This window comes from Halorubrum sp. Eb13, from assembly GCF_002252895.1.
Classification (GTDB): domain Archaea; phylum Halobacteriota; class Halobacteria; order Halobacteriales; family Haloferacaceae; genus Halorubrum.
This window is the reverse complement of the sequence record NZ_NHPE01000004.1, coordinates 1-43,165: the sequence shown is the minus strand read 5'-3', so window position 1 is coordinate 43,165 and position 43,165 is coordinate 1. Positions and strand designations below refer to the sequence as shown.

At 70.5% G+C, this 43,165-nt stretch carries 45 protein-coding genes and 1 pseudogene; 19 read left to right on the top strand and 27 right to left on the bottom strand.

Annotated elements, in window-relative coordinates:
* Window positions 1-189: 189 nt before the first annotated feature.
* From DJ75_RS00305 to DJ75_RS00295, 3 genes are all read right to left on the bottom strand, one after another.
* Window positions 190-924 (bottom strand): TIGR00266 family protein, encoded by a 735-nt coding sequence (locus DJ75_RS00305; protein WP_141211935.1) that lies wholly within the window; start codon window positions 922-924, stop codon window positions 190-192.
* 151 nt (window positions 925-1,075) lie between these two features.
* The gene (gene leuS / locus DJ75_RS00300) at window positions 1,076-3,796 is read right to left on the bottom strand and encodes a leucine--tRNA ligase (RefSeq protein ID WP_094521891.1); all 2,721 of its coding nucleotides are present in this window, start codon (window positions 3,794-3,796) and stop codon (window positions 1,076-1,078) included.
* Between the two features lie 117 nt (window positions 3,797-3,913).
* On the bottom strand, window positions 3,914-6,172 hold the full coding sequence (locus DJ75_RS00295; RefSeq protein WP_094521890.1) for a hypothetical protein: 2,259 nt from the start codon (window positions 6,170-6,172) through the stop codon (window positions 3,914-3,916).
* A gap of 171 nt (window positions 6,173-6,343) precedes the next feature.
* Here DJ75_RS00295 and DJ75_RS00290 point away from each other — a divergent pair, with 171 nt between their 5' ends.
* Window positions 6,344-6,748, top strand: coding sequence for a hypothetical protein (locus tag DJ75_RS00290; RefSeq protein WP_094521889.1), 405 nt, complete (start codon window positions 6,344-6,346; stop codon window positions 6,746-6,748).
* Between the two features lie 18 nt (window positions 6,749-6,766).
* Here the strand turns inward: DJ75_RS00290 and hisE are convergent, their stop codons facing one another.
* The 3 genes from hisE to DJ75_RS00275 all read right to left on the bottom strand — a co-directional run bounded on the left by hisE (window position 6,767) and on the right by DJ75_RS00275 (window position 7,934).
* A complete protein-coding gene (gene hisE, locus DJ75_RS00285) occupies window positions 6,767-7,096 on the bottom strand; it encodes a phosphoribosyl-ATP diphosphatase (protein WP_094521888.1) in 330 nt (109 codons plus the stop codon).
* Entirely contained in the window at window positions 7,093-7,686 is a 594-nt protein-coding gene (pdxT, locus tag DJ75_RS00280) for a pyridoxal 5'-phosphate synthase glutaminase subunit PdxT (RefSeq protein ID WP_094521887.1), read from the bottom strand. The genes hisE and pdxT overlap by 4 nt, the downstream gene beginning before the upstream one ends.
* Before the next feature lie 83 nt (window positions 7,687-7,769).
* Window positions 7,770-7,934 (bottom strand): preprotein translocase subunit Sec61beta, encoded by a 165-nt coding sequence (locus DJ75_RS00275; RefSeq protein ID WP_094521886.1) that lies wholly within the window; start codon window positions 7,932-7,934, stop codon window positions 7,770-7,772.
* Between the two features lie 147 nt (window positions 7,935-8,081).
* On the opposite strand from DJ75_RS00275, the gene DJ75_RS00270 reads away from it, so the two are divergent.
* Together DJ75_RS00270 and DJ75_RS00265 are read left to right on the top strand one after the other, a co-directional pair.
* Entirely contained in the window at window positions 8,082-8,351 is a 270-nt protein-coding gene (locus tag DJ75_RS00270; RefSeq protein WP_008002506.1) for a co-chaperone YbbN, read from the top strand.
* 96 nt (window positions 8,352-8,447) lie between these two features.
* Complete coding sequence (locus DJ75_RS00265) at window positions 8,448-8,597, top strand: 50S ribosomal protein L40e (protein WP_094521885.1); 150 nt, start codon at window positions 8,448-8,450, stop codon at window positions 8,595-8,597.
* 457 nt (window positions 8,598-9,054) lie between these two features.
* Here DJ75_RS00265 and DJ75_RS00260 read toward each other — a convergent pair whose 3' ends face one another.
* From DJ75_RS00260 to DJ75_RS00250, 3 genes are read right to left on the bottom strand one after another with little or no spacing between them, the layout of a single operon-like run.
* Window positions 9,055-9,672 (bottom strand): dolichol kinase, encoded by a 618-nt coding sequence (locus DJ75_RS00260; RefSeq protein ID WP_094521884.1) that lies wholly within the window; start codon window positions 9,670-9,672, stop codon window positions 9,055-9,057.
* Between the two features lie 3 nt (window positions 9,673-9,675).
* A complete protein-coding gene (glyS, locus tag DJ75_RS00255; RefSeq protein WP_094521883.1) occupies window positions 9,676-11,460 on the bottom strand; it encodes a glycine--tRNA ligase in 1,785 nt (594 codons plus the stop codon).
* Window positions 11,461-12,309, bottom strand: a complete 849-nt coding sequence (locus tag DJ75_RS00250) for a CBS domain-containing protein (RefSeq protein ID WP_094521882.1) — start codon at window positions 12,307-12,309, stop codon at window positions 11,461-11,463. It abuts the gene before it with no gap.
* A gap of 264 nt (window positions 12,310-12,573) precedes the next feature.
* On the opposite strand from DJ75_RS00250, the gene DJ75_RS00245 reads away from it, so the two are divergent.
* Window positions 12,574-12,795 carry a hypothetical protein gene (locus DJ75_RS00245; protein WP_094521881.1) on the top strand — a complete coding sequence of 74 codons (222 nt, stop codon included), beginning with the start codon at window positions 12,574-12,576 and terminating at the stop codon, window positions 12,793-12,795.
* 101 nt (window positions 12,796-12,896) lie between these two features.
* Here DJ75_RS00245 and DJ75_RS00240 read toward each other — a convergent pair whose 3' ends face one another.
* From DJ75_RS00240 to DJ75_RS00230, 3 genes are all read right to left on the bottom strand, one after another.
* On the bottom strand, window positions 12,897-13,802 hold the full coding sequence (locus DJ75_RS00240; protein ID WP_094521880.1) for a ketopantoate reductase family protein: 906 nt from the start codon (window positions 13,800-13,802) through the stop codon (window positions 12,897-12,899).
* 90 nt (window positions 13,803-13,892) lie between these two features.
* Window positions 13,893-15,155 carry a pyridoxal-phosphate dependent enzyme gene (locus tag DJ75_RS00235; RefSeq protein ID WP_094521879.1) on the bottom strand — a complete coding sequence of 421 codons (1,263 nt, stop codon included), beginning with the start codon at window positions 15,153-15,155 and terminating at the stop codon, window positions 13,893-13,895.
* Window positions 15,155-16,111 carry a succinylglutamate desuccinylase/aspartoacylase family protein gene (locus DJ75_RS00230; RefSeq protein ID WP_094521878.1) on the bottom strand — a complete coding sequence of 319 codons (957 nt, stop codon included), beginning with the start codon at window positions 16,109-16,111 and terminating at the stop codon, window positions 15,155-15,157. Before DJ75_RS00230 ends, DJ75_RS00235 begins: the two co-directional genes overlap by 1 nt.
* Window positions 16,112-16,313: 202 nt before the next feature.
* Here DJ75_RS00230 and DJ75_RS00225 point away from each other — a divergent pair, with 202 nt between their 5' ends.
* Window positions 16,314-18,431, top strand: coding sequence for a caspase family protein (locus tag DJ75_RS00225; protein WP_094521877.1), 2,118 nt, complete (start codon window positions 16,314-16,316; stop codon window positions 18,429-18,431).
* On the opposite strand, the gene DJ75_RS18915 is transcribed toward DJ75_RS00225, so the two are convergent.
* Window positions 18,432-18,563, bottom strand: a complete 132-nt coding sequence (locus DJ75_RS18915; RefSeq protein ID WP_254921864.1) for a hypothetical protein — start codon at window positions 18,561-18,563, stop codon at window positions 18,432-18,434.
* Window positions 18,564-18,741: 178 nt separating this feature from the next.
* Between DJ75_RS18915 and DJ75_RS00220 the strand changes: the two genes are divergently transcribed.
* The 3 genes from DJ75_RS00220 to DJ75_RS00210 all read left to right on the top strand — a co-directional run bounded on the left by DJ75_RS00220 (window position 18,742) and on the right by DJ75_RS00210 (window position 21,258).
* Window positions 18,742-20,088, top strand: coding sequence for an MFS transporter (locus DJ75_RS00220; RefSeq protein WP_094521876.1), 1,347 nt, complete (start codon window positions 18,742-18,744; stop codon window positions 20,086-20,088).
* 78 nt (window positions 20,089-20,166) lie between these two features.
* Window positions 20,167-20,415, top strand: coding sequence for a hypothetical protein (locus DJ75_RS00215; RefSeq protein WP_094521875.1), 249 nt, complete (start codon window positions 20,167-20,169; stop codon window positions 20,413-20,415).
* Window positions 20,416-20,460: 45 nt separating this feature from the next.
* Complete coding sequence (locus tag DJ75_RS00210) at window positions 20,461-21,258, top strand: winged helix-turn-helix domain-containing protein (protein WP_094521874.1); 798 nt, start codon at window positions 20,461-20,463, stop codon at window positions 21,256-21,258.
* Between the two features lie 10 nt (window positions 21,259-21,268).
* On the opposite strand, the gene DJ75_RS18910 is transcribed toward DJ75_RS00210, so the two are convergent.
* A complete protein-coding gene (locus DJ75_RS18910) occupies window positions 21,269-21,394 on the bottom strand; it encodes a hypothetical protein (RefSeq protein ID WP_254921863.1) in 126 nt (41 codons plus the stop codon).
* Between the two features lie 110 nt (window positions 21,395-21,504).
* Window positions 21,505-22,041, bottom strand: a complete 537-nt coding sequence (locus tag DJ75_RS00205) for an inorganic diphosphatase (protein ID WP_094521873.1) — start codon at window positions 22,039-22,041, stop codon at window positions 21,505-21,507.
* A 398-nt stretch (window positions 22,042-22,439) separates the two neighbouring features.
* Here DJ75_RS00205 and DJ75_RS00200 point away from each other — a divergent pair, with 398 nt between their 5' ends.
* Window positions 22,440-22,799, top strand: a complete 360-nt coding sequence (locus DJ75_RS00200) for a PadR family transcriptional regulator (RefSeq protein ID WP_094521872.1) — start codon at window positions 22,440-22,442, stop codon at window positions 22,797-22,799.
* A gap of 139 nt (window positions 22,800-22,938) precedes the next feature.
* On the opposite strand, the gene DJ75_RS00195 is transcribed toward DJ75_RS00200, so the two are convergent.
* Both DJ75_RS00195 and rnhA read right to left on the bottom strand, forming a co-directional pair.
* Window positions 22,939-23,616: a hypothetical protein gene (locus DJ75_RS00195; RefSeq protein WP_094521871.1), complete on the bottom strand. Its 678-nt coding sequence runs from the start codon at window positions 23,614-23,616 to the stop codon at window positions 22,939-22,941.
* On the bottom strand, window positions 23,603-24,199 hold the full coding sequence (gene rnhA / locus DJ75_RS00190) for a ribonuclease HI (RefSeq protein WP_094521870.1): 597 nt from the start codon (window positions 24,197-24,199) through the stop codon (window positions 23,603-23,605). Before rnhA ends, DJ75_RS00195 begins: the two co-directional genes overlap by 14 nt.
* Window positions 24,200-24,398: 199 nt before the next feature.
* On the opposite strand from rnhA, the gene DJ75_RS00185 reads away from it, so the two are divergent.
* The 4 genes from DJ75_RS00185 (at window position 24,399) to DJ75_RS00170 (ending at window position 28,129) form a co-directional block, all read left to right on the top strand.
* Entirely contained in the window at window positions 24,399-25,391 is a 993-nt protein-coding gene (locus tag DJ75_RS00185) for a transcription initiation factor IIB family protein (protein WP_094521869.1), read from the top strand.
* An 84-nt stretch (window positions 25,392-25,475) separates the two neighbouring features.
* Window positions 25,476-26,408, top strand: coding sequence for a hypothetical protein (locus DJ75_RS00180; RefSeq protein ID WP_094521868.1), 933 nt, complete (start codon window positions 25,476-25,478; stop codon window positions 26,406-26,408).
* A 56-nt stretch (window positions 26,409-26,464) separates the two neighbouring features.
* Window positions 26,465-27,808 carry an Nre family DNA repair protein gene (locus DJ75_RS00175; RefSeq protein ID WP_094521867.1) on the top strand — a complete coding sequence of 448 codons (1,344 nt, stop codon included), beginning with the start codon at window positions 26,465-26,467 and terminating at the stop codon, window positions 27,806-27,808.
* A gap of 66 nt (window positions 27,809-27,874) precedes the next feature.
* Window positions 27,875-28,129 carry a preprotein translocase subunit TatA gene (locus DJ75_RS00170; RefSeq protein ID WP_094521866.1) on the top strand — a complete coding sequence of 85 codons (255 nt, stop codon included), beginning with the start codon at window positions 27,875-27,877 and terminating at the stop codon, window positions 28,127-28,129.
* Between the two features lie 200 nt (window positions 28,130-28,329).
* Here DJ75_RS00170 and DJ75_RS00165 read toward each other — a convergent pair whose 3' ends face one another.
* On the bottom strand, window positions 28,330-28,626 hold the full coding sequence (locus tag DJ75_RS00165; protein ID WP_094521865.1) for a PRC-barrel domain-containing protein: 297 nt from the start codon (window positions 28,624-28,626) through the stop codon (window positions 28,330-28,332).
* 112 nt (window positions 28,627-28,738) lie between these two features.
* The gene (locus DJ75_RS00160) at window positions 28,739-29,737 is read right to left on the bottom strand and encodes a radical SAM protein (protein WP_094521864.1); all 999 of its coding nucleotides are present in this window, start codon (window positions 29,735-29,737) and stop codon (window positions 28,739-28,741) included.
* A gap of 169 nt (window positions 29,738-29,906) precedes the next feature.
* Here DJ75_RS00160 and DJ75_RS00155 point away from each other — a divergent pair, with 169 nt between their 5' ends.
* Both DJ75_RS00155 and DJ75_RS00150 read left to right on the top strand, forming a co-directional pair.
* Complete coding sequence (locus tag DJ75_RS00155) at window positions 29,907-30,647, top strand: DUF6517 family protein (protein ID WP_094521863.1); 741 nt, start codon at window positions 29,907-29,909, stop codon at window positions 30,645-30,647.
* Between the two features lie 110 nt (window positions 30,648-30,757).
* Complete coding sequence (locus tag DJ75_RS00150) at window positions 30,758-31,885, top strand: DUF373 family protein (RefSeq protein ID WP_094521862.1); 1,128 nt, start codon at window positions 30,758-30,760, stop codon at window positions 31,883-31,885.
* Window positions 31,886-31,938: 53 nt separating this feature from the next.
* Here the strand turns inward: DJ75_RS00150 and DJ75_RS00145 are convergent, their stop codons facing one another.
* The 5 genes from DJ75_RS00145 to DJ75_RS00125 all read right to left on the bottom strand — a co-directional run bounded on the left by DJ75_RS00145 (window position 31,939) and on the right by DJ75_RS00125 (window position 38,682).
* On the bottom strand, window positions 31,939-32,952 hold the full coding sequence (locus tag DJ75_RS00145; protein ID WP_094521861.1) for a hypothetical protein: 1,014 nt from the start codon (window positions 32,950-32,952) through the stop codon (window positions 31,939-31,941).
* Between the two features lie 165 nt (window positions 32,953-33,117).
* On the bottom strand, window positions 33,118-34,179 hold the full coding sequence (locus DJ75_RS00140) for a phosphotransacetylase family protein (RefSeq protein ID WP_094521860.1): 1,062 nt from the start codon (window positions 34,177-34,179) through the stop codon (window positions 33,118-33,120).
* On the bottom strand, window positions 34,176-36,287 hold the full coding sequence (locus DJ75_RS00135; RefSeq protein ID WP_094521859.1) for an acetate--CoA ligase family protein: 2,112 nt from the start codon (window positions 36,285-36,287) through the stop codon (window positions 34,176-34,178). The genes DJ75_RS00140 and DJ75_RS00135 overlap by 4 nt, the downstream gene beginning before the upstream one ends.
* 183 nt (window positions 36,288-36,470) lie before the next feature.
* Entirely contained in the window at window positions 36,471-38,219 is a 1,749-nt protein-coding gene (locus DJ75_RS00130) for a PAS domain-containing sensor histidine kinase (RefSeq protein ID WP_094521894.1), read from the bottom strand.
* 73 nt (window positions 38,220-38,292) lie between these two features.
* Window positions 38,293-38,682, bottom strand: coding sequence for a helix-turn-helix domain-containing protein (locus tag DJ75_RS00125; protein WP_094521858.1), 390 nt, complete (start codon window positions 38,680-38,682; stop codon window positions 38,293-38,295).
* Window positions 38,683-38,926: 244 nt separating this feature from the next.
* Between DJ75_RS00125 and DJ75_RS00120 the strand changes: the two genes are divergently transcribed.
* From DJ75_RS00120 to DJ75_RS00115, 3 genes are all read left to right on the top strand, one after another.
* Window positions 38,927-39,562, top strand: coding sequence for a helix-turn-helix domain-containing protein (locus tag DJ75_RS00120; protein ID WP_094521893.1), 636 nt, complete (start codon window positions 38,927-38,929; stop codon window positions 39,560-39,562).
* A gap of 95 nt (window positions 39,563-39,657) precedes the next feature.
* Entirely contained in the window at window positions 39,658-39,813 is a 156-nt protein-coding gene (locus DJ75_RS18425) for a hypothetical protein (protein WP_170938315.1), read from the top strand.
* A gap of 184 nt (window positions 39,814-39,997) precedes the next feature.
* Window positions 39,998-40,453, top strand: coding sequence for a pyridoxamine 5'-phosphate oxidase family protein (locus DJ75_RS00115; RefSeq protein WP_094521857.1), 456 nt, complete (start codon window positions 39,998-40,000; stop codon window positions 40,451-40,453).
* 62 nt (window positions 40,454-40,515) lie between these two features.
* Here DJ75_RS00115 and DJ75_RS17960 read toward each other — a convergent pair whose 3' ends face one another.
* From DJ75_RS17960 to DJ75_RS00105, 3 genes are all read right to left on the bottom strand, one after another.
* Window positions 40,516-40,665, bottom strand: a complete 150-nt coding sequence (locus DJ75_RS17960; protein WP_141211934.1) for a zinc ribbon domain-containing protein — start codon at window positions 40,663-40,665, stop codon at window positions 40,516-40,518.
* Window positions 40,666-40,780: 115 nt separating this feature from the next.
* Window positions 40,781-41,536 carry an ABC transporter permease gene (locus DJ75_RS00110; RefSeq protein ID WP_094521856.1) on the bottom strand — a complete coding sequence of 252 codons (756 nt, stop codon included), beginning with the start codon at window positions 41,534-41,536 and terminating at the stop codon, window positions 40,781-40,783.
* Window positions 41,533-42,606: an ABC transporter ATP-binding protein gene (locus DJ75_RS00105; RefSeq protein WP_094521855.1), complete on the bottom strand. Its 1,074-nt coding sequence runs from the start codon at window positions 42,604-42,606 to the stop codon at window positions 41,533-41,535. Before DJ75_RS00105 ends, DJ75_RS00110 begins: the two co-directional genes overlap by 4 nt.
* Before the next feature lie 145 nt (window positions 42,607-42,751).
* Here DJ75_RS00105 and DJ75_RS00100 point away from each other — a divergent pair.
* Window positions 42,752-43,165 (top strand): annotated as a pseudogene (locus DJ75_RS00100) (dihydropteroate synthase); the annotation flags it as partial.

Below are 43,165 nucleotides of genomic sequence, written 5' to 3'. Positions count from 1 at the left end.
GGGCGCGTCGCCGTCGGCCGCGTCGCCGGCCAGCCCGTCGCCGGCGAGGGCGTCGCGGGCCGGGGCGTAGGGATCGTCCATACCCGATCGGGTGGCGCCGCCGACTAATCGTTTCCGGGGCGGGCGCGGATTTCCGGTCGAAACCCTGGCGCGGGGCGTCTCGGCGGTGGGGAGACAGTATCGACGCGATCAGAGGAAGTCTTCGACGCCCATGCCCGCGTCCCCCTCGTCCTCGCCGCTTTCTCCACCGGTGGTCGTCCGGAACACCGCCGGGTTGCGCGTCTGGATCCACACGCGGCCCTCGCCGGAGAACTTCGAGACGAGCCCCTCGCCGCCGAGCACCGCCGACTTGATCGTGCCGTCCGTCTCTCTGGAGACCGCGAGGCCGTCCGTCCACGCGATCAGATGATCGGTGTCGACCACCGTCGGATCGTCGGGCTTCACGTCCGTCTCGACGATCGAGCCGTACGCCGAGAGGAAGCACTGCCCGGTTCCCGACAGTTCGAGGACGCGGAGGCTTCCCGAGGAGAAGAAGCCCTGCGCGTCGTTGAACGCCGTGGACCGCTCGACGGTCGGCTCCCACGCGAGGATCGCCCCCGAATTGACCTTGATCGGCCCGTCTCGGCCGACGTCGACAGCGAAGACGTCACCCGGATGGTCGGGCGCCAGCGTGATCTCGGCCCCGTCCGCCGTCGCCTCGAAGGCGTTCTCCACCACGTCTTGACTCGAACTGATCGCCGACTTGATGATCCCGCCGACCCCTTCACCGCCGCCCACCTCGGCGTCCGCGTCGACGCTCTCGCTCCGGCTTATCATCGCCCCGGTCTCGGCCATGAGTCGGTCGTCTCGGTCCATGGTCGTTCGCAACACCGCGTAGCTCGGACCCTTCTCGATGGTGTACTGCATCTCGTGCGTGATATTCACACACTATCATAGATAATTTACGTATTTTTACATTGGATTGGTGTCACTAACCAGTGATGTTCCGCGTCGAGAACGCCGGCCGGCATCGACCGGTCGGGCGTCTGCGCCCGGCGGCAGTTCGGACGCCGTCTGCCGGACGAGAGCCGGACCCCTACTCGACGATGTCGATCGCGGGCCGGCCGGGCTCGGCCTTCCGGACCACCGCGTCGTCGGCGTCCGCGGCGCGCTCGACGCGGACCGGGGCGTCGAACTCGCGCTCGATCAGCCACGAGGCCGCGCGCAGCGCCTCGTACTCCTCGTCGCCCGACAGGGTCTCCTGCAGCGCCTCGCGGTTCGCCTGCAGGTCCTGGCCGTAGGAGGCGGCGTCGTCGCCCCGCTCCCGGATGTGGCTCTCCGCCATCAACTCCGAGATGAGGTTGTCCGCGTCGCTGTCGATCGCGACCTCCAGCGCGTCGTACTTCCAGTCGGACGCGACGACGACGTCGATCCGCTCGGGGTCCTCGATGCCGGCGACCTCGACGATGTCGCGCACGTCCTCGCGGGTGTTGGTCACCAGTCGGCGCCGCTTCTCGACCGTCTCGCGGTCGACCGTCGCGGTCGGCCAGTCGGCCTCGACGACGAAGCCGTCGCGACCCAGCGTCGCCCACAGCTCCTCGGCGAGGTGCGGGACGACCGGCGCGAGCAGGCGGACGGCGACGTCGAGCCCGCGCTCGTAGGTGTCCGGGTCCGGGTCCGCGTGCCCGCGGTAGCTCCGCAGCGTCCCCACGAGGTCCTGCGCCTCGCGGAGCGCGACGTTGAACGTGAGGCCGTCGTACTCGTCGCCCGCGATGGCGACGGCGGCGTCGACCTCGTCGGCGACGTAGTCGTCGACCGTGTCGCGGTCGGCGTCAGGGGGTGCGGTCTCCGCCGCGCCCGCGGCGTACCCCTCGACAAGGTCCGTCAGCCGCGCCAGGAAGCGGTGGGTCGACCGGACGCCCTCCTCGGACCAGTCGAAGTCGCGCTCGGGCTGGGCCGCCTGCATCATGAACAGCCGGGCCGTGTCGGCGCCGTACTCGTCGACGATGCGCTGCGGGGAGACGACGTTCCCCTTCGACTTGGACATCTTCTCGCCCTCCAGCTGGACCATCCCCTGCGCCAGCAGGTTCGTGAACGGCTCGCGGTGCTCCAGCCCCTCCTCGTCGGCCAACACCTTGGTGAAGAAGCGGGAGTACAGCAGGTGCATCACGGCGTGCTCGATGCCGCCGACGTACTGGTCGACCGGCATCCAGTCGTTCGCGCGCTCTAAGTCGAAGGGCGCGTCGTCCAGGCCCGGCGAGACGTAGCGCAGGAAGTACCACGAGGAGTCGACGAACGTGTCCATCGTGTCGGTCTCGCGGGCGGCCGGCTCGCCGCACTCCGGACAGGTCGTCGCCTTCCACTCCTCGGCGGCGTCGAGCGGGTTCCCGGTCGTGTTGATGAACTCCGGCAGTTCGACGGGCAGGTCCTCGTCCGGGACCGTCACCGGGCCGCAGTCGTCGCAGTGGACGACCGGGATCGGGGTGCCCCAGTAGCGCTGGCGGGAGATGCCCCAGTCGCGCAGCTGGTACTGGGCGCTCTCCGCGGCGCTCTCGATGTCCGCGGTGAGCCGCTCGCGGGCCGTCTCGCTGTCGAGACCGCTGTACTCGCCGGAGTCGATGAGGACGCCGTCGTCGGTGAACGCCGCCTCGCTCACGTCCGGCGCGTCCGGAACCGTCTCGCCGTCCCAGTCGTCTGGCTCCGGCGCGACGACCGGCCGGATCTCGACGCCCATCTTCGTCGCAAAGGCGTGGTCGCGCTCGTCGTGCGCGGGCACCGCCATCAGCGCGCCCGTCCCCACGTCCGAGAGGACGAAGTCGGCGACGAAGACGGGGATCTCCTCGCCCGTGGCCGGGTTCGTGGCCGTGAGGTCGGTCTCGACGCCGTTCGGCTCGTCGCCCTCGGGGTCGGCCTCGTGGTGGACGAACTCGTGGACGGCGTCGTCCTCGGCGGCAAGCTCCTCGCTGATCGGGTGGTCCGGCGCCAGCGCGAAGAACGTCGCGCCGTGGACGGTGTCGACGCGGGTGGTGAACGCCTCGACGGGGCCGTACTCCCGCGGCTCGATTCCCTCGCCGCGTCCGTTCGAGGCGCTCCGCGCCTCGCTCACCTCGAAGTCCAGCGTCGTCCCGTACTGCCGGCCGATCCAGTTCCGCTGCATCTGGCGCACCGAGTTGGGCCACCCCTCCAGGTCGTCGATGGCCTCCAGCAGCTCGTCGGCGTACTCGGTTATCTTCAGGAACCACTGGTCGAGGTCGCGGGTCTCGACGGGCGTGTCGCAGCGCCAGCACAGCTCGGCGTCGCCCTCGACCTGCTCGTCGGCGAGGACCGTCTCGCAGGAGGGACACCAGTTCACCTCGGCGTCGCGCCGCTCCACGAGGTCGGCGTCGGCGAAGCGGTTGAACAGCCACTGGTTCCACTTGTAGTACTCCGGCGTGCAGGTGGTGATCTCCCGCTCCCAGTCGTAGCCGAACCCCATCGACTTCATCTGGCCCTTCATCGTGTCGATGCAGTCGAACGTCCAGTCGCGGGGGTTGGTGTCGCGCTCCTTGGCGGCGTTCTCGGCGGGGAGCCCGAACGCGTCCCATCCCATCGGGTGGAGCACGTCGTCGCCGCGCATCCGGCGGTACCGGGCGTACGCGTCCGTGATGGTGTAGTTGCGGACGTGGCCCATGTGGAGCTTCCCCGACGGGTACGGGTACATCCCCAGCACGTAGGTGGGGTCGTCGGCCTCGTCCGGCGTGTGATACACGGAGGCGTCCTCCCACGCCTCCTGCCACCGATTCTCGACCGCGGTGTGGTCGTAACCCTCCTGAGACATCTGCTTATATACTCGTGGTCGGGTCGGCGTCGTATAGCTTTCCATCCACTGGTGCGGTGTGACACACCGCCTCGTGGACTGAGAGCGGGACGCGCCGGCGCCGGAACCGCCGGTCGCCTACAGCTTCCCGGCGTTCCGCGCCTGCTCGACCCGCTTCGTCGCCTGCTCGACCCGCTTCCCGGTCGCGTTCGCGAGCCCGGGCGGGAGCCCCTCGCGCGCCGCCGCGAGTCGCTCCTCGATCCGCGCGATCCGGTCGAGCACGTTCGCCAGCTGACGCTCCGTCCCCTCGCCGTCGCCCTCGCGGGCGCGCTCCTCGGCCCGCTCCGCGGCGTCGACCGCGGCCGCGAGCGCGCGTTCGAGCCCGTTCACCGCGTTCGACGGGCCGCCGCCCGAACCGCCTCCGCCGCCGCTCGTCCCGCTCCCGCCACCTGTGTCGTCGCTCCCGTCGTCGTCATCGCCGTCTCCGTCGCCGCCCTCCGCCGCCGCGGCCGCGACCGCGGCGCGGGTCTCCTCGGCCACGTCGGCGACGTAGCCGGCGAGCGGGGCCGCCCCGGTCTCCGGGCGGTCGATCCGGATCGGCGAGCGCCCCTCGCCGTCGTCGCCGTCGCCCGAATCCCCGCCGTCATCGCCTTCCGAGCCCGGCGGGTCCGGGTTGACCCGGTACGCGCCGACCTCGTCGTCGGCGTCGCGGACCTCGGTCGTGTACGCGCCGCCGGCGTGGACGTAGGCCGCGTCGCTCCCGTCGATCGCGGAGTCGTAGATCCGACCGGCGAAGTCGTCCTCGATCGCCGTCCGCGTCAGGTCGACGTCGCTCTCCTCGTCCGAGAGCTCCACCTTCCGCGCGTCCTCGCGGGCGACGAGCGGGATCTCGCCGTCGACGCCGGCGGCCGTCACTGGCTCGTCAGCCGAGACCGTCAGCTCCTCGCTGTGCGGTGCCCGCCCCGCGCCGTTCACCGTCAGCCGGTGGTCGCCCTCGGGGACGCCGTTCGCGACCGCGATCCCGCCCGCGAACGTCGGGACCGCCTCGGGGTCGCTCTCGATCAGGACGAACGACTCGACGCCCGCGTCGGCCGTCGTCAGCCCCTCGCCGTCGGGGGCCTCGTCGGTCTCGGTCGCCCGCGTCACGCGGGCGACGACCGCGTCGAGCGCGCCCGCGGCGTCGCCGCCGACTTCCGCGTCGCCGGCGATGGCGTCGTATCGGTCGGCGAGCTCGGCGCGGTGGTTCCCGGCCGTGACGTCGAGCGCGGGGTTCTCGTAGCGCGGCTGCTCCCACGGCACGCCGGTGGTCGTGATGTGGCTCGCGACGGCGTCCTCGACCGCCTCGGGGACGGCGAACTCGAAGCTGAGCTGCGGCCCGGTGAACGCCGATATCCCCTCCAGTTCGGCGCTCTCGACGAGTTCGTAGCCGACGACCTCGTCGACGGTCTCGTCCGCGAGCGCGTCCTCGCGGTCGGCGTGGCGGAACGCGATCCCCGTCTCCCGGAGCGGGAGGTCGGTCGGGGGCGACCGCAGGGCGTCGAGCGATCGGACGCTCAGCGCCCCGTCGACCAGCGACTCCTCGGTGACGGACGGGAGGTCTGGGTGCTCGTAGATCGGCTCGCCCTCGTACTCGGGGACGACGAAGGGGAGCCGGGCCCCCTCGTCGCGGGGAAGGCCGTACGCGATCGGGATCCCGAGGAGGTCCTCGACGGTGTCGATCGTCGTGTTCGTGATGTCCGCGAGCAGCCCGTCCTCGCCGACCCGCTGGAACCGGTCGGGGATCTCGTTGACCGAGAGCGTGCTGGAGTGCGAGCCGAGCTCGGGGAGGATCCGCGGGACCACGTCGGGGTCGGGGTCGAGGAACTCGTTGTTCGGGACGCTCCGGGAGTGCGAGCTGGCGACGTACAGCTGGGGGTCGCCGGTGTCGAGGTCGACGAAGACGTGGAGCACCTCCCAGTCGTGCCAGTGGAAGTTCGCGGTGAACTGGTCGAACGCGGAGTAGAACCAGAACTGAACGACCGCGAGCGGGGAGTCCTCGTACCGGACCCCGTTGTAGAACACGGTGGGGTTCGGCGGCTCGCCGGCCTCGTCGTACCGCTCGTGGTAGCCGTCGAACGCCGCGAAGCCGTCGACCACCGTCTCGCCGTCCTCCTCGGTCGCGTACGGGCGCGGGTCCGTGGGGAACCACGGCTCCGCCGAATCGAAGTACAGCGTCGGCGCGAACCGGGCCGCGAGCTCGTCGAGCCGGTCCGATTCCAACCCGGCGGCCGCGGCGTCGTCCGCCTCGGAGCCGGAGCAGCCGGCGACCGCGGCGCTCCCGGCGCCCGCGAGCGCGCCGAGGGCGGTCCGCCGACCGACGGTCCGCCGGTCGGCGTCCGGATCCGGCTCTCCGGTCACGGGCGGTCCTCCCCGCGGACCGAGGCCGTATCTATCGTCGCCGCTCGCGGCTCCTGATTCATTTCACTGACTTACGACCGTAGCATCGAATAAGTCTTCTGACGCCGAGGGGCCCGCCACTCAGACGAGCCCGGGAGAAGGTATTTGCGCTCGGACCCGTGACTCCTCGGTATGGACGGCAAGAAGGCCCTCTACTACGGCGCGGTCGCGTTGGCGGTCCTCATCGGCGTCAGCGTCCTCGTCTCCGTCGTCTCGGCGATCCTCAGCATCGCGTGGGCGGTGATCTCGGGGGTCGTCACGCTCGCCGTTCTCGCCGGGCTCGCGTACGTCGCGTACAAGGCGGGCTCTTGGTTCCTCGGGAGCGACGACCCGACCGCGAACTCGGACTCGATCGGCGCGTCGCGGTCGAGCTCGTCGACCGCGTCCGGTGACGCCTCGGAGAGCAGGCAGGACCGCCTCCGCCAGCAGTACGTCGAGGGACAGATCAGCGAGGCGGAGTTCGAGCGCCGGATCGCCAGCGAGCTCGAGACGGAGGAGCTCGACGACATCGACCGCGAGCTGGAACGGGAGCGGTAGGCGGCGAGCAGTGGGCGGTCAGAACCGCTCGCGGAGCTCGCCGCGGAGGTCGTCGAGGTCGAGATCCTTCATCGCGAGCAGCACCAGCAGGTGATAGACGAGGTCGGCGCTCTCGGCGGTGAGCTCGTCGAGATCGTCGTCCTTCGCCGCGAGGATGGCCTCGGTCGACTCCTCGCCGATCTTCTCTAAGACGGCGTTCTCGCCCTTCTCGTGGGTAAAAAGCGAGGCCGTGTACGAGCCCTCGGGGAGCTCCGCCTTCCGGGACGCGATGGTGGCGAACAGCTCGTCGAGGACGGCCTCGGGCGGGGCGTCGGGGTCCTCTCGCGCGTCGGTCTCGGGGTCGCTCACGCGACCACCTCGCGATCGGGGAAGAAGGCGAGGTCGTGGATCCGCGGGTCGTCGGTGAGCTCCGGGTGGAACGCGGTGGCGACGACGGGGCCGTCGCGAACGGCCACCGGGCGGCCGTCGACGGTCGCGAGCACCTCGACGTCCGGGCCGACCTCGTCGATGAGCGGCGCGCGGATGAAGACGGCGTGGAACGGCTCGTCGAGACCGGTTACCGGCATCTTCGCCTCGAAGGAGTCCTTCTGTCGACCGAACGCGTTGCGGTCGACGGAGACGTCGACGAGTTCGAGCGCGTCGACGCGGTCGTCCTTCGCGTCCCGCGAGCAGACGATGAGGCCGGCGCAGGTGGCGAGCACGGGCTTCCCGCTCGCGACGTGCTCGCGGATCTCCGCGGCGATCCCCTCTCTGTGGATCAGCCGCGAGATGGTCGTCGACTCCCCGCCCGGCATGAGGAGCACGTCGCAGTTCGGCACGATACCGGCGTCGCGGACCTCGACGACCTCGGCGGACTCGTCGTGAGCGGCCGCGGCGTTCCGGACGGCGGCGGCGTGCTCGGCCACGTCGCCCTGCACGGCGATGACGCCTGCTTTCATGTCACTCACTCGGTCGGGGACGGGCAAAAAGGGCGCGCTACCGGTCAGCCGGCGGGAAGTGTTCGAACGGAGACGTCGGACCGTTAGGCGACCGTCAGCGAGAGGATCTGCACGAAGACGCCGAAGAGGACGCAGAACGCGAGGACGGTCTTGGGACTCATCGAGATCGCGTTCCGGTCCTCGTTGTCGAAGTAGCGGACCAGTCCCGCACTGGACATCAGCCCGCCGGAGTTGGAGCCACTGCTCATACTCGTGAGTGACCCGCGCGGCGTTCTAAACGTTTCGCTCGCGGCCGACGAGCCTCGGCCGCGGCCGGCGAGCCGAATCCGACAGCCCCCGCGTATCGCCGAGTGGGAAACCCTTATGCGCGGTCCGCCGGTAGAACCGGTCGGATAATGACTGTTCGACTGCTGGATTTTCACGCTGACTGGTGCGGCCCGTGTAAGACGCAGGACCCGATCCTGGAGGAGATCCAGGAGGACCTCGGCGACGCCTTCGAGCTCCAGAAGGTGAACGTCGACGAGGAGCAGGACGTCGCCAACCAGTACCAGGTCCGCTCGCTCCCGACGCTGATCATCGAGAACGACGACGGCGTCGTGGACCGCTTCGTCGGCGTCACCCAGCGCGAGGACATCGAGGCCGCGCTGTCCGAGGCCGGCGCCTGAGGCTCGGACCGCCCGTTCGGTTTCGGCGGTCCGGGGTACCGCCGACCCGCCGCCGCGTCTCGCAACCTTTTACAGCGTCGCCGCGACAGTAGCCGTATGGCCAGCTTCGACGCCGCGGAACGCCGCAACCTCGACCGGCAGATCTGCATGCGCTGTAACGCCCGCAACGCCCCCGACGCGAAGCGCTGCCGCAAGTGCGGCTACAAGAACCTCCGCCCGAAGGCGACGGAACGCCGCGCGACGTAAGCGGTCGTCCCCTCATTCGTTCTCTGCGACCCGTTTGTTCGGTAGCCGCGGGTGCAATCTGTCTGGTCATCTCTCCGTTGATCGGGTATCGATCGTTGCTCTCGTTGTTGACGCGTTGAACACCTCCAAAGCCCCAGCCGCGAGGCGGGCGCACGCTCGTTGCGCTCCTCGGTCACTCACTTCGTTCGTTCCCTGCGGTGCTTCCGTCGCCTGCGCCCGCCTCGCGGCTGCCCCTTTGAGTCCCGTCCCGCACCACGACCGCACCTCACGCCTCCCCAGCCTCGTCGGACCGGCGCGGTCGCGCCGGTCCGACTCCCTCGCGCGTGCGATTCGCGCCCTCCGGGCGCTCATCGGCACGCGCCACCGCCGCGTTTGTATATAAACGCCCTCTGCGTTCCTCGCTCCTCGCTCTTCGCTCGTTGCCGAGCCGTGATCCGCGCCGTGATCCGCGCTGTGCCTACCCCACCACCGCGAGCGCGAGGAGCATCCCGCCGGCGGCGGCGGGCGGGATGGTGAGGTTGTCGTCGACGGCGACGCCACGGATTATCGGTGGGAGGCCGTCCGCGACCGCGGCGGGGGCGGCGCCCGCGCCCGCGACGACGACGCCGACGTCGGGGCCGAAGGCGGGGATGGTGAACGGAACGGCGAGCCCGAAGCAGACGAGGAACATCGCGACCCACGCGGCGGGCCGCTTCGCCTCGGTGGCCTCGTTGTCCCCCAGCGCGCCGCTGACGGGGTCGCCGACCGACAGCATCCACATCGCGGGGATCGCCAGGGTCGGCTCCAAGAGGAGGACCGCGCCGGTCATGCTCACCTGGTACAGCGCGTAGCCGGCGAGCGCGTCGGTCTCGTACTCCCGGGTGAGCTTCCGGTAGAGCCAGTGGTCGAGCCCGACGACGAGCCGGAGGAACTCCAGCGTGAGGACGACGGCGAGCGCGGCGAGGAGGAAGTAGCGCGTCTCCGTCCACGTGAACCAGCCGAGCAGGTACGGCACCGGGTAGAGGGTCCCCCCGGAGTGGACCAGCCGCCGCTCGAACTCCACGTCGGCCCGCCACTCCGCCGCCGGAAGGGGCACGGGTCAGTTGGTCTCGACGTCCGTCTCGACGCTCTGGTACCGGTCCCGCAGCGCGTCGAACGACTCGCCCGCGCGGAGCGCGGCCAACTCGCCGGCCAGGTCGTCGGCGGGGACCCGGACCTGCGCGGCCGAGTCGCGCTCGCGGACGGTGACGGTGTCGGGGCCGTCCCCCTCGATCCCGTCGCGGTCGATCGTGACGCAGAACGGCGTTCCGACCTCGTCCTGGCGGCGGTAGCGCCGCCCGATCGAGCCGGAGTCGTCGTACGCCACCGCGAGGCCGGCCGCGCGCAGGTCGCCCGCGACCCGGTCCGCGAGGTCGACGAGCCGGTCGTCGTTCGTCACCAGCGGGAATACCGCCGCGTCTTGGGGCGCGATCTCGGGCTCCAGCGAGAGGTACGTCCGCGCCTCGTCGTCGACCTCGTCCTCGCGATACGAGTGCGCGAGGAGCGTTTGGACGGTGCGGCCCACGCCGAAGGACGGCTCGACGACGTGCGGGGTGATGTGCTCGCCGCTCTCGGTGGTCTCCTCGACGGCGAAGTTCGCGACGTCGACGTCGACTTCATGCCTTTCACCGTTCACGTCGACCGCGACCGTCTCGCCGTGGAAGGCGTCGGGGTCGCGCTCGGCGAGCGTCTCCAGCGCCGCGGCGACCGCGCCGGCGTCGCCGCCGAACTCGGGACCGAGGACTGACATGTCGGGGTCGACCGTCGCGCGCTCGACCGTCTTCGGCTCGTCGTAGCGCTTGAACACGGTGAACGAGTCGTCGCCGTACTCGCCGTGCTTCGAGAGGTCGTAGTCGGAGCGGTACGAGAAGCCGGCGATCTCGATCCAGTCGCCGTCGACCTCGCTCTCGGCGTCCCAGCAGTCGGCCGCGTAGTGGGCGCGCTCGCCCGCGAGGTGCTGGCGGAACCGGAACCGGTCGGTGTCGACGCCGACGCGCTCGTACCACGCCTTGGCGACGCCGAGGTAGTAGCCGACCCACGGGGAGCCGATGACGCCCTCGTCGACCGCCTCGCCCACCGTCGTCTCGACGTACTCGCCGTCCTCGGCCTCCTGTTCGGTCGCCGGGTACAGCCGGACGTCGACGTCGCGGACGCGGTCCAGCGGGGGTTCGTCCTCCTCCGGGTCGATGAACTGCTCCAGCTCGGCCTGCGTGAACTCGCGCAGGCGGAGGAGCCCGCCGCGCGGCGAGATCTCGTTGCGGTAGGCGGGTCCGATCTGGGTGATCCCGAACGGGAGGTTCCCGCGGGCGTACTCCTTCAGTCGCGGGAACTCGACGAAGATCCCCTGGGCCGTCTCCGGCCGGAGGTAGCCGGGCTGGCCGTCGCCCGGGCCGATGTCGGTCGCGAACATGAGGTTGAAGTCCTCGACCGGTTCGCCGGCGAGCGGGGTGCCACAGGAGGGGCAGGCGATCTCGTTGTCCGCGATGAGGTCCTCGACCTCGTCGCCGGGGAGCGCCTCGGCGTCCTCGATCTCCGTGACGGCCTCCACGAGGTGGTCGGCGCGGTGGGACTCGCCGCACTCGCCGCACTCGACGAGCATGTCGTCGAACCCCTCGAGATGGCCGGACGCCTCGAAGACGGCCTCCGGCATCACCGTCGGCGCCTCGATCTCGCGGTTCCCCTCGCGGATGGTGAACCGGTCGCGCCACGCGTCCTCGAGGTTCCGCTTCAGCGCCGCGCCCTGCGGACCGAACGTGTAGAAGCCGGCCGTCCCCCCGTACGCGCCGTTCGAGCCGAAAAAGAAGCCCCGTCGCTTCGCCAGTTCGACGAGGTCGTCCGCGGCCATCTAGAGGCCCTCCAGCAGGTCGACGTCGCGCACGATACCGTTGAGATCGGTCCCGTTGACCAGGGGAACCTGCTCGATGTCGTTGCTGATGAGCTCCTGTGCGACCTCCTTCGCCGTCCGGGTGCCGCTGACCGTGACGAGGTCCTCCGTCATGAAGTGGCGCGCCGCCTCCGCCGGGAGCTCCACGTTGCGGGTCGGGAGGTAGCGCGCGCCGGTGGCCTTGATACCCTCCCAGGACCACTCGGAGTCCTGTTCGGCGATCGAGTCGCCCGTGCTCGCCTCGCCCTCGACGACGCGGGCGACCTCGAGAATGTCGACCTCGGTGAGCATGCCGGCGATCGCGGCGTCGTCGTCGAGCACGACCGCGTAGGGGACGTTCGCGAGCCCGATCTCCCGCTCGGCGACCGGCAGCGGGGTCTCGGTGTGGGTCGCGTTGACCGCCTCGGTCGCGAGTTCGCCGACCTCGGTGCCCCCGTTGATCTCGCCGCGGGCGATCGCCCGCACCACGTCGGTGACGGTGAGGATGCCGACGAGCTCGTCGCCGTCGACGACGGGGAGGCGGCGGGAGCGCTCGGCGACCATCGTGGCCGCGGCGTCGACGAGGTCCTCGTCCGCGCCGATCGTCGGGACCTCCCGCATCAGCAGCGCGAGCTGGTCTTCGTCCGGCTGCTCGATGAGGTCGTCGCGAGTGACGAGGCCGCGGTACACCTCGTCGCCGTCGACGTCCTTCACGACGGGGACCGAGGAGAAGCCGTACTCCTGGATGTACTCCAGCACGTCGTTCCGGCTCCCGGGAATCTCGACGACGACGAGATCCGACCGCGGCGTCATGGCGTCTGACACGTTCATGCACCGTCTTTCAGCGTGGCACCTCTTGTATACTGCGAAGGTGGTCGGAGACGGCGCGGCCGCGGGTCGGCGCTCGAACGGCGTCACGTATCCGACAACTATCCGACCGATCCGTCGGATCGACGCCCGACCGGCGCCCCGGGCCGTCCGATCGACGGTTCTATCCCGGATTCGCCGTCGATCCGCTCGATCGAACCGGGAATTCGCCGACTGCGGTCGGCTTCGGTTCGGAACGCTTATACGTACTGTGAACAATTAACAATCATGTCACGGAGTTCCACTCCTTGGGACGACCCGGACCCCGATCACCGTCGGACCGCGCTGCCCGCGGACCCGACGCTCGACGCCGACGATTCGCCGGACATCATGGCGTCGATCGACTCGTCTGCGTCGCGATCGGAGCTGGTGATCGCGGACGTCTCGCGGGAGAACGCGTGGGTCTCGGTCGACGAGACCGACGCGACCGTCCTCGAGGAGTGGTGCTGACTCGGTAGTCGCTCGACGGTATCGACGGCCTTCCGGCTGTCCCGCGCCGCCCCGTTCACCAGCGACTCCCGGCCGCAGTCACGCGGATTCTCGGATATTTTTCACGCGGATTCCCGGAGCCCTTCGCCCAGTTCCCACGCGCGGATCAGCGACGCGATCGTCCGACACGTCGGCGCCGCGGCCCCGAAGCGGTCGGCGCGGTCGGCGACGGCGCCGTAGATCGCGTCGACCTCGGTCCGACGCCCCGCGGCGACGTCCTCGTGCATCGACGAGCGGTTGGCCGCGGTTTCGTCGGCGACGCGCTCGACGGCGGTGACCGCCTCGTCCTCGCCGAGATCAACGCCGTCGGCGCGCGCGACGCGGGCCACCTCGCGGGCCGCCTCGCGCGCCACCTCGCCGCCCGGCCCGTCGAGCGTCGCGCCGTTGGTGAGGCGCGCGAGCGCGGAGGGGCCGTTTATCCCCGCGTTGACCGCGAGCTTCTCGTACTGGCGTCGGGGCATGTCCGCGGCGACCGTCGTCTCGATCCCGGCCTCGTCGAACGCGGCACCGACGCGCTCCGCGAGGGGGTCCCGACCGCCGGCGAGCGAGCCGACGACGACCTCGCCGATCCCCGTACACGTCACCCGTCCGGGCTCGGCGAGCAGGGCGCCGTAGCTCGCGGTGCCGGCGAGCACGGTCGGGTCGAGCGCGGCGACGAGCCGATCCCCCGTGAGCCCGTTCTGCAGCGAGCAGACCGCGTCGTACTCGCCGGTCGCGAGCGCCCGCGCCGCCGCGTCGGTGTCGTACGCCTTCGTCGTGACCACGGCGAGATCGGCGGCGCGGTGCGTCCCGTCGGTGAGCGCCCGCGGACGGACGCGCTCGTCGATCTCCCCGTCGATCCGGAGCCCGTCCTCCCGGATCCGCCGCATGTGCGGGTCGCGCCCGACGAGGGTGACGTCGTGGCTCCGGGCCAACAGCCCGCCGATCAGGCTGCCGAGCGCGCCGGCGCCGTAGACGAGGACCTCCATGTGGGGTCCCACGGGGCGCGACTGAAAAGGCGTGGCGGTGGCGCGGGCCGCCGACCCGGGAACTCGCCGCTCGTCAGAACTCGCCGCCCGTCACCCTTTCAGCCCGCTCCCGGTCAGGGGGACGACGACGTCGTCGTCGGCCGCGAGGGTCCCGCGCTCGCGGAGCGCCCGGAGCGCGGCCGGCGCGACGGCGCAGGTCGGCTCGGTGTAGAAGCCCGCCCGGTGGAGCCGGTCGAGCTCGCGCTCCGCCGCCGACTCCGTCACCGCGAGCGCGTCGCCGCCGGTCTCGGCGACGGCGTCGAGGATCTCCCCTTTCCGAACCGGCTCCGCGATCTGGATCCCGTCGGCCGCCGCGTTGACGCGTCCGTCGGGGTGGGCGGCCTCCGGCCCGTGCAGCTCCCGGACGATCGGGGCGATCCCGGCCGCCTGCGCGCCGAACAACCGCGGGACCGCGTCGATCCAGCCGGCGCGTTCGAGCCGCCGGAACCCCCGGTACGCGCCGAGGAACAGGGTGCCGTGGCCGAGCGGCGTGACGACCGCGTCCGGGGCCTCCCAGCCGCGCTGGCGAGCGATCTCGTAGGCGACCGTGGCCGTCCCCTCGAAGAAGGCCGGGTTCCAGGCGTGGCTGGCGTACCACGCGCCCTCGGCGGAGCCGCCGCTCCCGTCGCCCGTGTCGGCAGCGGCGCCCCTTTCGCCCTCGTCGCTCTCGCCGAGCGCGGCGACGCAGGCGTCGGTCACGTCGCTCCGACCGCCCTCGATCTGGACCGGATCCGCCCCGGCGCGGCGGATCGCGCGGAGCTTCGACTCCTTGACGTCGGCCGGGACGTACACCGCGGCGTCGATCCCCGCCCGGGCCGCGTACGTCGCGATCGCCGCGCCGGCGTTGCCGGACGAGTCCTCGACGACGCGGTCGACGCCGAGTTCCCGGGCGCGCGTGAGCGTCGTCGTCGCGCCCCGATCTTTGAACGATCCGGTGGGGAAGACGTACTCCAGCTTGAACTCGGCGTTCCACGCCGCTCCGTTGGGTCCGGCGTCGCCCTGCGAACCGTTCGATTCGCCCCGCGGCCCGTCGGCGTCGCCCCGCGGCCCGTCGGCGTCGACGAGCGGGGTCATCCCCTCGCCGAGCGTCACCCGGTCGGCGGGGTCGTCGCCGACGGCGAGGAACGCCGCGAACGCCCAGAGCCCGGCGCCCGTGTCGAGGGTCTCGCCCGCTTCGGCGTCCGGGGCCGGGCGATCCGGAATCGGCGGGTCGGCGAAGTTCAGCGGCGCGCCGCACTCGCAGCGCCACCGGTCGGCGACGGTCCGGCCGCACTCGGGGCAGGCGAGTCGCTCGGGGGCGGCGTCGGCCGGCATCAGTAGCGGTCGACGTTGGTGCCGACCGAGCAGACGTACTCGCCGGCGGCGACCTGCGGGAGCCGCCTGGTCCGCCAGAAGATCCCGTCGGCGTCGGCGGTCACGCGGCCTTTCAGCTCGCCGAAGGTGTCCGTCACCTCGAAGAGGGCGTCGCCGGCCTCGACGCGCTCGCCGAGGTCGCGCTCGAATCTGACGAGCCCGCCCGCGGGGGACCCGTACTGGTCGAACCCGCGCGCCCGGACCTGCCGTTCGACGTCGGCGCCGCCGTCGAGGAAGCCGTAGTGCCGGAGCACGTTGAACACCCCATCGACGCCGTATCGGATCGACTCCTCGTCCCAGCCGACGGCGCCGCCGAGCTCGGGGTCGATCGTCGGGATCCCGTGCTCCGGCCCGGCCCGCGCGAGCTGACCGTCCGGGCCCTTGATGTCGAGGACGTGCCCGCAGCCGAACACCTTCGCGAGCTCCAGGCAGTCGCCGTGGAGGTGATGGCGAATTCCGCACCGCACCCGCGTCTCGTTTATCATCCGGCTGGTCGATCCCTGGTGGAGGTCTAAGATGAGGTCCGCGCGCTTCGCCGCCTGGAACGTCGCGTGGGCGATCCGCTCGCTCGTCGTCCCGTCCTCGTCGCCGGGGTACCCCCGGTTCATTTTCCGGTCGTCGATCGGGTTCCGATGCTCCGCGACCTGAAAGCCGAAGTAGTTGACGATGCCGACGACGAGGACCGCGCCGGACAGCTCCGTCGGGTCGATCCGCGGGACGACGCGGTTGACGACCCCGAGCCCGTTGAGCTCGTCGCCGTCGCTGACCGCCTGCACGTACAGCGTCTCTCCGTCCGTCGCGCCGTTGATGACGGCGACCGGCAGCCGCACGGGGCTCCCGTCCCGCGTCTCCCCCACTTCGAGACGGCCCGTGTCCGTCTCGCCCGGCGGGGCGCGGGCCGTTCCAAGCGTGATCATTACGCGAATGTGGGTCGGGCGCCCCTTTATCCGTTCGGTCCACGGCGATTCACCGACACAAGCTTTATCGCCGTCTCGGTCAACAAACCGGTACCGAGCGCCGCGTTCGCCGGGCGCCCGGGACCGGCACGCGCTCCGTCGCGCCGGACCCGCCCCCGGCGATCCGGCACCCCGGCCGGCGGTCGGGTGCGGTCCCACACACATGAGCATCGACATCGACCCGCTGTCTGCCGACGCCGGACTCACGGTCACGGACCACATCGAGAACACCCAGTTCGAGGTGTACACCGACCGGGCGGTCGACCCGGTCGCGACCCCCGAGCAGGCGCACTACTTCCCGGTCGACGCCAGCGTCACCGTCGAGACCGCGTCGGTCGAGATCCCCCGGGTCACCATCGTCGAGACGCGCGCCGGCGACGGGACCCTCCTCACTCGGGGCGACTCCTACGCGATGCCGTCGGACCAGTACCATGTCGGGATCGACCCCGCGCCGACCAAGTTCTACCTCGCCTTCGAGTCCGGCTTCTCGGTGTCGACGACGGACCGAACCACCCGGATCGACCTCGATGCCCCCGCCGAAGTCGCGCTCGGGTTCCGCTCGCTCCACCAGGTGCCCGCCGGGACGATCGAGACGCCGACCGACCCCGAGTCGCTGATGGACGCCGTGTCGCTGCTGGGCTCCGCGCTCCAGACGACGAGCCCGGAGCGGTCGTTCCCCACCCTCCGGGGGCACCCGCCGCTGATCGAGGCGGGCGACGAGCTCCGCGTCCCGGACCGGATCGAACCGCCCGACTCCGGGGTCCGGATCGTCGTGCCGCCGACCTACGAGCACCTCTACCCGATCGTCTCGCTGGCGTACTACTTCGCGGCCGACGTCGTCCCCGGGGACGCGCCCCGGATCGAGGGCGACGGTTGGAGCCACCCGCTGGAGCCGGACTTCGAGCGCCGGGCCGCCGAGGCGCTCCGGCAGTCGTTCCACTTCGACTGCCTCGCCCGCACCGAGGGGTTCTACCCGGTCGACCTCCACGAGCGCGAGACGACGGACCTGGACCTCGACTGGGGCCGCCTGTACGACCTGCCGCTCGCGGAGCGGCTGGGCGAGTACCTCGACGTGCCGTTCCAGCGGGTCGAGCCCGAACTCCCGCAGTGGACGCTGACGACCGACGTGCGCCCCGATCCCGAGAACGTCGAGATGCTCCCGTTCGTCGCCGGGGAGCTGTCGGTCGTCCGGTCTCCCGAGACGGTCACCCCGGTGACCGCGGGCGAGGGCGGCGGCGTCGGGCTCTTCCGCGGTTCGGGCGCGGACGTGACGCTGAGCGCGGCATCACTTGGTCCCGACGAGTTCGTTCGCGGTTGCGCCGGGACTGAGCCCGTCCGCGGCGCCGACGCCTCGACCGACCGCAGCGCGGTCCCCGCGGACGCCGACTTCGTGCAGCCGGAACCGGTCGACACCGTCGAGCACGCGTGGGTCGGCGAGGGGGTCCCGCTCGACGCCAACAAGGCCACCCTCGACGCGTACTACCGCCGGCTGGAGGCCGGTCAGGTCGAGCAGTCGCGGATCTCCGTGCTCGTCGTCTGCAACGACGAGCAGATGCGCGAGGAGGGCGAGGTCGCGGACTTGTACGGCCTCCGCGACATGGTCCAGTTCGACATCGAGGTGCGCCACGACCTCACCCGCGCGGAGATGCGCGACGTCCTCGAGTCCGACGTCGACTTCCTCCACTACGTCGGCCACGTCGACCACCGCGGGATGCAGTGTACCGACGACTACCTCGATCTGACCGACGAGGACCTCGACGTCGGCATCAGCGCCTTCCTGCTCAACGCCTGCCAGTCGTACCGGCAGGGCGAGGCGCTGGTCCACCGCGGTTCCCGCGGCGGCATCGTCACGCTCTCCGACGTGGCGAACTCCCCCGCGACGCAGCTCGGTCGCATCATCGCCCGGCTGATGAACGGCGGCTTCAATCTCCGCACCGCGCTGAACGTCGCGAAGCGCGAACTGATCACCGGCTACCAGTACATCGTCGTCGGCGACGGCGGGGCGACGATCTGTCAGAGCCAGAGCGGGGCGGCTGCGGTCGTCGACGTACACAACGAGGGGCCGCCTTGGAATCTTTCGGTCAAAGTGTATCCGAACGGGCCTTACGGCTCGGGGTCACTTACCACTCCGAACACTAAGTCTGCTACGGCTAACTACTATGTCCCCGGTGACATTGAGTTACGTGATGTCAACGAATCGCAACTAGAGCTTTTCCTTGGCCTCGAGGTACTTCCGGTCTTCACCGAGGGGGGACTCGTCTGGAGTGACGAATTCGACTGATTACGGCCCGGCGGTCGTCGCTAACGCGCCCGCCGACGCGGGCGCCGCCTGCGTCAGCAGGAGGAGCGCGGTGAACAGGACGCCGGCCATCTTCGGGTGCTCTGCCACGTATTCTGCAACACTTTCGTGCATATTACACAAGATATCGCATGTAATTAAATCACACATTATTGTGCGCCAACCATTTCCTGATATTTGAATACTCAAGAGTTATAAACAAACTCGGCAACGATCGAGCCGATCGGCGCCGCACCGCCTCGCTCGGCCGTATCATCGGTGTATTAAAGGGCGTTTCGGCGCAGTTATCAGCATGGGAAAGGCGGACGACGTCGACCTCCTCGACCCGTTCCGTCAGTTCCTCTCGCTGCGGCGGGACGTGCTCGTCCTGTCGCTCGCGATGTTCGCGTTCAGCCTCGGCTTCCAGATGACGAACCGGTACGTCCCCGAGTACATGTCCGCGTTGGGGGCGAGCGCGTTCGTCATCGGGCTGTTCGGGACCGTCGGAAACGTCATCGGCGCGGTGTACCCGTACCCGGGCGGGCGGCTCTCGGACCGGATCGGGCCGCGGCTCGCGCTCACGCTGTTCGGACTGTTATCGAGCCTCGGGTTCGGCGTGTGGCTCGTCGCGCCGACCCTCGGGACCGTGCGGTTCGCGGGCGTCGTCTTCGAGCCGTGGATCTGGATCTTCGTCGGGCTATTCTTAGCGCAGGCGTGGAAGTCGTTCGGGCTCGGCGCGACGTTCGCGATCGTCAAGCAGTCGGTGCCGCCGGAGCGGCTGGCGCGCGGGTTCGCGAGCACCGAGGTGTTCCGCCGGACCGCGTTCCTGATCGGCCCGCTGATCGCGGCGGGGATCATCCAGTACGCGGCCGACTTCACCGTGAGCTTCCAGTACGTGCTCGCGGTGGCGCTCCTGTTCGGCGTTGTCGCCACCGCGCTCCAACACACGCTCTACGACGCGAGCGAGGACACGCTCGGCAAGGAGTTCGAGGGGGTAAGCGAGGTGGTCGAGGACCTCCGGAGCCTCCCGCCCGAACTCCGCCCGCTGCTCGTCGGCGACACGCTCGTGCGGTTCGCGAACGGAATGGTGTACGTGTTCTTCGTCATCGTGATCACGCAGTTCCTCGAGGTCGGCCTCGACGTCGGCCCCCTCTCCCTGTCGCCCGCGGCCTTCTTCGGCGTGCTGCTGGCGATCGAGATGTCGGTCGCGCTCGTCTCTATGCCGCCCGCGGCGCGCGCCGCGGAGCGGGTGGGGCTCAAGCCGGTCGTCGCGCTCGGCTTCCTCGTGTACGCGGCGTTCCCGGCGCTGCTCATCAACGTCCCCGCCGACACGCCCCTGACCGCGCCGCTCGTCGTCGCGCTGTTCGCGTTCTCCGGCCTCCGGTTCGCGGGGCTCCCCGCGCACAAGGCGCTGATCGTCGGCCCCGCAGAGCGCGACACCGGCGGTCGCGTCTCGGGGTCGTACTACCTCCTCCGCAACGCGGTCGTCATCCCGAGCGCGGCGCTCGGCGGCCTGATCTACGGCGGGTTCTCGGTGCCGGGAACCGGGCTCTCCGTCGCGGGGGATCCCGTCGTCGCGTTCGGGCTCGCGAGCGCGATCGGGCTCGTCGGCGTGGCCTACTTCGCGCTGTTCGGCGAGGAGTACGACGCGTACGCGTGACCGTCGGCGGAGCGGTGGTTCGAGACGGCGCGCCCCGGTCGCCCCGCCGTTTTTCACCTCCCGCGACCGAGAGCGGGTATGACGGACACCGCCGCCGCGATACGGGAGGCGTTCGAGCACACCGACTACGACCTCGGTGACGTCGCGGTCAACCGACGGCAGGTGCGCGTCCCGGTGCTCCAAGAGGGGGCCGACCCCGACGCCCTCCGAGCGGTGATCGAGGAGGCGCTCGGCGCGGACGCGGTCGTCGGTGCCACCGTGCGCACGGAGACGATCGACGGCGAGGACACCATCGGGACGGTGGTCTCGTTCCAGCACCGGCCGTGACGCGGTACGATTAAGCGTGCGGTACCCGTAGCCACCGCGTATACGATGACGGCCGACCACGGACACGACGGCGCACAGTACCTCGCCGGGTCGCCGGTCCGTGTCGCGGTCCTCCGGACGCTCCGGCGGGAGCCGCGTCGCCCGGCCGCGCTGACGGACGCGGTCGACGCGACCCGGACGACGGTCCAGCGGATCCTCGGGGGATTCCGCGAGCGCGACTGGGTCGTCAAACGCGACGCGACCTACCGCGTGACGCCGACGGGGGAGCGCGTCCACGACGCGTACGAGGCCCTGTTGGACGAGGTTGAGCTCGCCGACCGGTACGGGGGGTTCGCCGCCGACCTCGAACGCGTGGGCGCCGAGTTCCCTCCGGAAGCGCTCGACGCCGGCGAACTGACCGTCGCGACGGACGGGAACCCGCTCGCCGCGGTCGACCGGATCACCGAGCTCCTCCGCGAGGGCTGCGGCGCCGAGATCCGCGCGGTCTCGCCGATCGTTATCCAGCAGTTCAACCGGGCGGCCGCGACCGCGCTCGACGCCGGCGCGGAGGTCGAGCTCGTCATCGACCGCGACGTCGTCGAGGCGTCGATCGCCGACTTCGGGCCGGCGACCGACCGAGCGCTCGACGACGACGACGCGACGGTCTACGTCTCGCCGGAGCCGATCGAGTACGGCGTGTTCAGGTGCGACGACGTCGCCTGCGTGACGGCGTACGACCGCCGGAACAACCCCCGATGCGTGCTGGAGTCCACGGACCCGGCGGTGGTCGAGTGGGTCGACGACCGGTTCGAGTCGTTCGTCGCCGACGCCAGCCGGCTGTCAGCCGTCGTCGAGAACGCCTGATCTGAGGCGATTACGCCTCGGTGTCGCCGTCGGAGTCCCCCGAGGACTCGCGGTCGTCGTCGCGGCGGTCGGGATCGAAGTTGGCGGGGACGACCGTCGGGTGGTCGATGCCGACGGACGGGGTGCTCGCGCTCATAGCTCTGTCTGGGCGTACGCGACGCACCGACTAAAAATTACTCATGGGCATAACGCATCCCGCCCGCGGGAGGGTATGTTCAGTGGTTATCCGATTCTCCTATTTCGGGGCTACTCGCCGAACTCGTCGGCGTACAGGTCCTGCGCGTGTTCGATCGCCGCTTTCGCGGCCGCCTTGTCCTCCCAGCCGAGGGTCTCGACCTCTTTCCCGGCCTCGAGGTTCTTGTACGTCGAGAAGAACTCGTCTATCTCGTCGCGGATCTGCTGGGGGATGTCCGCGAGGTCCTCGATGTGGTCGAAACGGGGGTCCTCGGTGGGCACCGCGATCACCTTGTCGTCCTGCTCGCCGTCGTCGTCCATCTTCATGAGCGCGACGGGGCGGGCCTCGACGACGCAGCCGGGGAACGTCTGGTCCTCGACGAGCACCATCACGTCGAACGGGTCCTCGTCGTCGTAGTACGACTGCGGGATGAAGCCGTAGTCGTACGGGTAGTGGACGTTCGAGTGGAGCACGCGGTCGAGGACGACGCCGGGGATGTCCTTGTCGTACTCGTACTTGTTCCGCTCGCCCTTGAGACACTCCACGACCGCGTAGATCTCGTCGGGCGCGTCCGGACCCGTCTCGAGTTCTTCCCAGAGGTTGACCATGTGCCAGATATTCGGTCCAAGGGTCGCAAAGTCCTTTCGGGTTCCCCTCGCCGTCGCGACCTCGGCGAGGCCGGAGCCCCGTCGACGTGACCCCCGCTTTTGATCGATCGTCTCGTCGATCCGGCCGTTTCGGAGCCCCGTTCCTCGACCGACATCCGGCCGGTTTACCAGTTGATCAATTGTCAATTTCCACCCGAACCTTCCGACTCGTCTGATAGATCGTCACGGATGCGTCTCGTTGACCGGCGATCACTCGGATGCGGCGGTCGGTCCGTATCGGCGGCGTCGCATCCGATAGCTCCGATATCGGGGGTATCAGGGGTTTCTTCCGCAGCTAGGTATTTAAACACCGACGAACCTTGAGAAAGGTTATAAGTTCGGCTTCCCTTCAGTCAACTATGTCAGAGGCACAAGCAGTTACTGACACGGAGGCAGCGCGACCGGCATCGGACCTAACGGCGTTCCAACAGAACATCCTCGCGATTCTGTCGGAGGAACCCATGTACGGGCTCGCCATCAAGCGCGAGCTGGAGGCGTACTACGGCTCCGAGGTCAACCACGGGCGGCTCTACCCCAACCTCGACGACTTGGTCGAGGACGGGCTCGTCGAAAAGAGCGAGCTCGACAAGCGGACGAACCAGTACGAGCTGACCGAGGCCGGCCACGACGCGGTCCTCGGACAGCTGGAGTGGGTCCTCGACCGGTTCGTTACCGACGAGGCGCGCGGCGACGAGATTCGCGCGCTCCTCGGCGAGTAACGCCCGAAGGCCCCGCGAGACGCACCGGCGACTAACCGACGCAATTCTGGCACACGCACGCGCGGTGAAAACCGCGCGCCCTCAACCTTCTGAGCGACGGCGGCGTCGTCGCCGCCGCGACCGCCGATCCGGGGCTCGACTACGGCGAGTCCGGCCCGTCGACCTCGGCGGCGGTCGACTCGATCACCGTCAGGGACTCCTCGACGACGGCGAGCTGCTCGTCGGTCGGCCAGCCGTTCCGCGGCAGGTACTCCTCCCGGAACTCCTCGCGCACCGCGGGCGCGGCGTCGTCGACCGCGCGGACGTAGTGATTGCTCATGAACGCCGCGAAGCTGCGGGCGGTGTCGGCGTGCGGCTCGCCGTGCGCGTCGGCGACCGCGTCGGCGACCGCCTCGTTGTAGGCGGCGATCTCGTCGTAGCGGTCGGCGTCGCCCGGCCCGGACAGCGACACCTCGACGGCCCGGTCGGTGGTCTCGATCCGGTCGAGCTGCACCGTCCCGTCGGCCATCCACTCGTCGGGGTACAACACGAGGGTGTCGTCGTCCTCGCGGAGCCGCGGGGCGTAGTCGTGACCCGCGACGAGTTCGTCGCGGCGATCGCGGTAGAACGCGGCGGCCGCGTCGTCCTCGGTCCGCCGGGCGAGCCGCGTGAGCCGCTCCGCCTCGTCGACGACCTCGACCGGCACGTCCGGGACCCGATCGTCGTCGCTCGCGCCGTCCTCGGCCGCGTCCCCGTCACCCTCGGGCTCTTCGGCCGCCATCACCTCTCGCGCTCGTTCCTTCGCCCACTCCGGGGGTTCGTCGTTAGTTCGCGTCATCGAGTGCCTCGTTCGCTAGATCGTCGGCGCGCGCGTTTATCTCCCGCGGAACGTGGCCGATCGACCACCGGTCGAACCGCGCTAACAGCTCTCTGGCGCGCACCCGCTTCTCGCGCAGTTCGGGGTCGTTGGCGTCCCACTCGCCGCGCACCTGCTTGACGATCAGCTCCGAGTCGCCGCGGACGTCGATCGCCTCGAAGCCGTACTCGTCGGCCGCCTCCAGTGCCCGGATCAGTGCGGCGTACTCGGCCTGGTTGTTTGTGACCGTCCCGATCCGCTCGCCGCCCTCGGCGACGACGCCGTCGGACGTGACGAGACACCAGCCGACCGCGCCGGGCCCGGGGTTCCCGCGGGAGGCGCCGTCGAAGTAGACGTGCGCGCGGCCGCCCCCCTCGCGGAGGAGGTTCGTCAGCCGCGTCGGGTCGCTCCCCTGTACCACGACCTTGTCGTCGTACGCGACGGCGACGGCGCCCTCGCGCTCGGCGCGCCACCGCTCGTGGGCGGTGTTTCCCGGCTCGATCCGGACGCCGGCGTCCTCCAGACGGGTCCGCGCGGTCACCGGATCGCAGTCGATCGTCGGCATTCGTTCGCAGTCGTCGCCGGCGCGTCAAAGGCCTGTCCGTCGCCGGTGCGGTGAAGACCGTCCCTCGTCGGTGCGGTGAAGTCGGGTCCGTCGCCGGTGTGGTGAAGACCGTCCCTCGCCGGCGCCTCACCGCGCGGTCGGGCGATCCCCGTCTCTCACGAACTTTTAAGTTAATCCGTTAAGATAGTATATAAATGCGATGACACGGCCCACCCGGCAACGGGATCACGACCGGCAGCGTGTGCGGGACGAGGACGTCGACGAAAACGAAATTGACCCGGAAGAGCTGGACCCGGAGGAGTTAGACCCGGAGGACTTCGACCCCGCGGACCTGACGCGGACGGCGGACGGCGAACTGATTCACGAGGAGACCGGCCTGATAGTCGAAGAGGAACAGATCGATCCCGGCCCGGAGTGGCGCGCGTTCAATCACTCGGAGCGGCAGTCGAAGTCGCGCGTCGGCGCCCCGACGACGAAGACGATGCACGACAAGGGGCTGACGACGACGATCGACTGGAAGGACAAGGACGCGTACGGACGATCCATCTCCTCGAAGAAGCGCTCGCAGATGCATCGGCTTCGGAAGTGGCAGGAGCGCATCCGGACGAAAGACGCGGGCGAGCGCAACCTCCAGTTCGCGCTCTCGGAGATCGACCGGATGGCCAGCGCGCTCGGCGTCCCCCGATCCGTCAGGGAGGTCGCCTCGGTCATCTACCGACGCGCGCTCAACGAGGACCTCATCCGCGGTCGGTCGATCGAGGGCGTCTCCACCGCCGCCCTTTACGCCGCCTGTCGCAAGGAGGGGATCCCACGGTCGCTGGAGGAGATCTCCGACGTCTCCCGAGTCGACCGCAAGGAGATCGGCCGGACGTACCGCTACATCTCCCAGGAGCTCGGCTTAGAGATGCGTCCGGTCGACCCGAAGAAGTACGTCCCCCGCTTCTCCTCCGAGCTCGAACTGAGCGAGGAGGTCCAGTCGAAGGCCAACGAGATCATCGAGACGACCGCCGAGAAGGGACTCCTCTCCGGGAAGTCGCCGACCGGGTACGCCGCCGCCGCTATCTACGCGGCCTCGCTCCTGTGTAACGAGAAGAAGACCCAGCGCGAGGTCGCCGACGTCGCGCAGGTGACCGAGGTCACCATCCGCAACCGGTATCAGGAGCAGATCGAGGCGATGGGGATCCACAGCTGAACGAAGCGACGGGGATCCACGACTAGGCGCCGGCGCGGGCGAGCGGCGCGGCGTTTTTCGGATCGCGCGCACGTATCGTAACGCATGCTCGTCTGCGGGACGCACCGAGGGCTGTATCGGCTCGACGATCCGCTGGACGACCCGACTCGGGTCGCCGCGTGCGGGCGGGTCCGCGAGGTCGTCCGCAGCGGCGACGCCCGAATCGCCGCGACCGAGGAGGGGCTGCTCCGCTCGACCGACGGGACCGAGTGGGACCGCTTCGAGCTCTCCGAGGACCCGTTTTCCGTCCTCGCCGGTCCGGAGACGGTCCTCGTCGGCACCCGGCCGGTCGGCGTACAGCGGGCGAGCCCGGACCCGGAGACCGGGGACTGGCGGTTCGACCCCGTCGGCGACCTCGCCGCGCATCCGCACGGGGAACGGTGGCGCGACCGGGCGCCGGACGGCGAGCCGAGCGTCAGGACGCTCGCCATGCACCCGGACGACGGGGTCCTCGCGGGGCTCGAACCGGGCGGCGTCTACGCCTTCGGCGGGGAGTTCTGGCGGCGGTACGGCCGCGGCGTCCACGACGACGTCCACGACCTGCGCGTGCTCGGCGACGGCGGCGTCGTCGCCGCCACCGGGAACGGGCTCTACCGGACCGACGACGGCGACCGGTGGCACCGGCTCGACACCGACTTCCGCGACTTCTGGGCGAACTACTTCCGCGAGGCGATCGTCCACGGCGGGCGGCTCTACGCCGGGGCGAACCGCTGGGGGCCGGACGCGCCCTCGGGCGTGACCCTCTCGGCGCCCGCGGACGACGGGGAGTTCGACGCCGATGCCGACCCCGTGCCCGCCGCCGACCCGGCGTTCGTGGTCTCGTGGGCTGTCACCGGGGACGCCCTCGTCGGCGGGACGCTGCGCGTCGACGACGACGGGTTCGCCGCTGAGGAGCCGGCGCCGCTGGTCGTGCGCGAGGACGGCGCGTGGAGCACCGGCGCGACGCTGCCGGCCGGCGTCACGTCGCTCGCGACCTGACCGCCGCCCGGCCGACGGCGACATCGTCAAGTCCGAATCGCCCCTAGCACCGGCGAATGCGGCTCGACGAGTTCATCGAGTTCGAGGCGAACGAGCGCGCCGAGCGGCGGCGCCTCGCCGCCGAGAAGGACTACGGCATCTTGGACCGCCTGGACTCCTTCGAGCGGCGCTTCGAGGAGCACGTCTCCGACGACGCCGTGGTCGGCAGCGTCTCCCCCTCCATCTTCGTCGGTCGCTCGGACTACCCGAACGTCTCGACCGGGCTGCTGTCGCCGGTCGGCCGCGAGGAGCGCGCGGCCGCGTTCGAGACCTCCGCGTCGTGGTACGACGAAGGGGTCTCCATCTCGGACGTGTTCGACCGCCGGACCAGCCTGCTCAACTCGGCGCGCGGCGTCGACGTCAGGGACGTCGGTGCGAGCGCCGACGCCGTGGGGGGCGTCTCCGCCTCCGTCACCGCGGGCGCCGACGCGGCCGCGAGCGTCCACGACGCGTGGAACGGCTGGGTCGGCGTCCAGCGGGAGGTCGCCATCGCCGACCGCCCGGTCGACGTGGAGATCGGGCTCGACGGGGCGCCCGACCTCGACTTCGACGTCGGCACGCAGGACATCAAGACGCCGACCGGACCCCGCGCGGCCGCCCGCACCGCGGAGCTCGGCGAGAACCCGCACGTCCCCCGCCCGATACAGAAGACCCTGGAGGACGACGACTGGCGCGCCGAGGGCGCGATGACGTACCTCTACCGCCGCGGGTTCGACGTGTACGAGATCAACACGATCCTCTCCGCGGGCGCGCTGGGGCGCGGAGAGAACCGCCGGCTCGTCCCGACGCGCTGGTCGATCACGGCGGTCGACGACACGGTCGGGCAGTTCCTTCGCGGCTCGATCCGCGATAACCCGACCGTCGACCGGATCGAGGTCCACCGCAACGAGTACCTCGGCAACGCGTTCTGGGTCGTTCTGGCGCCGGGGCGGTGGGAGTACGAGCTCGTCGAGATGAAGTCGCCCGGTTCGATCTGGAACCCGGACCCCGAGGCGGGCGTCTACCTCGCGGCCGCCAGCGAGGGCCGCGAGGGCCGGACCGGGTACGTCGAGGAGACGGCCGGCGCCTACTACGCGGCCCGGCTGGGCGTCCTCGAACACCTCGACGACCGCGGGCGACAGGCGAAGGCGCTCGTCTTGCGGCACGTCTCCGACGACTACTGGGGCCCCGTCGGCGTCTGGCAGGTGCGCGAGGCCGTCAGGAACGCGTTCGACGGGGAGCGCGGGACCGCCGAGACGTTCGGCGAGGCGGTCCGCGGCGTCGCCGAGCACCTCCCGGTGTCGCTCGGTCGCCTGCGGCGGAAGTCGACGCTGGCGGCCGGGCTGCAGGCGAATCTCAGTGACTTCGCCGACGTCGGGTGAGGTCGCGGAGGCGACGGCGGGTCCCCGCCCCGATCGCTTTAGTCGCGTCACCGAGTGTGTGGCCTCATGGTTCCCACCGTCCCCGCGTTCGGCGGCGTTCCAGCCGGTCCCGAGCTCGTGATCATCCTGATCATCCTCGTCCTCCTCTTCGGCGTTCCAATCGTTCTCATCGCGGCAGGCGTGGTGTTCCTCAAACTGCGCTCTGACAGCGAGGAGGCGGACGCCGACCGCATCGCGGACCTGGAGGCGGAGGTCGAACGCCTCCGCGAGGAGGTGGACGACGAGCCGGACAGCCGCGACGGCGACGACGATAGCTTATAAACCCCGATGCGGTGGCGTCGCCGGTGCGTAGCGCCGGCTGTGAGCGAGAGCTTCGCTCTCGCCCCGCGAGCGGCTGCTACGGAGGGATTCACCGCGACGTGATTCGATGATAAATCCCGATCAGCGACAGCTCACGTTTGGGTAGAAACCCCAGACTCTCTGCCCGCGTCGCTCGCTCCCGTCGTCGTTAACACTCCGTATCAGTCCTCCGCCCAGTAGTACAGGTCCTCGCGCGGCGCGTCGCAGTTCGGGCAGCTATCGGGAAGCTCCGTCCCGATCTCGCCCATCTCGCCGCACTCCCAACAGCGCCACATCACGTAGGCGGTGCCGAACACGTCGCGGGCGTCGGTGAGCCCCAGTTGCCGTGACTCCGACGGCGACGTGACGTAGAAGCCGTCGTCGTCGACTCCTCGTACCGTCCCGAGCTCCTCGCCGTCCTCGTCGTACACCGGTTGTCCGATGCTCACGTCGGCGAATACGGGTTCTTCGGAGGCCATGCGCGGGGGTACGCACCGGTCCCTCATAAGTGTGGTATGTGGTCGCGTCCCACAGAAGAAGGAAGATCGATATCGTGCCGATGCGACGCGGAGGCGAGGACCGAGTCGCCGCTCAGGCGACCGGTGTCCGCTCGACGACGGTCCCGTCGACGGTCGGGTACTGCTCGACGATCTCCCCCTCGTCGAGGTCGCCGTCCTCGATCATCTCCTCTAAGAGCCACCACGCGATCTCGACGTGGTCCGACTTGACGGTGTAGAAGTCTTCGGGGACGCCGAGCGACTCGAACCGCTCGGGGTCGGCGAACGCCTTTCCGTAGACGAGGGTGCCGTCGTCGGTCACCTCGTCGAACTCGCGGCGGATGTTCTTCGCCATCCGCTTGAGCCGGTTCCGGTGTTGGGCGGCGTCTTTGAACACCGACGTACAGAAGTACACCTTCTCGTGGCTCGCCATCTCGGAGACGATCGCGTCGTCCTTCGATCCCTCGACGGCGGACATGTGGCCCTCCTGTAGCTCGAACCCCTCCTCCTGCATCCGGCGGTAGTTACCGTCGGACATCTCGAACTCGTTGATGTTACAGAACTCCGCGGCGCCCTCGTCTAAGAACTCCAGGAACTCCGGCTCCGCGCGGATGCCGGGGATCTCGAAGGCGGGCGTGAGCCCCTCCTCCCGGGCGATGTACAGGATCTCCTCCCATTCGGTCCCGTGCATGTCGCCCCACAGCTCCACCGGCGGGTGGAAGCGGATCTCGTCGAGCCCCGCCTCCGAGAGGCGGCGCATGTTCTCGCGGCCCCCCGTGATCCCGGTGTACAGGTGCGTGTGGTGGTCTTCGCCGAACTCGTCTTTCAGCAGTTCGAGGTAGCGGGTCGTCTTCGCCATCGCCTCCTGCGGTTCGCCGCCGGTGATCGAGGTGCCGAGCGCGCTCATGCGCTTGGCCTCTTCGATCACGTCCTCGTCGGACTCCACCTTCCGCTCGTTGGCGTACACGTCCGTGACGTTCTTCCGGTTCTCTCCGAGGGGGCAGTAGAAACAGTCCCGCTGGTCGCAGTAGCCGTAGACGAACAGCACCATCTTACCGCCCTTGGCGCACTGTTCACAGCCCTTGGAGATCATCTGTCCCCTCCTACCGGCCGCGGCGTGAAAAAGCGTGCGAACTCCGCGTTCCCGGGAGAGGCGTTATCACGCCGGTGTCGCGGGCGCCGCGAGCGTGACGCGCCGGCGACCCGACCGCTCGGGCCGGACGAACACAAAGTATGTACCGTCCCCGACGCGACCGGGAGCCATGACCGGAGAGCCGACCGCAGACGAGAGAGCCGAGTCAGCCGACGCCGGGTCCGAGTCGGCCGACGCCGGGCCGTACACTCGCCGTCGCGCGCTCGCCGCCGGCGGTGCAGTCGCGCTCGCCGGCCTCGCCGGCTGCACCGCGCTCGACGTCGCCACCGGCGAGCCCGCCGAGTTCACCGCGGGGACCGCGACGGTCGCGGACGCGACGCTGTCGGAGAGCGGGTACGAGCTCAACGAGGTGACCGACCGGACCGTCTCGCGCGAGTTCGAGGTCGGCGGACAAACCCGAGAGGTCCGCGTGACGAACACCGTCGCCGAGTACGACAAGGCAGTCGAGCTGTTCGGCCAGCGCTACCAGGCCGCCGTCTTCGCCGCGGTGACGACGCCGCAGGTGCGGGTGCTCGGGCAGGCGCTCAACCCGATCGCCGAGATGAGCACCCGCGATCGAGCCGAGCTCATCCTGAACCGCTACGAGAACGTCGGCGACTTGGAGCGCGGCTCGGAGTACACGACGACGGTCCTCGGCGCCGACGCCGAGGTCGTCGTGTACACGGCCGAGGGAGAGATCGAGGGGACGGGGACGAGCACGGAACTGGAGCTTCACATCGGCGAGCCGGTCGCGGCCGGCGACGACTTCGTCCTCCCGCTCGCGGCGTACCCGGCCGCATTCAGCGACGGCGAGAACGTCCGCCAGATGATGAACGGGATCGAACACGAGCCGGCGTCGGGCGGGGACTGAGCCGACCCGACCGAGGAGACGCGACCGGCACACGGGCCGGAAACTCCCGCCCCCGTGCGCCGCCGCTCCGAGCCGAAAACATATGCCGGCCCCTCGCATAGCGTCGCGTAATGCTGTTGGTCCTCTGCGTCGACCTCGACGACGACCTCGGCCGCAAGACCGGTATCCCGACCCCGGTGATCGGCGCCGACGACGTCACGGAGGCCGCCGTCGCGCTCGCGACGGCCGACCCGGAGGACTCGGACGTGAACGTCCTCTTCCAGGGCGTGAACGTCCACGACGAACTCGCGGCCGGCGGCGAGGCGGTCGAGGTCGCCGCCGTCACCGGCGTTGACGGGTCCGACGTGAAGGCGAACCGCGCGGTCGGGAAGGAGGTCGACCGCGTCCTCGCCGAGCTGTCGACCGGCGAGGAGGTCTCCGCGGTGGTCATCACCGACGGCGCGCAGGACGAATCCGTCCTCCCGGTGATCCGCTCGCGGATGCCGATCGACGGGATGCGACGCGTCGTCGTCCGGCAGGCGCAGGACCTCGAATCGCTCTACTACACGATCAAGCAGGTGCTCGCGGACCCGGAGACCCGCGGCACGATTCTCGTCCCCCTCGGCGTCCTCCTCCTCATCTATCCGCTGGTCGTCGTCGCGAACCTCTTCGACGTCGCCGGCGCGGCGGTCTTGGGGATCCTCTCCGGGCTCGTCGGACTCTACTCGCTGTTCCGCGGGCTCGGGCTGGAGGAGACCGTCGACGGGGCGGCCTCGACGGTGCGGAACGTCCTCTACACGGGGCGCGTGACCCTCGTCACGTACGTCGTCGCGCTCGCGCTGATCGTCGTCGGCGGCGTGCAGGGCGTCGAGACGGTCGAGACGGTCAGCGCTGTCCGCGGCGGGTCGATCACCGCCGGCGTGACGCTGGCCGCGTTCGTCCACGGGTTCGTCCAGTGGCTCGCGGTCGCCGGCGTCACCTCCAGCCTCGGTCAGATCACCGACGAGTACCTCGGCGGCCGGTTCCGGTGGCGGTACCTCAACGCCCCCTTCTACGTGCTCTCCATCGCGGTCGTGCTGTACGCCGTCTCCGGCTTCTTCCTCCCGGACGCGCGGGGGGTCACGTCGCTCGGCCTCCCGGACCTCGCGATGGCGCTCGCGGCCGGGACGCTCACGGCCGTGTTGAGCACGCTCGCGTTCGCCGTCGCGGAGTCGCAGCTCCCGTCGGCGACGGGCGTCGGCGAGCGAAAGAGCGGGTAGGTTGCGGGGCGGTACGGCGGCGGAGCGGGACGGCGGCGGAGCGGCCGGGTCCGTTACCGGGGCGTCCACTCCTCGCAGGCGTCCATGTCGTCCATCAGTTCGTCGTGATGGTCGCAGTACGGCTGCATCCCCTGATCGGTCCGGACGTAGTCGAAGTGCGTGCAGTTCCCGCAGTAGGTGTCGCCGGGGCCGTCCCGCGCGGCGGCGTCGACGCCGGGCGAGACGTCGGCGCCGGCCCGCCCGTCTGAGCCCGGACCCGCGGGTCCGTTCGGCCCGTCGGCGGGTCCCGCGTCGCCGAGGGGCGACCGGATGTCGGTGTCGGCCTCGCCGCCGTCGCTCACGCCGGCGGAGCCCCCCCGTCGCTCGCCCGAGACGCCTCCGGACGAGCCCGTGCCGAGACCGGTTCCCGAACTCGTCGTCGCTCCGTTCCCGGTCGTCGCGTCCGTCCGTCCCGCTCGGTCCGGTCGGTTCGTCTGCGTCTCCACGTCGCCGTCGGGGGTCCCGCCGAGGAGGCCGACGCCGCCCATCCCGTCGATCTGGTCTCGGCCGACCTCGATGATCTTCGTCTCGCCCTTGTGGGTCACCTCCATCGTGACGGTGCCGCCGGGGTCGTTGCGCGTCTTGAAGTTCGCGACCCCGACGAAGACGCTCCACAGCGCCGTCGCGGCGCCGACGAAGTACAGCCCCGCCGTCGGCAGCGTGAGGTCGGTCAGCTCCGGTCGCGGTCCGCTGACCCAGTGGTAGGGGTAGGCGTACGCGAACAGCGCGACGCCGAGGCACATCACGCTCGCCCCGACGACGGCGGCGACCCGCGTGTTGCGGTCCGCGGGGAGGACGGCCATCACGCCGAGCAACACCAGTGGGACGCCCACGCCGCCGAGCACGCCGCCGAGCCGCCGCGCCTCGCCGGAGCTGTAGCCGCTCGGGAGAGTGACCTCCGCGGCGACGAGGAGCCCGACGACGAGGAGCAGGGTTCCGGCGACGAACGAGCCCACGCCGAGGTAGAGCCGACGCGGGTCGACCTCGGAGCGTCCCCGTCCGCCGTACGCCTCCGAGAGACTGGTCATACGCCGCCTACGTCGTCCTCCCTGAAAACAGTATGTCAGACGTTCGCCCGCGGCGACGGACGGGGCGGCGATTGCGGGGGTGACGGCGCCGCCGGAGGCCCCCGACATCGGCGCGTCGCCCTCCGACACCGGCGCGTCGCCCTCCGACATCGGCGCGTCGCCTTCCTACACCAGCGCGTCGATGTCGACGTGCGCGTCGAGCAGCTCCGCCATCCGATCGACGGTGCGCGCGTCTCGGGTCCGGCCGCTGCGGACGATCCCCTCGGCCCGATCGATCGCGGTGACGGTGTCGGTGTTGAGCGCGAGGACGGGCTTGCCGGCGTCGGCCGCCTTCCCGAGCACCGCGCCCGAGGGCCGGTGTCCCCCCGTCAGGACGAGGCACGCGACGCCCGAGGCCTCGAGCGCGGCCGTCTGGACGTCCGCGCGGTCGCCGCCCGTGATGACGGCGGCGTCGCGGGCGCGCCGGAAGTACCGCAGCGCCTCGTCGCCGCCCATCGCGCCCACGAGGAACCGCTCGACGAAGCCGTCGGTCGGGGCGTCGGTGAGCAGCTCGGCGCCGAGCTCGTCGGCGAGTTCGCCGACGGTGACGCCCGCGAGCTCCTTCTCGTGCGGGATCGCGCCGAAGACGGTGATCCCTCTCGACTCGAGGAACGGGATCCCGTCCTGGTCGAGCGAGTCGAACGCGTCGTCGGAGACCTTGTTGAAGACGACGCCGGCGAGCCGGTCGCCGAAGGCGTCGGCGGCCGCGAGCACGTCGTCGAGGTCGTTCGGCGAGCCGTACCCCGCGACGAGCACCACCCGCGCGTCGAGCAGCTCGGCGATGTCGACGTCGGTGAGGTCGACGACGCCGCCGGTGGTCCAGCTGGCGGCGCCCTCGACGAACATGTGGTCGCGCTCGGCCGCGAGCTCATCGTACTCCTCGCGGACCCGGTCGCGGAGCGCGTCGGGGTCCTCGGTGCCGCGGATCGCGCCCTCGACGAACGTCGGCGAGTAGACGACGGGCTCCATCTGGTGCATCTCGGCGTCCAGGCCGAGCACGTCGCGGGCGAGCATCGGGTCCTGGTCGAGCGTCTTGCCGACGTTCGACTGGAGGCGGGTCCCCTTCGGCTTCATGTAGCCGACGCTGCGGTCGCGGTCGGCGGCGAGCCGCGCGAGCGCGACGGTGATCGCTGTCTTTCCGGCGCCTTCTCCGGTCGCGGTGACGAGTGTCGTGGTGGTGTCTGTCATTGGTCGAGTTCCTCCGGGTCAACGGTGAGTCTCACGTCGACGGCGGCGGCGTTCGCCCCGTCGGCGTCGGGCAGTGCGACGAGCGGGTTGATGTCGAGTTCGAGGATGGCCGGGAAGTCGGTGACCAGCTGCGAGAGCCGACCGATCGTCTCGATCACGGCGTCGACGTCGACCGGGTCCCGGCCGCGGGCGCCGCGCAGCAGCGGCGCCGACTGGATCTCCTCGGTCATCTCGCGGGCCTCCGGCTCCGAGACGGGCGCGACGCGGAAGGTGGTGTCCTCCATCACCTCCACGAAGATGCCCCCGAGCCCGAACATCAGCAGCGGGCCGAACTGCGGGTCGCGGTTCATGCCGACGATAGTCTCGACGCCGTCCTCCAGATCGACCATCTCCTGGACCTGCACGCCGAGCACGGTCGCGTCCGGCTGGTAGTTGCGCGCCCGGGTGATCAGGTCCTCGTAGGTGTCCGCCACGTCCGCGTCCGAGACGCCGACGGCGACGCCGCCGATGTCGGACTTGTGGAGGATGTCCGGCGAGACGATCTTCATCACGACGTCGCCGTCGACGCCGGCGGCGACCTCGGCGGCGCGCTCGGGCGTGTCGACGATCTCGCCGTCGGGCGTGGGGATCCCGTACGCGTCCAGCAGCTCCATCGCCTCGACGCCGAGGCGGTTGTCGTCGCGGTCGCGCACCGTCTCCAGGATCCCGCGGGCGCGCTCGCGGTCGACGTCGAAGGACATCGGGTCGTCGTACTCGCGCTCCCTGATGTCGCGGTACCGCGCGAGCGTCGCGAGGCTTTCGATCCCGCGCGCCGGGTCGAAGTAGCAGGGGATCCCCCGCGCCTGGAGCTGCTGTTTCGGCTCGCGCGTCCGGTCGCCGCCCATCAGACAGGCGGCCACGGGGGCGTCCATCTCCTCGCTGACCGCCTCGATGGCGTCCGCGAGGTCTGCGAAGTCGATCGTCGCCGTGGGGGCGGCCAGCACGAGGGCGGCCCCGACGTTGTCGTCGGCGACGGTGATTTCCAGGGCCTCGCGGAACCGCTCCACGTCGGCGTCGCCGATCACGTCGACCGGGTTGTGGATGTTCGCCTCGTCGGGCATCGACTCGGCGAGCGCGTCGCTCGTCTCGGCGGTGAACGACGCCATGTCGAGGTCGGCGTCGCCGACGGCGTCGGTCGCCATCACGCCGGGGCCGCCGGCGTTGGTGACGATGGCGACGCTGTCGGTGTCCGGGAGCGGCTGGCTCCCGAGGATACCGGCGGAGTCGAACAGCTCGTCGACCGACTCCGCGCGGATGACCCCGGCCTGATCCAGGCCGGCCTCGTACGCCTTGTCGGAGCCGGCGAGCGTGCCGGTGTGCGAGGAGGCGGCCTGCGCGCCGGCGCTCGTCCGCCCTGACTTCACGGCGACGATCGGGGTGTCCTGCGTCGTCTCGCGGGCGGTCTCGATGAACTCGCGGCCGTCCTCGATCCCCTCGAGGTAGCCGATGATCACGTCGGTCTCCTCGTCCGACCCCCAGTGGTCGACGAAGTCCGTCTCGTCGAGGACGGCCTTGTTGCCGAGCGAGACCACGTCCTTGAAGCCGATCCCGTTGTCGTTGGCCCAGTCGAGGACCGCGGTGACGAACGCGCCCGACTGGCTCATAAAGGAGAGCCCGCCGGGGAGCGCGTTCTCCGGGCCGAACGTCGCGTTCATGCCCGAGGGCGTCGACATGATCCCCAGGCTGTTGGGGCCGACGAGGTTGAGGTCGTACTCGTCGGCTATCTCCGCGAGACGCTGCTCCCTCGCGGCCCCGTCCTCCCCCGTCTCGCCGAACCCGGCGGTGATGACGACGACGTTCCGGACGCCCGCGGCGCCGCACGCCTCGATCGCGTCCAACACGATCGAGGGCGGGACGACGATCACGGCGACGTCGGCGTCGGCGTCGGCCACCTCGTCGACGCAGGGCGTCCCGAGCACCTCGTCGCAGTTCGGGTTGACGGGGACGGTGTCGCCGTCGAAATCGTCGAGGAGATTCGACGTGACGGCGCGGCCGACGGCCCCCTCGCGCGACGTCGCGCCGACGACGGCGACCCGATCCGGGTCGAACAGCTCGTTGAGCGTACCCATCAAGGTGAATCTACGCGAACCTGTGGCTTAAGATCCGTGGGAGCGTCTTCGGTAGCGGAGTCAATAACGAACGACCGTTCGGAACCGTCTGGGTCGGGCGAGGACCGTCCGCGGATCGGCGCGGTTCGTCCCCGTCCTCAATCGCTTCCTGCCCCCGTCCTCAATCGCTCCCTGTCCCCGTCCTCAATCGCTCCCCGACCCGCTCCCCGCTCCCGAACCGACGTCCTCCAGACCGTCGACTTCTTTCCCGGCCGCGTGTCCCGTGACGTCGCTTCCGGCGTTCGCGCGTCCCACCGCCGTCTCGGGTCGCCCGGGCGGTCTCGCCGCGAGCGACTCCTCGCCCGCCTCCCGGCCGACGCTCGGGACGGTGAGCGTGACGACGTTGCCGTCCGCGTGCGTGTCGAACGAGAGGTCGCCGCCCGATCGGTTCGCGACCCAGTACACGAGCCAGAGCCCCATCCCGCCCGTGTGGCGCAGGTCGTCCATCTCCCACCGGTCGGTGATGACGTACCGCTCCTCCGGGGGGATGGGCGGGCAGTTGTCGCGGATCGAAATACCGACCGACTCCGTCGTCTCGGTCACGTCGACCCGAACCCGCGGCGTCGACTCCGCGTGTTCGATCGCGTTCTCGACGAGCTCGGCGATCGCGTAGTCGAGCTCCGGATGCGTGAACGCCCGCACGCCTCGCGGGTACGAGACGGAGAGGCTCGCGACGGGATCGCCGTCCGCGGTCGCGTCGGGGTCGCGGTCCCGGTCGGCGGCCCGCTCGAAGCCGTTCGGCTCGACGCCGGCCGCTCCGTCGGCGGTCGGTCCGCGGTAGCTGACGTCGATCTCGCCGCGGCCGTCGCAGTCGTCGACGACCATGTCGAGCGCCGCTTCGACGACGGGGGCGACCTCCACCGACTGCGGCGAGCCGCGCTGGCGAAGCAGGTCGATGACCCCGCGCTGCTTCTCGGCGGTCGTCAGCAGATCGGAGGCGACCCGCCGAACCGTCTCGGCGTCCTCCGCGAGCGCCGCTCCGAGTTCGGCCAGCTCCTCCGGGTCGGTCGGGGGGGTCCCCGCCCCCTCGCTCTCCCACGCCTCCGGGTCGAACGCGTCCGCGGCCGCCACGCGGTCGACGATCCGCTCCGCGGTGCCGTCGACGATGTTCATGTCGTTGCGGAGCGTGTGACGGAGCAGGTTGTCCATCACGGCGAGCTGTCGCTCGCGGCGGTACTCGTCGGTGACGTCCTGCGCGAACCCGGTGACAGCGACGACCTCCCCGCTCTCCACGACCGGCTCGCCGGGCACTCGAACCCACCGGGTGGTCCCGTCTTCCGTCCCGAGCCGGTAGTCGATCAGCGCCGACTCGCCCGCCGAGAGCCGCTCCATCGCTCGTTCGACGTACGGTCGGTCGTCGGGGTGGACCGCGTCGAGGAAGCTCTCCGGGTTCCGACGGAGCCGGTCGGGGGCGACGTGGAACACGCTCTCGACGGCGTCGTTGATGAACAACAGCTCGGACCAGTCCGCGGAGAACATCCAGAACACGTCCGGAGACACGGAGGCGATCGTCTCCAAGCGCCGCCGTGACTCCACCTCGCGGGTCGCGTCGCGGGAGGTCAACACGTAGCCGTCGACGCCCGTCTCCGCGGGGGTGTGAACCCGCGTCCGGAGCCACACCCACCCGCCGTCCGCGGTGGCGTACCGGTACTCGATCGGTTCGTCCGGGTCGACCTCGCCGGCGACGACCGCCGCGAACGTCTCCCTGAGCCGTCCCTCGTCTTCCGGGTGGACGAGATCGAACGCGTCCGTCCCGACGAGCGCCTCCGGGTCGAACCCGATCACGTCGGTGGCGGCCGCGTTCAGGTGCCGATAGATCCCGTCTTCGTCGAGGACCACGACCTTGTCCTGAGCGAGGTTCAGGAGGGTCTCGGGATCCGGACCGGCGTTCATACGGTACGGGTTCTCCGGGCGGCACATAAGGCTGATCGCCCGATTATCAGCCCGAAAAACCGGCGTTTCAGAGTCAGTCGGCAGAGATCCCGGTCGTCTCGGGGGGCGCGGTGAGCGAGTCGATGCTCCCGTCTTCGACGGTCAGCGTGACGCCGTCGTCACCGAGTTCGACCGCCGCGTCGGTGGCGCCGCGACTGTACTCGGCGGCGTGGTCTCCCTCCGGGTCGAAGCGGACTCCCTCGACCAGGAGCGGCGTCTCGCTCAGTCGCTCGACCTTCCGGTAGGCCGTCGAGAGCGCGATGTCGCACGCGTCGGCCAGCTCGCTCGTGGTCATCGGCGTGTCGGCGGCGCCGAGGATCGCCCGACAGTCGGGGTCCGCGAGGGCGTCGAACGTCGCGTCGAGCGTCTCGTCTCCCTCGGTCGCCGTCGTCGGTCCAGTCGCGTACGAGGCCTGTCGCTTCATGGATGTAGGTACCCGCTCCACCCACCCCAACACCGCCCCTGTATATGAGGGGTATTTTATAAGTGAGCGCCGGAATCGGTCGCCTCCGACCCGTTCGCGGCGGGGTGCCTGCCCGCGCGGAGCGAGGCGCCCGACCGCGTCGCGGCGCGAAGCGAGGCCGGGACGCGGGACCACCGGGGTGCGGGACCGCAGACGGGCCCACGGCGTCAACGTTTTGCCCGGGGGCGGTCACGGACGGATGCAGATGGGATCCGGCATCAGAGCGGAGGTTTCGCTCCCGACGGGGACGCCGTCGCCGTTCGACGGCGTCGCCGACGGTTCGAGCCCGATCTACAGCGTCGCGCGGAGCACGCCGGACGGGGCCGGGGGGTCGGCCGTCTTCGAGTTCATCGCCGACGCCGACCTGTCGGTGCCCGAGGGGGTCGACGTCGTCTTCGACTACGGCGCCAAGGCCGCGTACCGGTTCGAGGCCGACTCCTCGGCCGACTCGCCGTTCGCGGTGCTCGACCGGCACGGGCTGCCGGTTTCGGAGACGACGATCCGAGACGGGCGCCTCCTCGTCACGTTCCACGCGACCGATCTCCCGACGCTCCGATCGGTGCTCGACGCGTTCCGGGAGTCGACCCCGGACATGGAGGTGTTGCGGCTCCTCCAGTCGTCGTCGACGCCGGAGGAGTCGGACCTGGTCACCGTTGACCGGAGCGACCTCACCGAGCGTCAGCGCGAGGTGCTCACGGCCGCCTACGACGCCGGCTACTTCGATCACCCCAAGGGGGCGAACGCCGGCGAGGTCGCCGAATCGCTCGGCATCGACCGCTCGACGTTCAGCGAGCATATCGCGGCCGCACAGCGGAAGCTGCTTTCGTCGCTACTGGACTGAGCGGCCGCGTGCGACCGAGAGCCGCCGTTGATCGGATTCCGAAACTTCAGGAATCCAAACCATCCTTCATGAGTGTCTGTGTCGTACTCGTATCCATGACGAGTCCAGGGACTCACACGTTCGTCTGCCCGGAGTGCCGTCGGTCGATCGAGGTGGACGACGCTATGCGGGCGACGCTGCTCGACGTCGGCTGCGTCGTCTGCGGCGAACCCGTCACCGAGAGCGACATCAGCGACCCCCAGACCGCGTAACGCCGCCCCGTCGTTTGCCTCGGCTCTCCCCGCCGTTACCCCGAGATACGTCGACTGCATCGCCGTCGCCCGCCGAGCGCGCAGACCTCCGCCCGTCGAGCGCGCGGACCTCCACCCGCCTCGCCGGCTCCGCGGTCCGATCCGTCTCGTGTCCTTTATCCGGGCGTACGCCGACTCGTTGCGTATGGCGACGAACAGCGAGGTCGAGATGACCGACGCGGAGGTCGACGCGTTCCTCTCGCACCACGAGACCGGCGTGCTCTCGCTTGCGCGCGACGAGACGCCGTACGCTATCCCGATCTCCTATGGATTCGACGAGGAGTCCCGCGACGCCTTCCTCCGGCTGGTGTCGACGCCCGACAGCGAGAAGCGTGAGTTCCTCGCCTCGAACCCGAAGGCGCGCATCGTGGTGTACGAGGAGGACGGCGACGAGTACGGCAGTGTCGTCGGCGTCGGCACGCTCCGCAGGGTCGACCTCGACGAGCTCACGCCCGAGACGATCGCGCAGTACGGGGAGACCCGCCGCCCCCTCTTCGAGATCTGGGCCGACGGGAAGCCCGACCTCGACATCGACCTCTATCGGTTCGTCCCCGACCGACTCACCGGGCGGACGATCGTCGTCGAGCGCGACGACGAGTGAGGCGGCCGCTGACGCGCTGATTTTCGATCGTCACCCGGCGAGCGACCCGTCCGGGCGAGACCTTATCTGTCGTCGGTATCGTCGGAGAAGTCGCCCTCGCTGGCGCCGGTCGTACAGACCGGACAGCCCGTGGCGAGGATCGTCTCCCGCATCTCCTCGTTGACCTCGATGGTCTGCGCGCAGTCCGAACAGGTGAATTGAACGGTCGTCAACACTGGACCTCTCTCGTCTCTCCGAGACGGCACCGTGCGATATAAATGACCGGCTTCGGGGACGGCGGGTCCCCCGTCGGGTACCCTTCCGACTTAGTTCGATGCCGTTCCCGCTTCAGTCCGTCCGCGGGACCGCGTACGCGCCGACCGCGAGGAACGCGACCGCGAGCGCCGAGAGGACGGCGAGGTCGCCGACCCACGCGCCTGGCTCGTGAACGATCGCCCGCGTCCCGCGCGCGAAGTACGTCAGCGGCGAGGCGGCGACGGCCGGCCGGAACCACGCCGGCAGCAGGTCGGGCGAGACGAACGTCTCGGAGAGGAAGAGCAGGGGGAGCGCGACCGTGTTGCTCGCGGCGATCACGCCGTCCTGCGAGCCCGTGAGCGCGCCGAGCACGGCGCCGAGCCCGCAGAACAGCGCGACGCCGACGGCGACGAAGACGGGGAGGACGGCGAGCGCGGGCGAGACGACCGGCTCGGCGTCGGTCACCGCGAGGACGAGCCCGAAGATCAGCAGGCTCGCCGCGCCGATGATCGCGACGTTGACCAGTGTGTGCGCGAGCAGCCACTCCGCGCGGGAGAGGGGCGTCGTCGCCAGCTTCTCGAACCGGCCGCCGTCGCGGTGGCGGGCGATCTCCGAGCCGACCCGCGAGAGGGGAGTGAAGAGGACGACGACCGCGAGGTAGCCGGGGATGTAGTACCCCGCCGGCTCCGCGAACAGCCCCCCGCCGGTCGGCTGGGTGCGGACCAAGGCGCCGAAGATCACCACGAGGATCACCGGGAAGAAGAACGTGAAGAACACCGCCGTTCGCCGCCGGAGGAACGACCGCGCCGCCGCGGTCGCCTCGGTGCCGATCCGGCCGACGCGGGTCATCGGCCGCCTCCGTCCGGTGCGTCGCCGCCGTCGGGCGCGGCCGGCGTCTCCTCGCTCGGGATCGCCCGCCCCTCCCGCGGCGAGTACTCCTCGCCGGTGAGCCGCAGGTAGACGTCCTCAAGCGAGGGCTCGGACCACGCGAGCGACTCGAAGGCGACCCCGGCGGCGTCGAGGGCGTCGACCGCGTCGCCGATCGTCTCGGGCCGAACGCCTCGGACCCGCAGCCCCTCGCGGGTCGACTCGACGTCGGCGTCGCCAGCGAGGCTCGCCGCGACGCGCTCGTCGACGCGCTCGACGAGCCCGTCGCTCGCGGGGCCGTCGAGGGTCACGTCCAACCGGGGGGCGCCGCCGTGTTCGGCGATCAGCTCGTCGGGCGGCCCGACCGCGACGACGGCGCCGTCGCGGAGGAGGGCGACGCGGTCGGCGAGGCGCTCGACCTCGTCCATCGCGTGGCTGGTGAGGAAGACGGTCGTCCCGCCGTCGGCGAGCCGCTCGATCAGGCGGTGGATCGACCGCCGGCCGGCCGGGTCGATCCCGGTCGTCGGCTCGTCGAGGAAGAGGAGGTCGGGGTCGTTGACGATGGCGGTCGCGACGCAGGTCCGGCGCTGTTGGCCGCCCGAGAGCGTCTCGTACCACGCGTCCGCGTCGTCGGCCATCCCCACGTCCCGGAGGACCGACTCGACGCCGCGGGCGTCGTCGTAGAGGCCGCCGTAGTACTCGACCAACTCGGTCGCGGTGAGGCGTTCCGGCGGGTCGAACGACTGCGGGAGCAGGCCCACGCGCTGCGGGTCGACCTCGCGGGGCGGGACGCCGAACACGCGCAGGTCGCCCTCGGCGTCGGTCGTCCCCGTCAGCGCCCGGACGAGAGTCGTCTTCCCCGCGCCGTTGGGGCCGATGAGCCCGAACACCTCGCCGGCCTCGACGCGGAGGTCGACCCCGTCGAGCGCGACGACGTCGCCGTACGACCGCCGGACGCCCTCGCCGACGAGGGCCGGGTCGCGGGCGCCGTCGTCCCCCGTCGAATCGGCCTCGTCGACCGCGGACGCCGACGCGGCCGCTGTCTCGTTCATGCGATCGCTCGGTCGGCCGCGCGCGTAAGGGTTGCTCTTCGCGGCGGGAGGCGACGGGCCGGCGCGGCGGCGGGAACCGCCCACCGGTGCCGGGTTCGAGGGCACGGTCCGTTACGCCTAAGCGACCCGACGCCGACCCACGGACATGGACTACCACGAGGCGGCGGCGTTCCTCTTCGACCTCCGCCGCTTCTCGGTCAAGCCCGGGACCGAGCGCGTCGCGGCGCTGCTCGACCGGCTCGGCAACCCCGAGGACGACGTGCCGTTCGTGCAGGTGGCCGGCTCGAACGGGAAGGGGAGCACGGCGCGCATGACCGAGTCGATCCTGCGCGAGGCCGGGCTCTCTGTCGGGCTCTACACCTCGCCGCACCTCTCCGCGCTCGCCGAGCGGGTCCGCGTCGACGGCCTCCCGATGACGGAGGACGCGGTCACCGCCTTCGTCGAGGACGTCAAGCCGTGGCTCGTCGAGCGCGCGGCCGCCGGCGAGCCGCTCACGTTCTTCGAGGTCGTCACGGCGATGGCGATCCGCGATTTCGCGCGCCGCGACGTCGACGTCGCG

Excerpts from the sequence above, each read along its gene's own strand:
- leuS (WP_094521891.1), bottom strand. The coding sequence starts at position 3,796 with ATGTCTCAGGAGGGTTACGACCACACCGCGGTCGAGAATCGGTGGCAG.
- DJ75_RS00290 (WP_094521889.1), top strand. The coding sequence starts at position 6,344 with ATGGACGGCAAGAAGGCCCTCTACTACGGCGCGGTCGCGTTGGCGGTC.
- pdxT (WP_094521887.1), bottom strand. The coding sequence starts at position 7,686 with ATGAAAGCAGGCGTCATCGCCGTGCAGGGCGACGTGGCCGAGCACGCC.
- DJ75_RS00275 (WP_094521886.1), bottom strand. The coding sequence starts at position 7,934 with ATGAGCAGTGGCTCCAACTCCGGCGGGCTGATGTCCAGTGCGGGACTG.
- DJ75_RS00270 (WP_008002506.1), top strand. The coding sequence starts at position 8,082 with ATGACTGTTCGACTGCTGGATTTTCACGCTGACTGGTGCGGCCCGTGT.
- DJ75_RS00265 (WP_094521885.1), top strand. The coding sequence starts at position 8,448 with ATGGCCAGCTTCGACGCCGCGGAACGCCGCAACCTCGACCGGCAGATC.
- glyS (WP_094521883.1), bottom strand. The coding sequence starts at position 11,460 with ATGGCCGCGGACGACCTCGTCGAACTGGCGAAGCGACGGGGCTTCTTT.
- DJ75_RS00250 (WP_094521882.1), bottom strand. The coding sequence starts at position 12,309 with ATGAACGTGTCAGACGCCATGACGCCGCGGTCGGATCTCGTCGTCGTC.
- DJ75_RS00245 (WP_094521881.1), top strand. The coding sequence starts at position 12,574 with ATGTCACGGAGTTCCACTCCTTGGGACGACCCGGACCCCGATCACCGT.
- DJ75_RS00240 (WP_094521880.1), bottom strand. The coding sequence starts at position 13,802 with ATGGAGGTCCTCGTCTACGGCGCCGGCGCGCTCGGCAGCCTGATCGGC.
- DJ75_RS00235 (WP_094521879.1), bottom strand. The coding sequence starts at position 15,155 with ATGCCGGCCGACGCCGCCCCCGAGCGACTCGCCTGCCCCGAGTGCGGC.
- DJ75_RS00230 (WP_094521878.1), bottom strand. The coding sequence starts at position 16,111 with ATGATCACGCTTGGAACGGCCCGCGCCCCGCCGGGCGAGACGGACACG.
- DJ75_RS00225 (WP_094521877.1), top strand. The coding sequence starts at position 16,314 with ATGAGCATCGACATCGACCCGCTGTCTGCCGACGCCGGACTCACGGTC.
- DJ75_RS18915 (WP_254921864.1), bottom strand. The coding sequence starts at position 18,563 with ATGCACGAAAGTGTTGCAGAATACGTGGCAGAGCACCCGAAGATGGCC.
- DJ75_RS00220 (WP_094521876.1), top strand. The coding sequence starts at position 18,742 with ATGGGAAAGGCGGACGACGTCGACCTCCTCGACCCGTTCCGTCAGTTC.
- DJ75_RS00215 (WP_094521875.1), top strand. The coding sequence starts at position 20,167 with ATGACGGACACCGCCGCCGCGATACGGGAGGCGTTCGAGCACACCGAC.
- DJ75_RS00210 (WP_094521874.1), top strand. The coding sequence starts at position 20,461 with ATGACGGCCGACCACGGACACGACGGCGCACAGTACCTCGCCGGGTCG.
- DJ75_RS18910 (WP_254921863.1), bottom strand. The coding sequence starts at position 21,394 with ATGAGCGCGAGCACCCCGTCCGTCGGCATCGACCACCCGACGGTCGTC.
- DJ75_RS00205 (WP_094521873.1), bottom strand. The coding sequence starts at position 22,041 with ATGGTCAACCTCTGGGAAGAACTCGAGACGGGTCCGGACGCGCCCGAC.
- DJ75_RS00200 (WP_094521872.1), top strand. The coding sequence starts at position 22,440 with ATGTCAGAGGCACAAGCAGTTACTGACACGGAGGCAGCGCGACCGGCA.
- DJ75_RS00195 (WP_094521871.1), bottom strand. The coding sequence starts at position 23,616 with ATGACGCGAACTAACGACGAACCCCCGGAGTGGGCGAAGGAACGAGCG.
- rnhA (WP_094521870.1), bottom strand. The coding sequence starts at position 24,199 with ATGCCGACGATCGACTGCGATCCGGTGACCGCGCGGACCCGTCTGGAG.
- DJ75_RS00185 (WP_094521869.1), top strand. The coding sequence starts at position 24,399 with ATGACACGGCCCACCCGGCAACGGGATCACGACCGGCAGCGTGTGCGG.
- DJ75_RS00180 (WP_094521868.1), top strand. The coding sequence starts at position 25,476 with ATGCTCGTCTGCGGGACGCACCGAGGGCTGTATCGGCTCGACGATCCG.
- DJ75_RS00175 (WP_094521867.1), top strand. The coding sequence starts at position 26,465 with ATGCGGCTCGACGAGTTCATCGAGTTCGAGGCGAACGAGCGCGCCGAG.
- DJ75_RS00170 (WP_094521866.1), top strand. The coding sequence starts at position 27,875 with ATGGTTCCCACCGTCCCCGCGTTCGGCGGCGTTCCAGCCGGTCCCGAG.
- DJ75_RS00165 (WP_094521865.1), bottom strand. The coding sequence starts at position 28,626 with ATGGCCTCCGAAGAACCCGTATTCGCCGACGTGAGCATCGGACAACCG.
- DJ75_RS00160 (WP_094521864.1), bottom strand. The coding sequence starts at position 29,737 with ATGATCTCCAAGGGCTGTGAACAGTGCGCCAAGGGCGGTAAGATGGTG.
- DJ75_RS00155 (WP_094521863.1), top strand. The coding sequence starts at position 29,907 with ATGACCGGAGAGCCGACCGCAGACGAGAGAGCCGAGTCAGCCGACGCC.
- DJ75_RS00150 (WP_094521862.1), top strand. The coding sequence starts at position 30,758 with ATGCTGTTGGTCCTCTGCGTCGACCTCGACGACGACCTCGGCCGCAAG.
- DJ75_RS00145 (WP_094521861.1), bottom strand. The coding sequence starts at position 32,952 with ATGACCAGTCTCTCGGAGGCGTACGGCGGACGGGGACGCTCCGAGGTC.
- DJ75_RS00140 (WP_094521860.1), bottom strand. The coding sequence starts at position 34,179 with ATGACAGACACCACCACGACACTCGTCACCGCGACCGGAGAAGGCGCC.
- DJ75_RS00135 (WP_094521859.1), bottom strand. The coding sequence starts at position 36,287 with ATGGGTACGCTCAACGAGCTGTTCGACCCGGATCGGGTCGCCGTCGTC.
- DJ75_RS00130 (WP_094521894.1), bottom strand. The coding sequence starts at position 38,219 with ATGAACGCCGGTCCGGATCCCGAGACCCTCCTGAACCTCGCTCAGGAC.
- DJ75_RS00125 (WP_094521858.1), bottom strand. The coding sequence starts at position 38,682 with ATGAAGCGACAGGCCTCGTACGCGACTGGACCGACGACGGCGACCGAG.
- DJ75_RS00120 (WP_094521893.1), top strand. The coding sequence starts at position 38,927 with ATGGGATCCGGCATCAGAGCGGAGGTTTCGCTCCCGACGGGGACGCCG.
- DJ75_RS18425 (WP_170938315.1), top strand. The coding sequence starts at position 39,658 with ATGACGAGTCCAGGGACTCACACGTTCGTCTGCCCGGAGTGCCGTCGG.
- DJ75_RS00115 (WP_094521857.1), top strand. The coding sequence starts at position 39,998 with ATGGCGACGAACAGCGAGGTCGAGATGACCGACGCGGAGGTCGACGCG.
- DJ75_RS00110 (WP_094521856.1), bottom strand. The coding sequence starts at position 41,536 with ATGACCCGCGTCGGCCGGATCGGCACCGAGGCGACCGCGGCGGCGCGG.
- DJ75_RS00105 (WP_094521855.1), bottom strand. The coding sequence starts at position 42,606 with ATGAACGAGACAGCGGCCGCGTCGGCGTCCGCGGTCGACGAGGCCGAT.